This window comes from Streptomyces sp. NPDC031049, from assembly GCF_055571015.1.
The window spans coordinates 168,514-222,956 of sequence record NZ_JBVIGC010000007.1 but is presented as its reverse complement, the minus strand read 5'-3'; the positions used below and the strand labels follow the sequence as shown (position 1 = coordinate 222,956).

Annotated in this window: 51 protein-coding genes and 1 pseudogene (2 of these 52 only partly in view); 26 read left to right on the top strand and 26 right to left on the bottom strand. The window is 74.6% G+C overall.

What is annotated here, in order from left to right; genetic code table 11:
• On the top strand, positions 1–164 hold the 3' portion of the coding sequence (locus ACZ45Q_RS14645; protein WP_468260019.1) for a nuclear transport factor 2 family protein. The gene continues 151 nt to the left of window position 1, outside the view; the window shows 164 of its 315 coding nt (coding positions 152–315); its start codon lies beyond the left edge, outside the window; it ends in the stop codon at positions 162–164.
• A gap of 369 nt (positions 165–533) precedes the next feature.
• Complete coding sequence (locus ACZ45Q_RS14640) at positions 534–1,409, top strand: LysR family transcriptional regulator (RefSeq protein ID WP_468260015.1); 876 nt, start codon at positions 534–536, stop codon at positions 1,407–1,409.
• A gap of 92 nt (positions 1,410–1,501) precedes the next feature.
• On the opposite strand, the pseudogene ACZ45Q_RS14635 reads toward ACZ45Q_RS14640, so the two are convergent.
• Positions 1,502–1,915 (bottom strand): annotated as a pseudogene (locus tag ACZ45Q_RS14635) (transposase); the annotation flags it as partial.
• A gap of 23 nt (positions 1,916–1,938) precedes the next feature.
• Positions 1,939–3,354 carry a PepSY-associated TM helix domain-containing protein gene (locus ACZ45Q_RS14630; protein WP_468260012.1) on the bottom strand — a complete coding sequence of 472 codons (1,416 nt, stop codon included), beginning with the start codon at positions 3,352–3,354 and terminating at the stop codon, positions 1,939–1,941.
• A 399-nt stretch (positions 3,355–3,753) separates the two neighbouring features.
• Between ACZ45Q_RS14630 and ACZ45Q_RS14625 the strand changes: the two genes are divergently transcribed.
• Positions 3,754–5,340 (top strand): ABC-F family ATP-binding cassette domain-containing protein, encoded by a 1,587-nt coding sequence (locus ACZ45Q_RS14625; RefSeq protein ID WP_468260010.1) that lies wholly within the window; start codon positions 3,754–3,756, stop codon positions 5,338–5,340.
• A 72-nt stretch (positions 5,341–5,412) separates the two neighbouring features.
• Here ACZ45Q_RS14625 and ACZ45Q_RS14620 read toward each other — a convergent pair whose 3' ends face one another.
• The gene (locus tag ACZ45Q_RS14620) at positions 5,413–6,843 is read right to left on the bottom strand and encodes a dihydrolipoyl dehydrogenase family protein (protein ID WP_468260007.1); all 1,431 of its coding nucleotides are present in this window, start codon (positions 6,841–6,843) and stop codon (positions 5,413–5,415) included.
• 144 nt (positions 6,844–6,987) lie between these two features.
• On the opposite strand from ACZ45Q_RS14620, the gene trxA reads away from it, so the two are divergent.
• Positions 6,988–7,374 (top strand): thioredoxin, encoded by a 387-nt coding sequence (trxA, locus tag ACZ45Q_RS14615; protein WP_468260004.1) that lies wholly within the window; start codon positions 6,988–6,990, stop codon positions 7,372–7,374.
• Positions 7,375–7,474: 100 nt separating this feature from the next.
• Here trxA and ACZ45Q_RS14610 read toward each other — a convergent pair whose 3' ends face one another.
• Both ACZ45Q_RS14610 and ACZ45Q_RS14605 read right to left on the bottom strand, forming a co-directional pair.
• Positions 7,475–8,512: a LacI family DNA-binding transcriptional regulator gene (locus tag ACZ45Q_RS14610; protein WP_468260001.1), complete on the bottom strand. Its 1,038-nt coding sequence runs from the start codon at positions 8,510–8,512 to the stop codon at positions 7,475–7,477.
• 238 nt (positions 8,513–8,750) lie between these two features.
• Positions 8,751–9,419, bottom strand: a complete 669-nt coding sequence (locus tag ACZ45Q_RS14605) for a TetR/AcrR family transcriptional regulator (RefSeq protein ID WP_468259998.1) — start codon at positions 9,417–9,419, stop codon at positions 8,751–8,753.
• Positions 9,420–9,535: 116 nt separating this feature from the next.
• Here ACZ45Q_RS14605 and ACZ45Q_RS14600 point away from each other — a divergent pair, with 116 nt between their 5' ends.
• A complete protein-coding gene (locus ACZ45Q_RS14600; RefSeq protein WP_468259995.1) occupies positions 9,536–10,099 on the top strand; it encodes an NAD(P)H-dependent oxidoreductase in 564 nt (187 codons plus the stop codon).
• A gap of 201 nt (positions 10,100–10,300) precedes the next feature.
• Here the strand turns inward: ACZ45Q_RS14600 and ACZ45Q_RS14595 are convergent, their stop codons facing one another.
• The gene (locus ACZ45Q_RS14595; protein WP_468259992.1) at positions 10,301–11,206 is read right to left on the bottom strand and encodes a LysR family transcriptional regulator; all 906 of its coding nucleotides are present in this window, start codon (positions 11,204–11,206) and stop codon (positions 10,301–10,303) included.
• A 114-nt stretch (positions 11,207–11,320) separates the two neighbouring features.
• Here ACZ45Q_RS14595 and ACZ45Q_RS14590 point away from each other — a divergent pair, with 114 nt between their 5' ends.
• From ACZ45Q_RS14590 to ACZ45Q_RS14580, 3 genes are all read left to right on the top strand, one after another.
• On the top strand, positions 11,321–11,530 hold the full coding sequence (locus tag ACZ45Q_RS14590) for a hypothetical protein (RefSeq protein ID WP_468259989.1): 210 nt from the start codon (positions 11,321–11,323) through the stop codon (positions 11,528–11,530).
• Between the two features lie 89 nt (positions 11,531–11,619).
• Positions 11,620–12,831: an alpha/beta hydrolase gene (locus tag ACZ45Q_RS14585; RefSeq protein ID WP_468259986.1), complete on the top strand. Its 1,212-nt coding sequence runs from the start codon at positions 11,620–11,622 to the stop codon at positions 12,829–12,831.
• 86 nt (positions 12,832–12,917) lie between these two features.
• On the top strand, positions 12,918–14,111 hold the full coding sequence (locus ACZ45Q_RS14580; RefSeq protein ID WP_468260372.1) for a CaiB/BaiF CoA transferase family protein: 1,194 nt from the start codon (positions 12,918–12,920) through the stop codon (positions 14,109–14,111).
• 165 nt (positions 14,112–14,276) lie between these two features.
• Here ACZ45Q_RS14580 and ACZ45Q_RS14575 read toward each other — a convergent pair whose 3' ends face one another.
• Entirely contained in the window at positions 14,277–14,927 is a 651-nt protein-coding gene (locus tag ACZ45Q_RS14575; protein ID WP_468259983.1) for a phosphoribosyltransferase, read from the bottom strand.
• A gap of 216 nt (positions 14,928–15,143) precedes the next feature.
• Here ACZ45Q_RS14575 and ACZ45Q_RS14570 point away from each other — a divergent pair, with 216 nt between their 5' ends.
• Both ACZ45Q_RS14570 and ACZ45Q_RS14565 read left to right on the top strand, forming a co-directional pair.
• Positions 15,144–16,361: a polysaccharide pyruvyl transferase family protein gene (locus tag ACZ45Q_RS14570; protein WP_468259980.1), complete on the top strand. Its 1,218-nt coding sequence runs from the start codon at positions 15,144–15,146 to the stop codon at positions 16,359–16,361.
• 46 nt (positions 16,362–16,407) lie between these two features.
• Positions 16,408–17,853 (top strand): FAD-dependent oxidoreductase, encoded by a 1,446-nt coding sequence (locus tag ACZ45Q_RS14565; protein ID WP_468259978.1) that lies wholly within the window; start codon positions 16,408–16,410, stop codon positions 17,851–17,853.
• A 56-nt stretch (positions 17,854–17,909) separates the two neighbouring features.
• Here the strand turns inward: ACZ45Q_RS14565 and ACZ45Q_RS14560 are convergent, their stop codons facing one another.
• From ACZ45Q_RS14560 to ACZ45Q_RS14545, 4 genes are all read right to left on the bottom strand, one after another.
• Positions 17,910–18,923, bottom strand: a complete 1,014-nt coding sequence (locus ACZ45Q_RS14560) for a sigma-70 family RNA polymerase sigma factor (protein ID WP_468259976.1) — start codon at positions 18,921–18,923, stop codon at positions 17,910–17,912.
• Positions 18,924–19,088: 165 nt separating this feature from the next.
• Positions 19,089–19,364 carry a DUF6343 family protein gene (locus ACZ45Q_RS14555; RefSeq protein ID WP_468259973.1) on the bottom strand — a complete coding sequence of 92 codons (276 nt, stop codon included), beginning with the start codon at positions 19,362–19,364 and terminating at the stop codon, positions 19,089–19,091.
• Between the two features lie 34 nt (positions 19,365–19,398).
• The gene (locus ACZ45Q_RS14550) at positions 19,399–19,833 is read right to left on the bottom strand and encodes a PPC domain-containing DNA-binding protein (protein ID WP_468259970.1); all 435 of its coding nucleotides are present in this window, start codon (positions 19,831–19,833) and stop codon (positions 19,399–19,401) included.
• Between the two features lie 24 nt (positions 19,834–19,857).
• Positions 19,858–21,858, bottom strand: coding sequence for an AfsR/SARP family transcriptional regulator (locus ACZ45Q_RS14545; protein WP_468259967.1), 2,001 nt, complete (start codon positions 21,856–21,858; stop codon positions 19,858–19,860).
• Positions 21,859–22,114: 256 nt separating this feature from the next.
• Here ACZ45Q_RS14545 and ACZ45Q_RS14540 point away from each other — a divergent pair, with 256 nt between their 5' ends.
• The gene (locus tag ACZ45Q_RS14540) at positions 22,115–22,993 is read left to right on the top strand and encodes an alpha/beta fold hydrolase (protein ID WP_468259965.1); all 879 of its coding nucleotides are present in this window, start codon (positions 22,115–22,117) and stop codon (positions 22,991–22,993) included.
• A gap of 62 nt (positions 22,994–23,055) precedes the next feature.
• On the opposite strand, the gene ACZ45Q_RS14535 is transcribed toward ACZ45Q_RS14540, so the two are convergent.
• A complete protein-coding gene (locus tag ACZ45Q_RS14535; RefSeq protein ID WP_468259962.1) occupies positions 23,056–23,484 on the bottom strand; it encodes a VOC family protein in 429 nt (142 codons plus the stop codon).
• Positions 23,485–23,684: 200 nt separating this feature from the next.
• Here ACZ45Q_RS14535 and ACZ45Q_RS14530 point away from each other — a divergent pair, with 200 nt between their 5' ends.
• Positions 23,685–24,329, top strand: a complete 645-nt coding sequence (locus ACZ45Q_RS14530) for a LysE family translocator (protein WP_468259960.1) — start codon at positions 23,685–23,687, stop codon at positions 24,327–24,329.
• Positions 24,330–24,378: 49 nt separating this feature from the next.
• Here ACZ45Q_RS14530 and ACZ45Q_RS14525 read toward each other — a convergent pair whose 3' ends face one another.
• Positions 24,379–24,798 (bottom strand): PPOX class F420-dependent oxidoreductase, encoded by a 420-nt coding sequence (locus ACZ45Q_RS14525; RefSeq protein WP_468259957.1) that lies wholly within the window; start codon positions 24,796–24,798, stop codon positions 24,379–24,381.
• 95 nt (positions 24,799–24,893) lie between these two features.
• Positions 24,894–25,784, bottom strand: coding sequence for an NAD(P)-dependent oxidoreductase (locus tag ACZ45Q_RS14520; RefSeq protein WP_468259954.1), 891 nt, complete (start codon positions 25,782–25,784; stop codon positions 24,894–24,896).
• A gap of 213 nt (positions 25,785–25,997) precedes the next feature.
• On the opposite strand from ACZ45Q_RS14520, the gene ACZ45Q_RS14515 reads away from it, so the two are divergent.
• The 5 genes from ACZ45Q_RS14515 to egtD all read left to right on the top strand — a co-directional run bounded on the left by ACZ45Q_RS14515 (position 25,998) and on the right by egtD (position 32,616).
• Complete coding sequence (locus tag ACZ45Q_RS14515) at positions 25,998–27,521, top strand: amidase (protein WP_468259951.1); 1,524 nt, start codon at positions 25,998–26,000, stop codon at positions 27,519–27,521.
• Positions 27,522–28,194: 673 nt separating this feature from the next.
• Positions 28,195–29,544, top strand: a complete 1,350-nt coding sequence (gene egtA / locus ACZ45Q_RS14510) for an ergothioneine biosynthesis glutamate--cysteine ligase EgtA (RefSeq protein WP_468259949.1) — start codon at positions 28,195–28,197, stop codon at positions 29,542–29,544.
• Positions 29,541–30,860: an ergothioneine biosynthesis protein EgtB gene (egtB, locus tag ACZ45Q_RS14505; protein ID WP_468259946.1), complete on the top strand. Its 1,320-nt coding sequence runs from the start codon at positions 29,541–29,543 to the stop codon at positions 30,858–30,860. The genes egtA and egtB overlap by 4 nt, the downstream gene beginning before the upstream one ends.
• A complete protein-coding gene (gene egtC, locus ACZ45Q_RS14500; RefSeq protein WP_468259944.1) occupies positions 30,860–31,657 on the top strand; it encodes an ergothioneine biosynthesis protein EgtC in 798 nt (265 codons plus the stop codon). Before egtB ends, egtC begins: the two co-directional genes overlap by 1 nt.
• Positions 31,654–32,616, top strand: coding sequence for an L-histidine N(alpha)-methyltransferase (gene egtD, locus ACZ45Q_RS14495; protein WP_468259941.1), 963 nt, complete (start codon positions 31,654–31,656; stop codon positions 32,614–32,616). The genes egtC and egtD overlap by 4 nt, the downstream gene beginning before the upstream one ends.
• Before the next feature lie 200 nt (positions 32,617–32,816).
• Here the strand turns inward: egtD and ACZ45Q_RS14490 are convergent, their stop codons facing one another.
• Positions 32,817–34,079: an extracellular solute-binding protein gene (locus ACZ45Q_RS14490; RefSeq protein WP_468259938.1), complete on the bottom strand. Its 1,263-nt coding sequence runs from the start codon at positions 34,077–34,079 to the stop codon at positions 32,817–32,819.
• 261 nt (positions 34,080–34,340) lie between these two features.
• On the opposite strand from ACZ45Q_RS14490, the gene ACZ45Q_RS14485 reads away from it, so the two are divergent.
• Positions 34,341–34,556 carry a dodecin gene (locus tag ACZ45Q_RS14485; RefSeq protein ID WP_468259936.1) on the top strand — a complete coding sequence of 72 codons (216 nt, stop codon included), beginning with the start codon at positions 34,341–34,343 and terminating at the stop codon, positions 34,554–34,556.
• Between the two features lie 27 nt (positions 34,557–34,583).
• Here ACZ45Q_RS14485 and ACZ45Q_RS14480 read toward each other — a convergent pair whose 3' ends face one another.
• Positions 34,584–35,075: a phosphatase domain-containing protein gene (locus tag ACZ45Q_RS14480; RefSeq protein ID WP_468259933.1), complete on the bottom strand. Its 492-nt coding sequence runs from the start codon at positions 35,073–35,075 to the stop codon at positions 34,584–34,586.
• A gap of 123 nt (positions 35,076–35,198) precedes the next feature.
• Between ACZ45Q_RS14480 and rpmF the strand changes: the two genes are divergently transcribed.
• Genes rpmF through ACZ45Q_RS14465 form a run of 3 tightly spaced genes read left to right on the top strand, consistent with a single transcriptional unit; the run spans position 35,199 to position 38,808 of the window.
• Entirely contained in the window at positions 35,199–35,369 is a 171-nt protein-coding gene (rpmF, locus tag ACZ45Q_RS14475) for a 50S ribosomal protein L32 (RefSeq protein ID WP_468259930.1), read from the top strand.
• 49 nt (positions 35,370–35,418) lie between these two features.
• A complete protein-coding gene (locus ACZ45Q_RS14470) occupies positions 35,419–36,426 on the top strand; it encodes an LLM class flavin-dependent oxidoreductase (RefSeq protein WP_468259927.1) in 1,008 nt (335 codons plus the stop codon).
• A 36-nt stretch (positions 36,427–36,462) separates the two neighbouring features.
• Complete coding sequence (locus ACZ45Q_RS14465; RefSeq protein WP_468259924.1) at positions 36,463–38,808, top strand: excinuclease ABC subunit UvrA; 2,346 nt, start codon at positions 36,463–36,465, stop codon at positions 38,806–38,808.
• Positions 38,809–38,958: 150 nt separating this feature from the next.
• Here ACZ45Q_RS14465 and ACZ45Q_RS14460 read toward each other — a convergent pair whose 3' ends face one another.
• The 6 genes from ACZ45Q_RS14460 to ACZ45Q_RS14435 all read right to left on the bottom strand — a co-directional run bounded on the left by ACZ45Q_RS14460 (position 38,959) and on the right by ACZ45Q_RS14435 (position 45,150).
• Entirely contained in the window at positions 38,959–39,894 is a 936-nt protein-coding gene (locus ACZ45Q_RS14460) for a DUF2382 domain-containing protein (RefSeq protein ID WP_468259922.1), read from the bottom strand.
• Between the two features lie 46 nt (positions 39,895–39,940).
• Positions 39,941–40,819, bottom strand: coding sequence for a lysophospholipid acyltransferase family protein (locus ACZ45Q_RS14455; RefSeq protein WP_468259919.1), 879 nt, complete (start codon positions 40,817–40,819; stop codon positions 39,941–39,943).
• Complete coding sequence (locus tag ACZ45Q_RS14450; protein WP_468259916.1) at positions 40,819–41,592, bottom strand: GNAT family N-acetyltransferase; 774 nt, start codon at positions 41,590–41,592, stop codon at positions 40,819–40,821. The genes ACZ45Q_RS14455 and ACZ45Q_RS14450 overlap by 1 nt, the downstream gene beginning before the upstream one ends.
• Before the next feature lie 191 nt (positions 41,593–41,783).
• On the bottom strand, positions 41,784–42,530 hold the full coding sequence (locus tag ACZ45Q_RS14445) for a succinate dehydrogenase/fumarate reductase iron-sulfur subunit (protein WP_468259914.1): 747 nt from the start codon (positions 42,528–42,530) through the stop codon (positions 41,784–41,786).
• Positions 42,527–44,476, bottom strand: coding sequence for a fumarate reductase/succinate dehydrogenase flavoprotein subunit (locus ACZ45Q_RS14440; protein WP_468259911.1), 1,950 nt, complete (start codon positions 44,474–44,476; stop codon positions 42,527–42,529). Before ACZ45Q_RS14440 ends, ACZ45Q_RS14445 begins: the two co-directional genes overlap by 4 nt.
• A gap of 2 nt (positions 44,477–44,478) precedes the next feature.
• On the bottom strand, positions 44,479–45,150 hold the full coding sequence (locus ACZ45Q_RS14435; RefSeq protein WP_468260369.1) for a succinate dehydrogenase: 672 nt from the start codon (positions 45,148–45,150) through the stop codon (positions 44,479–44,481).
• A 130-nt stretch (positions 45,151–45,280) separates the two neighbouring features.
• Here ACZ45Q_RS14435 and ACZ45Q_RS14430 point away from each other — a divergent pair, with 130 nt between their 5' ends.
• A complete protein-coding gene (locus ACZ45Q_RS14430) occupies positions 45,281–46,165 on the top strand; it encodes a LysR family transcriptional regulator (protein WP_468259908.1) in 885 nt (294 codons plus the stop codon).
• A 360-nt stretch (positions 46,166–46,525) separates the two neighbouring features.
• On the opposite strand, the gene ACZ45Q_RS14425 is transcribed toward ACZ45Q_RS14430, so the two are convergent.
• The 3 genes from ACZ45Q_RS14425 to ACZ45Q_RS14415 all read right to left on the bottom strand — a co-directional run bounded on the left by ACZ45Q_RS14425 (position 46,526) and on the right by ACZ45Q_RS14415 (position 50,761).
• The gene (locus ACZ45Q_RS14425) at positions 46,526–48,670 is read right to left on the bottom strand and encodes a putative bifunctional diguanylate cyclase/phosphodiesterase (RefSeq protein WP_468259906.1); all 2,145 of its coding nucleotides are present in this window, start codon (positions 48,668–48,670) and stop codon (positions 46,526–46,528) included.
• Positions 48,667–49,479, bottom strand: coding sequence for an SAM-dependent methyltransferase (locus ACZ45Q_RS14420; RefSeq protein ID WP_468259904.1), 813 nt, complete (start codon positions 49,477–49,479; stop codon positions 48,667–48,669). Before ACZ45Q_RS14420 ends, ACZ45Q_RS14425 begins: the two co-directional genes overlap by 4 nt.
• A 313-nt stretch (positions 49,480–49,792) precedes the next feature.
• Complete coding sequence (locus ACZ45Q_RS14415; RefSeq protein ID WP_468259902.1) at positions 49,793–50,761, bottom strand: SCO0930 family lipoprotein; 969 nt, start codon at positions 50,759–50,761, stop codon at positions 49,793–49,795.
• A gap of 398 nt (positions 50,762–51,159) precedes the next feature.
• Here ACZ45Q_RS14415 and ACZ45Q_RS14410 point away from each other — a divergent pair, with 398 nt between their 5' ends.
• The 3 genes from ACZ45Q_RS14410 to ACZ45Q_RS14400 all read left to right on the top strand — a co-directional run bounded on the left by ACZ45Q_RS14410 (position 51,160) and on the right by ACZ45Q_RS14400 (position 53,334).
• A complete protein-coding gene (locus ACZ45Q_RS14410; protein WP_468259899.1) occupies positions 51,160–51,762 on the top strand; it encodes a hypothetical protein in 603 nt (200 codons plus the stop codon).
• Between the two features lie 46 nt (positions 51,763–51,808).
• Positions 51,809–52,546: a bestrophin-like domain gene (locus ACZ45Q_RS14405; RefSeq protein WP_468260366.1), complete on the top strand. Its 738-nt coding sequence runs from the start codon at positions 51,809–51,811 to the stop codon at positions 52,544–52,546.
• 218 nt (positions 52,547–52,764) lie between these two features.
• Positions 52,765–53,334 carry an RNA-binding protein gene (locus ACZ45Q_RS14400; protein WP_468259896.1) on the top strand — a complete coding sequence of 190 codons (570 nt, stop codon included), beginning with the start codon at positions 52,765–52,767 and terminating at the stop codon, positions 53,332–53,334.
• A gap of 214 nt (positions 53,335–53,548) precedes the next feature.
• On the opposite strand, the gene ACZ45Q_RS14395 is transcribed toward ACZ45Q_RS14400, so the two are convergent.
• Positions 53,549–54,043, bottom strand: coding sequence for a hypothetical protein (locus ACZ45Q_RS14395; protein ID WP_468259893.1), 495 nt, complete (start codon positions 54,041–54,043; stop codon positions 53,549–53,551).
• A gap of 335 nt (positions 54,044–54,378) precedes the next feature.
• On the opposite strand from ACZ45Q_RS14395, the gene ACZ45Q_RS14390 reads away from it, so the two are divergent.
• On the top strand, positions 54,379–54,443 hold the start of the coding sequence (locus ACZ45Q_RS14390; RefSeq protein WP_468259890.1) for a class F sortase. The gene runs 604 nt beyond the window's last position; the window shows 65 of its 669 coding nt (coding positions 1–65); it begins with the start codon at positions 54,379–54,381; its stop codon lies beyond the right edge, outside the window.

Sequence of the window (54,443 nt, the reverse complement as noted above, 5' to 3'; positions counted from 1 at the left end):
AGATCTTCTCCTCGAACGGCCGCATGGACGTCGAGGACGTCTCCGCCGACGGCCGGACCCTGACGGCCACGTATACCAACGCCACCTGGGGCAGTATGCGCACGCGGTGGGCCTTCACCGTCACGGACGGGCGCATCAGCCGCTTCGAGACCGGCCAAGCCTGACGCGGTCTTCTTCCGCCATCCGGGGTACGGGGCTGTCATGGGAGCACCCCCCGGCCGCATGGCTCGCTCACCGGCCCAGCTCGTGGCCGGGGGCGAGCCATGCCGGCCCAGCTCGCGGCCGGCGGGTGGGCCATCCGGCGGTCCTGGGGGATGCGTGCAGCACAACATCAATGCCATCCAGGACGTCGATCGCGAACTAGGCGGACCGGCCCGCTCGACGCCTGTGCCTGTGGCGTCCCGGCCGGGCAGGAAGGATCAGCACACCCGCCCTGGGAATCGGCGGCGCCGTCCTGGGCATGGGCCTGACGGTGGCCGCCACGCTGGCAGCCGACCTCTTCTCCGTCCGCCATCGAGCCGAGAGGCGTTGAGGTGCGCCTGGACCTGAACAAACTCGACCACCTGATCGCCGTCGCCGAGGAAGGCAGCCTCACCCGCGCCGCCGCCCGGCTCCACCTGTCCCAACAGGCCCTGTCCACCTCCATCCGGGTCCTCGAACGGGAAGTCGGGGTTCCGCTGCTGGAGCGCGGCAGCGCGGGCGTCACCGTCCTGCCCGCCGGAGCGGCCCTGATCGACGATGCCCGCGTCCTCAACGGCATGGCCCGCGCAGCCCTGCGCCGCGCCCGGCACATCGGACGCGGCGAGACCCAGGCGCTCCGCATCGGCTACACCCCCGCCGTCACCGGCGACGAACTCGTCACCCTGCTCGCACCAGTGGTCGAAGCCCACCCCGACATCACCCCCGAGATCCACCAGCGCTACCCCTCCGAGCTGACCGCCGCTCTCCTCGCCGGCGACCTCGACATCGGCCTGTGCCGCGCAATGACGCCCGCTCACGGTCTGACCCGCACCACCCTTGGCCACCAGCGCCTGCACATCGCCGTCGCCTGTGACCACCCCCTGGCCGCCCGCACATCCGTGACCCTGCCCGAACTCGCCCATGAGACCTTCCTGGTCTGGGGCACCCCCGGCCGCTCCGGCTACACCGACCTCCTCATCGAGCACTGCCGCAACGCCGGTTTCGAACCGAACACCGAACGCACCGCACGCCAAGGCACACCCCCCGTCACAGCCGTCATCGGCACCCGCCACATCGCCTTCGTCACCACACCACCGAGCCCCGCAGCGGGCGGCAAAGCGCACGTCCTCGCCCTCGAACCCCCCATCTACGCGCCACTCCACGCGCTCTACCTCCCCCGCACCACCTGCCCCAGCCGCACTACCCTCCTCACCCACGTGAGGCTCTGAGCAGGAAACAGGCGTGTGCCGAACGACTCCTGGCGATCCTCTTCCGGGCCTGGTAGGGAGCAGCGGCCCCCCCAGGGGCGAGCGGGCCGACCAGGTGGCCTGCCGCCTCGGCTGCCCCGACGGAGCCGGTGTCCGCGCTGGTCTGCGGGGACGGGGATCACTGCCCGGATGCCGCGCTTGCGCAGGTGCTCGCGGATCGCACGGAAGGAGTACGCCTTGCCGGCCAGGACCAGGTCCGGTCTGGTGCGAGGTCGGCCTCGCGGGCGGGGAACGCGTAGGCGTGCCACGACCTCGGTGGACGAGGGTGCATCGCCGGCCCGGCCTGCGGCGAGAACGAACGCGAGGGGGCAGCGGGCGTCGGCTGCGAGGGGGACCTTCGTGGTCGGTCCGCCGCGGGAGCCGCCGATGGCGTGGTCACCGGGTTCGCCGGGCCGGGGCCCCTTCTTGCGGGCTCCGGCCGCGTGCTGGTCGGCCCGCACGATCGTGGAGTCGACCGAGACGGCCCAGAGATTGATCCGAACGAAACTGCCTAGCCGCCGGTGCCCGCACCCCCGTACGTCCGCCGGCCCCGGCGGTACGCGATCTCGCCCAGGAGCACGTCGACCGCGAGGAAGGCGGCCAGCGGGATGCCGAGCAGCGGGACGAAGTAGCCGACGACGGCGACGGCGGCCAGCAACGGCACCAGGAGCTGCGGCGGCACCTGCTGCCACGCGCCGCGCGGCACGGGACGGCCGAAGGCGGAGCCGCGTCCTCGCTGCCACCACATGCGGTAGCCCCAGACGATCAGCAGGACCAGCGCGAGCGCGAGCAGCATCAGGGCGATCTGGTTGGCCAGCCCGAAGAGGATGCCGGTGTGCAGGTCGATCCCCCAGCGGGTCAGCTTGGCGAGCACCGGGTAGTCGGCGAACCGCAGCGTATCGGTGACCTCGCCGGTCGCCGGGTCGATGGCGACCGAGTCCTGTTTCGTGGGCCAGCTGCGCTGCACCTGCTTGACGACGTACGCCGTCCCCGCGTCCGCGGGCGGGACGATCTCCACCGGATCGGTCAGCCCTTCGGCGCGCGCGGCGGCCAGCACCGTGTCCAGGCCGACGCCGTGGTCGGCGGTGCCCCCGGCGCCGGCCGCGGCGCCGTGGCCGGCGTGCTCGCCGCCCGGCGCGCCCGCCGAGACGGACGGGGTGGTCTGGCCGAGGGACGCGCGCAGGTCGCCGATGTGCGCCCCCGCGTACGCCGACCAGGTCAGGCCGGTCGCGGACAGCACGAGGAACCCGGCGGCGGCCCAGGCGCCGACCGTGCCGTGCAGGCCGAGGGTGCGGCGCCGGCCCTTGGTGCCGCGCAGCCTGCGCCGGGCGCGGCGGCGGGAGAACCACAGCACCAGGCCGCCGCCGGCGATCACCCACAGCCAGCTGGCGGCGAACTCGCTGTAGAGCCGGCCCGGTTCGCCGAGGTGCAGGTCGCGGTGGAACTCGTCGATCCAGGTGCGCAGCGGCAGCGCGCCGGTGGAGCCGTACTGTTCGAGGGCGCCCTCGACCTTTCCGGTGTACGGGTCGACGAACACCGCGAGCGTGTGGTCCGGGTCGACGCCCTCGACGCCGGACAGCAGCACCCTGGTGGTGGCGTCGGCCTCGGGGGACGGGCGTATCGCCGACACCGTGCCCTCGGGGTGGGCCGCGCGGGCGGCGGCGACCTGCTCCGACACCGGCAGCCGGTGCTCGCCCACGGGCACGGTCAGCTCGTCCGCGTACACGATCTTCTCGGCCTGGAAGGACGCGGCGTACAGCAGGCCCGTGACGGCGGCCACGAGCAGGAAGGGGGCGACGAACAGCCCGGCGTAGAAGTGCAGGCGGAGCACGAGCGGGCGCAGCGGGGACCTGCGGCCGGCGGGTGGAGCGGCCGGGTCGGAGGCCGGCGGGGCCTCGTCCGTGGGGGTCGAGGGAGCGGTGGTCATCGATGGTCTCTCCGGGGACGTGGGGGTGTGGCGGTGCAGTGGTCGGGGCGTGGGTGCCCCTGGTTCCCGACACCCCGTGTGGTACGGGTCACACAGAGGGCCGTTCCCCGGGCGCCGGAGAGGGCGGCCGGCGCGGCGGGAACTCCTGGCGTGCGCCGGCCTGTCGCCGGGCCGGGTGAGGAACTGCCCACCCATGCCGGCTCGTTGCCCGTCCGACGGGGTCCGGACGGCCGCCGTGAGCCGCTCCTCGGCTCCCGTTTCCCGCCCCCGCGGAAAATCGCGAGCGGCCGTGAGCGCGCCCGCGTTACCGTGACCCCATGTCGACGCCCCGCATCTCCTAGCCGAGGACCCGGTTCCACGCCACCCGTGTGTCCTTCTGCTTGTTCGGAGCGTCTCCTCATGATCACCGTTCGTGATGTCGACGTGCGCGCCGGCGCGCGTCTGCTGCTGTCCGGCATCTCCTTCCAGGTCTCCCCCGGCGACCGCATCGGCCTGGTGGGCCGCAACGGCGCCGGCAAGACCACCCTGCTCGACACCCTCGCGGGGACCCTGCGTCCGGCCGCGGGCACGATCACCCGCACCGGCGGCGTGGGTCATCTGCCGCAGGACTCCCGCGCCGCCGACCAGTCGGTGACCGTCGCCGACCGCATCCTGTCCGCGCGCGGACTGGACCGGGCCGTGCGCGCGCTGCGGCGGGCCGAGTCGGCGATGGCCGACGGCTCGGAGCGGTCGATGAACGCCTATGTCCGTGCGGAGGCCGAGTTCCAGGCCCGCGGCGGTTACGCGGCCGAGGCGGAGGCCGCCCGGGTCGCCGCCGGCCTCGGACTCGGGGCGGAACAGTTGGAACGCCCCCTCGCCGTCCTGTCGGGCGGACAGCGCCGCCGGGTCGAGCTGGCCCGGATCCTGTTCGCCGACCACGGCACCCTGCTGCTGGACGAGCCCACCAACCACCTGGACGCCGACTCGGTCGCCTGGCTGCGGGCCTTCCTGGCGAACCGGCCGGGCGCGGTCGTGCTGATCAGCCACGACACCTCGCTGCTCGCCGAGACGGTGAACCGCGTCTTCCGCCTCGACCCACGGCGGGCCGCGCTCGACATCCACAACACCGGCTGGGAAACCCATCTGGCCCGGCTGGCCACCGACGAACGGCGCCGGGCGCGCGAGCGGGCCAACGCCGAGCGCAAGGCGGCGTCCCTGCACGCGCAGGCGGACAGGATGCGGGCGCGGGCGTCGACGGCGGTCGCCGCCCGCGGCATGGCCCGCCGCGCCGACCGCATGCTGGAGGGGCTCGAACCGGTGCGGCGGGCCGAGCGGACCGCCCGCATCCGGCTGCCGGAACCGGCGCCCTGCGGACGGATCCCGCTCGGCGCGGTCTCCCTGACCCGGTCCTACGGCGGCCGGCGCGTCCTGGACGGCGTCGACCTCGCCGTGGACCGGGGCAGCCGGCTGGTGGTGCTCGGGCCCAACGGCGCCGGCAAGACGACGCTGTTGCGGCTGCTCGCCGGGCGGGACACTCCCGACGGCGGCCGGGTGGTCCGCGGGCACGGGCTGCGGCTCGGCTACTTCGCCCAGGAACACGACACCCTGGACCCCGGGCTGACGGTGCGCCGGCAGCTGGCGGGGGTCGCGCCGCACCTCACCGACGGCGAAGTCCGCCGGGTGCTGGGCTCGTTCCTGTTCTCCGGCGACGACGCGGACAAGCCCGTCGGTGTGCTCTCCGGCGGCGAGAAGACCCGGCTGGCCCTGGCGGGGCTGGTGCACTCCGGCGCCAACGTCCTGCTCCTGGACGAGCCCACGAACAACCTCGACCCGGCCTCGCGCGCCGAGGTGCTGGCCGCGGTGGGCAGGTATCCGGGCGCGATCGTGATGGTCACCCACGACCCGGACGCCATCCGGGCGCTGCGCCCGGACCGGGTGCTGCTGCTGCCGGAGGCGGAGGAGGACCTGTGGAGCGAGGACTTCCTCGGGCTGGTCCCGTCCGCGTGAGCCGCGGGCGCCCCGGTCGCGGGACGGGCCGGCCGTCCCGCGCGGCGCGGAGCGGCCGGCCGGGACGGGCCGTCAGCTGTCCCGGTACGCCTCCAGCAGCCGCAGCCACACCTCGCTGATCGTCGGGTACGACGGCACCGCGTGCCACAGCCGGCCGACCGGTACCCGGCCGGCGACGGCGATCGTCGCCGAGTGGATCAGCTCGCCGACGCCCGGTCCGACCAGGGTGAGGCCGCGCAGGATCTCGTCCTCCAGGTCGACGACCATCCGGGCGCGGCCCTTGTAGCCGTCGGCGTACAGGCCGGCGCCGGCCACCGTCGACAGGTCCACGTCGACGGCGCGGACCCGGTGGCCGGCCTGCTCGGCCTCGGCCAGCGACAGGCCGACGGACGCGGCCTCGGGGTCGGTGAAGACGACCTGGGGCACGGCCGCGTGGTCGGCGGTCGCGGTGTGCGCGCCCCAGGCCTCGCCGAGCAGGGGCTCGCCCGCGGCACGGGTGGCGATGGCGGCGCCGGCGATACGGGCCTGGTACTTGCCCTGGTGGGTGAGGAGTGCGCGGTGGTTGACGTCGCCCACCGCGTACAGCCAGTCGTGGCCCTCCACCCGGAGGCTGTCGTCGACCTGGAGCCAGGAGCCCGGTTCCAGCCCGACGGTCTCCAGGCCCAGGTCGTCGGTGCGGGGGGCGCGGCCGGTGGCGAAGAGGATCTCGTCGGCCTCGATGCGGTCGCCGCGGTCGGTGACGGCCACCACGGTGCCGTCCTCGCGGGTGACCGACTCGACGGACGTGCCGGTGCGGACGTCGGCGCCGGCCTCGGTCAGCGCCTCGGCGACCAGTTCGCCGGCGAACGGCTCCATGCGGTTCAGCAGCCCCTTGCCGCGGACCAGGAGGGTGACCCGGGCGCCGAGGGCCTGCCAGGCGGTGGCCATCTCCACGGCGACCACTCCCCCGCCGACCACGATCAGCCGGCCCGGCACCTCCTTGGCGGCGGTGGCCTCACGGCTGGTCCACGGTCGTACGCCGGCCAGTCCCGGCAGGTCCGGCAGGGCGGCGCGGCTGCCGGTGCAGACGGCGACGGCGTGCCGCGCGGTCAGGACGCGCCGCCCGCCGTCGGGCCCGGTCACCTCCACGGTGCGCGGCCCGGCGAGCCGGCCCCGCCCGCGGTGCAGGTCGGCGCCGATGCCCTCCAGCCACTGGACCTGGCCGTCGTCCTTCCAGTGGGAGGTGTACTCGTCCCGGTGGGCGAGGACGGCGGCCGCGTCGAGCGGGCCCTGCACGGCCTGCCGCACACCGGGCACCCGGCGGGCGTCCGCACGGGTGATGACGGGGCGCAGCAGGGCCTTGCTCGGCATGCAGGCCCAGTAGGAGCACTCGCCGCCGACCAGTTCGCTCTCCACGATGGCGGTGGACAGGCCGGCGGCGCGGGTGCGGTCGGCGACGTTCTCGCCGACCGGGCCGGCGCCGATGACCACGACGTCGTACGCGAGGGTTTCGGTTTCCGTCATGGGGTCAGTCTGGTGGGTGGTGTGCGACGCCCGCCACATGGGTACGCGCGCCGCACGGCTCGGGTACGTCCCTGGAATACCCGCCCGGTCGGCCGTGTTGTGCCGAGGCCCTTCGCCCCCGATGTCAGGAAGAGAGAACACCCGATGAGCAGCACCGTGGAGCTCACCAAGGAGAACTTCGACCAGACGGTCACGGACAACGAGTTCGTGCTGATCGACTTCTGGGCGGAGTGGTGCGGACCGTGCAAGCAGTTCGCCCCGGTCTACGAGAAGGCCGCCGAGGAGAACCCTGATCTGGTGTTCGGCAAGGTGGACACGGAGGCCCAGCCGGAGCTGGCGGCGGCCTTCGGTATCCAGTCGATCCCGACGCTGATGATCGTCCGTGACCAGGTGGCCGTGTTCGCGCAGCCGGGCGCGCTGCCCGAGGCCGCGCTGACCGACGTCATCGGGCAGGCGCGGCAGCTGGACATGGACGAGGTCCGCAAGGCGGTCGCCGAGCAGCAGGCGAAGCAGGCCGAGGAAGGCCAGTAGCGGCGGTGCGCCGGCGGCGGGCGGTGCGCCGGCCGCCGGCCCGCCGACGGAGACCGGCCGGGGGGTGGGCCGGCCGGGGGGTGCGCCGGCGGGCGCTCGGTCAGCTGGACTCCCGGTGCACCACCGTCGCGCCCAGCACCTTGTGCCGCTGCGGCGGGGTGCCGGGTTCGCGCACCGCGCCGTCGACGAGTTCCGCCAGGGCGCGGCCGGAGGGCAGCTCGATGTGGACGGTGCTCAGGCGCGGGCGGAGCAGCCGGCCGAGCACGAGGTCGTCGGCGCCGATGACGGCCGTCTCCCGGGGGATGGCCACGCCGGCGTCCTTCAGGGCGCGGCACAGCAGCATGGCGTACTCGTCGTTGTACGCGAACACCGCGTCGAGGCCGAGCGCCCTCCAGCGGCCGGCCAGGCGGGCGGCGGGCTCCTCCTCGTAGGCGAGGGGCAGTTCGGTCACGGTGGCGCCGGTGTCGCGCAGGGCGCGGCGCAGGCCGCGCAGGCGGGGCGCGGAGAAGAGTTCCAGGCCGGGTTCCTCGGGGACGACCACGCCGATCCGGCGGCGGCCCCGGTCGTGGAGGTGGCGCCCGGCGCACTCGCCGACGGCCTCGTGGTCCATGAGCAGGGCGTGGGCGCCCTCGACGGGTTCGGTGCCGATGGTGACCACGGCGCGCGCGCCGGAGCGCTTGAGCACCTGCACGCCCTGCGGGGTCAGGCCCGGTCCGGGCACCAGTACGGCGACCGGTCGCAGTTCCGCCCAGGCGCGGGCGGCCTCGTCGCCGTGCAGGCCGACGGTGCCGTACTGCACGACCGTGTAGTCGAGGCGGCCGAGCGCACTCTGGAGTTCGTCGAGGAACCGGCTGTAGAGCGGTCCGACGGGGAACGTCGGGGCGGGCATCAGGACCGTCCGGCTCTGCCCGGCGCGCAGGCTGCGGGCGGCGGCGTGCGGCACGTAGCCGAGTTCCTCGGCGGCGGCGTGGACGCGGCGGCGGGTGGGCTCGCTGATCCGGACCGCGCTGGTGTTGTTCAGGACGTAGGAGACGGTCGCGCGCGAGACGCCGGCCAGGCGGGCCACATCGGCGCTCGTGGGGACGGAGCGCGGTGCGGAGGAGGACGCGGACGCGGGCGTTTTCGGTATCTGCACCATGACGTACGGCATCTTGGCAGAAGCCGGAGGCCCGGTGTCCGCCGGGGCGAGGTCGTCCGGAACGGACGACCTCGGCCGCTTCCGGGCCGGGCGCGCGGTCGGCCGAGGGGCGGCCGACGGGCTGGTGAGTCCGGCGGTTGGGCGCGCGGTCGGGTTGACGGGGCTGGTGAGCGGTCGTCCGGCCGGCGGGTGAGCGGTCGGCCGGGAGAGCCGGTGGGGCCCGGTGGGGCGCGGTCGGCTACTCCGGGGGGCCCGTGCGGGTCACGCGGGCGACCAGGTCGAGCCAGCCCGCCTCCAGCCGGGCCGGCGGCATGCCGCACTGGCGGGTCAGGTGGTGGATCTGGGCGGGGTCGAGGTAGGCCATCAGCGGGTAGGACAGCAGTTCGGCGTCCTCGCCCGGGAGCGCCTGGCGCAGGAGCAGGACGACGTGGCCGCGCTGGAACTGGCGCGGCGGGGAGCTGAAGCGGCGCTCGGGGCCGGGGTCGGCGGCCAGTTGCAGTTCGAGTTCGTCGTTGGCGCGGCGCAGCAGCGCGCAGCCGAAGGCCCGCAGCCGCTCCACGGGAGGTGCGCCGGGGCCCAGCGGCGGGGGCCCGCTCATCAGCGCGGCCTGGAACTTCTTCTCGGAGTGGTCCAGCAGCGCCGTCAGCAGCCCGGTCCGGTCGCCGAAGCGCCGGAAGACGGTGCCCTTGCCCACCGAGGCCGCGGCGGCCACCGCCTCCATCGTGACGCAGGAGGCACCGTGCTCGGCGACCAGGCGGGCGGCGGCCTCCAGCAGCCGGGCCCGGTTGCGCGCGGCGTCGGCGCGCAGGCACGGCTCGTCCTGGCCGGCGGCGGTGCCGAGTTGCAGCAACTGCGGCGGGCCGGTGTTCTCCTCGGGCTCGGAAACGGGCGGTGGAGCGGCGGACATGACTCCAGAGTAAGGCATCGGGAATGAAACTGGACCGTGGTCCGGTTAAGGTGCTACAACATAAACGGACCTCGGTCCGGATCGTCACGGCAGTGTTTCAGTCCCCAGGAGTTCCCATGTCTGTTCGCATCCTCGCGCTCGTCGGCAGCCTTCGCGCCGGTTCGCACAACCGTCAGCTCGCCGAGGCGGCCGTCCAGCTCGCCCCCGAGGGGGCGGAGGTGCAGCTGTACGAAGGCCTGGCCGAGATCCCCTTCTACAACGAGGACATCGACGTCGAGGGCACGGTCCCGGCCGCGGCCGAGCGGCTGCGGGAGGCGGCCGGCTCCGCCGACGCCCTGCTGCTCTTCACGCCCGAGTACAACGGCACCATCCCGGCCGTGCTGAAGAACGCCATCGACTGGCTGTCCCGTCCGTACGGCGCCGGCGCCATCAGCGGCAAGCCGGTCGCCGTCGCGGGCACCGCCCTCGGCCAGTACGGCGGCGTCTGGGCGCACGACGAGACCCGCAAGGCCGTGGGCATCGCCGGCGGCAAGGTGATCGAGGACATCAAGCTGTCCATCCCGGGCTCGGCGAGCCGCTTCGGCGAGGTCCACCCGACCGAGGACGCCGAGGTCGCCGGCCAGCTGACCGAGGTCATCGCGCGGCTGCGCGGCCACGCGGACACGGCCGCCGCCGCCTGACAGGCCGCCCGCCCGGCCGCCCGGCCCTCCGGGGGCCGACGCCCGCGGAGCCGCCCGGCCCGCCGGTGCCGGAGGCCGCGGAGCGCACGTCACTCAGGGCCGGAGCCCGTTCGGGTTCCGGCCCTGAGGCATGCCCGGGCGGGCTCCGGTCCGGCGGCATGCCCGCGCGGGTTCCGGCGACCGGCGGGCCGTCGACGCCGCTCAGGCCGCCGCCGTCGCCGCCAGGGCGCGCAGTTCCTCCAGGGCCGCCGCGACCGCGGGGCGGCGGTGGCCGCCGCGGCGGGTGCAGGTGAGCAGCTTTCGGTGCGGCCGGCCGGCGCACCGTACCCGGGTGACCGGCAGCTGTGTGGCCAGCTGGGCGAGGCGCGGGACCAGGGCGACGCCCAGCCCGTGGGCGACGAGGTGCGCGGTGACGTTCCAGTCCAGCGCGTGATGGACCACCTCGGGGCGGAAGCCGGCGGCGCCGCACGCCGACATGACATGCGTCCGGCAGGGGTTCCCGGGCACGGGGGCGATCCACGGCTCGTGCGCCACCTCGGCCAGGTCGACGCTCTCCCGCCCCGCGAGCGGATGGTCGTCGGGGACGACCAGGTCGTACGGGTCGTCCAGCAGCGGCCGCTGGTCGAAGCGGGCGTCGCTCAGCGGCGGGTTGTGCGGTGTCGTCTCCACCACCGCCAGCTCGGTCTCCCCCTCGAAGAGCAGGTCGAAGCTCTGCGGTACGCCCGCCTCCCGGATGCGCACCGACAGCCGGGGATGGCGTGCGTGGAGCCGGGCGGCCATCGGGGCGAGCAGCACCGCGATGGCCACCGGGAACCCGGTGACGTCCAGCGGCCCGCCCGGCGCGCCGTGGTCGGCCCGCAGATCCAGTTCCGCCTCCTCCCAGCGGGCCTGGATGGCGTCGGCGTGGGCCAGCAGGCTCTCGGCGGCCGGAGTCAGGCGGACCCCGCGGCCCTGCGGCTCCAGCAGGTCGACGCCCAGGTCGCGGGCGAGCTGCCGGATCTGCTGAGAGGCGGCGGACGGGGTGAAGTGCAGCGCGCGGGCGGCGGCGGTCACCGTGCCGTAGTGGGCGACCGCCCGCAGCACGTGGAGCCGGCGGAGGTCAATCATGAAGGCAACGCTTCACGGTCCGCTCCATAAAGTCAACCTGGACGTGAACGGACACGGCGGCGCACCCTGGGCATGTCGCGACGATCAACCAGCCCCGACGTAGGAGGAGTCCCCATGACCAGCACGACCGGTGCCGCCTGCCCCCACTGCGGATGGCCCGACGGCGCCGAGCCGTACCAGGTGGTGTCCCGGCACGGCACGGCGACGGGGCACACGGTGTGGGCCCGCTGCGCCTGCGGCTCGCTCCAGATGAGGGTCGCCGACGGCGGCGGCACCCGCGTGGTCTCCCGCAGCCGCCCCGCCCCGGCCCACCCGGTGCGGTGAACCGCCCGGTCCCGGCGCCGAGGGCGGGCCCGCCGGGGCGATCATGGACGGGCCGCGGACCCCGCCGCGGCCCGCGTGGAGGAGAAGCGATGCCCCAGGTACCGCCGCCGTCCGGTCCGGTCCCGCCCCCGTCCGACCCGGCCCCGTCCTCATCCGGTCCGGTCCCCTCTCCGTCCGACCCGCCCCCGTCCGGTCCCGTCCCCTCTCCGTCCGACCCGCCCCCGTCCGGTCCCGTCCCCTCTCCGTCCGACCCGCCCCCGTCCGGTCCCGTCCCCTCTCCGTCCGACCCCGCCCCGCCCCCGTTCGATCCGGAACTCGCCGCCGTCCTGGAAGCGCTCGGGGACGACGCCGCCCCCGGGCTCACCTTCGAGGACATCGCCGAGGCACGCCGCAACCCCGGCCTGGAACTCCTCGCCGAACCCGACCTGACCCGGGGAGGGAGGTTCGCGGTGGAGGACCGGCGGGTGCCCGGCCCGCCGGACGGGCCGGAGGTGTCCCTGCTGGTCTGCCGGCCCACCGCGCCGTCGGCGCCGGGCCCGCTCCCCGTCGTCTACTACGCGCACGGCGGCGGCATGGTCCTCGGCTCCAGCCGGACGGGGATCGAGACCCCGCTGGAGTGGGCGGCGGAGCTGGACGCGGTCGTGGTGTCGGTCGACTACCGGCTGGCGCCGGAGCATCCGTACCCGGCGGCGGTGGAGGACGCCTACGCGGGGCTGCTGTGGACCGCCGGGCACGCGGCGGAGGCCGGCGGGGACCCCGGCCGGATCGTCCTCGCCGGCACGAGCGCGGGCGGCGGGCTGTGCGCCGCCCTGGCCCTGCTGGCGCGGGACCGGCGCGGGCCCCGGCCCCTCGCGCAGCTGCTCTGCTCCCCGATGCTCGACGACCGCAACGACACGCCCTCCGCGCACCAGATGGCGGGCCGCGGCCTGTGGGACCGCTCGGCCAACGAGACCGCGTGGACGGCGCTGCTCGGCGAGAGGCGCGGCGGCCCCGGCGTACCGGCCTACGCCGCGCCGGCCCGGGCCGAGGACCTGTCCGGCCTGCCGCCGGCCTTCCTCGACGTCGGCTCGGCGGAGACCTTCCGGGACGAGGTCGTCGGCTACGCCCGGCGGATCTGGCAGTCCGGCGGAGACGCGGAACTGCACGTGTGGCCCGGCGGCTTCCACGGCTTCGACGGCCTGGCCCCCGGGGCCGCCCTGGCCCGGTCGGCCCGCGCCGCCCGGCTGGACTGGCTGCGCAGGGTCCTCGCCCGCTCCGCCCCGGCCGCCGAACGCGCAGGTGAGGGCGGGGGCGGCCGTTGACAGGGGCCGGAAGGGGGCCGTAGAAAGCTGATCACAGGCCCGTCGGACGACCGTACCGGCGGGTGACCGGCCCGGCGGCAGGAGAACTGAACGTGCAGCGGCTTCCCCTGTCCGGGGTCACGGTGGTCAGCCTGGAGCAGGCGGTGGCGGCCCCGTACGCCACCCGGCAGCTCGCCGACCTCGGCGCCCGCGTGATCAAGGTGGAGCGGCCGGGCGACGGCGACTTCGCGCGCCGCTACGACACCACCGTGCACGGGCAGTCCAGCTATTTCGTGTGGCTGAACCGCTCCAAGGAGTCCCTCACCCTCGATCTGAAGGATCCCCGGGGCCGGGAGATCCTGCACGGGCTGCTGGAGCGCGCCGACGTGTTCGTGCAGAACCTCGCGCCCGGCGCCGCGGACCGCCTCGGACTCGGTGCCGCCGGACTCACCGGGCGGCTGCCCCGGCTGATCCCGTGCACGATCTCCGGGTACGGCACCAGCGGGCCGTGGGCCGACCGCAAGTCCTACGACCTGCTGGTGCAGTGCCAGACGGGGCTGGTGTCGCTGACCGGGACGCCCGAGGAGACGGCGCGCGTCGGGATCTCCGTCGCGGACATCGCCGCCGGGATGTACGCCTACAGCGGCATCCTCACCGCCCTGTACACCCGTGCCACGACCGGCGAGGCCCACCCGGTGGAGGTCTCCCTGTTCGAGGCGCTGGCGGAGTGGATGGGCCAGCCCGCCTACTACACCCGCTACGGCGGCAGCCAGCCTCCGCGTCTGGGCACCCGGCACGCCACCATCGCGCCGTACGGCGCCTTCCGGGCCGCCGACGGCAAGGAGGTGCTGTTCTCGATCCAGAACGAGCGCGAATGGGCCGCCCTCTGCGCCGAGTTCCTCGGCCGGCCGGAGCTGACCGGCGATCCGCGGTTCGCGACCGGTTCCGACCGGGTCGCCCACCGGGAGGAGCTGGACGCCCTCGTCGCCGAGCGCTGCGCCCGGTCCGGCAGCGCCGAGATCCTCGAGGAGTTGCGGCGCATCGGGGTCGCCTGCGCAGGGGTCAACGACGTCGCCGCGTTCCTGGACCATCCGGTGCTGGCCGCCCGGGAGCGGTGGCGGGAGGTGGCCGTGCCCGGTGGCGCCCGGGTGGAGGCGCTGCTGCCGCCGGCCGACCTGGTGGGCGTGCCCGCCCGCATGGACCCCGTGCCGGGGGTCGGGGAGCACACCGAGGCCATCCTCGCGGAGCTGGGCCGTTCGCCGGCCGACATCGCGGCGTTGCGTGCGGACGCGGTCGTCTGAGGGGCGCGCCGCGGTTCCGTGGCGGGCGGTTGTCTTTCTTCGGTTGTCTTTCTTCGGTTGTCTTTCTTCTGCGGGTCGTCGTGGGCCGGGCGCGCAGTTCCCCGCGCCCCTTGGGCGGCGTTGTGCCGCCCGGGGCTTTCCGGGGGGCCGTGGTCTTGCCCGGGTTCAGCGGGCGTCGGTGTGGAGGGCTCGTAGGACGTCCTCGTCGGTCAGCTGGTCGAACTCCTCGTACCAGAGGCCGACGGCCGTGAACGCCGCGGGAGCGTGCAGGCAGACCACCTCGTCCGCCTCCGTCCGCATCGACTCCACCGTGTCCGGCGCGCCGACCGGCACGGCCAGCACCAGGCGTCCCGGTTCCCGGCGGCGCAGGGAGCGCAGCGCGGCCCGTGCGGTGGACCCGGTGGCCAGGCCGTCGTCGACGACGAGCACGGTCCGGCCGCGCACCTCGGGGGCGGGGCGGCCCTGGCGGTAGGCGCGTTCGCGGCGTTTGAGCTCTCCGCGCTCCCGGTCCACCACGGGCGCGAGGTCCGCCTCGTCCAGGCCCAGCCCGGCGACGGCGCGCCGGTCGTAGAGCGGCTCGTCGTCCCCGGCGATCGCGCCGACGCCGTACTCCTCGTGGAACGGCGCGCCGATCTTCCGTACGACGAGCACGTCGAGCGGGGCGTCCAGCTCCCGGGCGACCTCCCGGGCCACGGCGACGCCGCCGCGGGGCAGGGCCAGGACCAGGACGGGCCCCGGCAGACCGCCGCCGTCCCGCAGCGCCCGCAGCTCCCCGGCCAGCGCCCGTCCGGCCTGCTGACGGTCGTGGTACCGCATGATGGCCGCGCCTCCTTCGTGCCGCGCGTCTCCCCGGCCCCCGCGTACCCTCCCGCCGCACCTCGATACCGCGGACCGCCCCGCCGTGCGTCCGTGGTCCGAACGGAGCAAGGGGGGTTTCCGAAGGCCCGCCGCAGGCAACCCGGCTTCCAGCGCGGGCCGCCCCGCGCCGTCCCCCGGCGCCCAGCCGGCCGTGAACGTGACGGGAGTCCCCGGATGACCACTGCCCCTGCCTCTTCGCGGCCCGCCCGTCCGGGTCCGCGTATCGGCGTGCTCGGCTCGTACGGCGGTTTCAACATCGGCGACGAGGCGATCCTCACCTGTGTCCTGGGCTGTCTGCGCGCCCACCGCCCCGACGCGCACCTGGTCGTGTTCAGCCGGAACGCCGAGCACACCCGCGCCCACCACCGGGAGGCCGACGAGGTCGCGGACTGGGAGGGCGTGAGCCGCAACCGCGTCCTGGACGTGCTGCCCGGCCTGGACCTGCTGGTGCTGGGCGGCGGCGGCATCCTCTACGACGGGGAGGCGCGCCGCTATCTGCGGCTGGTGCGCGCCGCGCAGGACCGTGGCATCCCCACGTTCGCCTACGCGGTCGGCGCGGGCCCGCTGCGGGAGGCGGAGGACCGGGAGGCGGTGCGCACCGTGCTGGCCGACATGGACGACGTGGTGGTGCGCGACGAGGAGTCCAAACTGGTCCTGGAGGAGGTCGGTCTGGAGCGTGAGGTGACGGTCACCGCCGACCCGGCGCTGCTGCTGCGGCCGGAGCCGTTCACCGAGGCGATGATGCGGGCCGAGGGCGTGCCCACCGAGGCCCGCCTGGTGGGGATGTCCGTGCGGGAGCCGGGGCGGGCGGCCGAGAAGCTCGACGAGGGCGACTACCACGCGCTCCTCGCCGACGTGGCCGACTTCCTGGTGCGGCGCCTGGACGCGCACGTGGTGTTCCTGCCGATGGAGCGGCACGACGTCCGGCACGCGCACGCCGTGCTCTCCCACATGACCGCGCCGGACAAGGGGCGCATCCTGCACGGCGCCTACAGCCCCGGCCAGGTCCTGGGCCTGATGCGCCACCTGGAGCTGGCCGTGGGAATGCGGCTGCACTTCGTGATCTTCGCGGCGCTGACCGGGGTGCCGGTGCTGCCGCTGCCGTACTCCGGCAAGGTCTTCGACTTCGCGCGCCGGCTCGGCGCCCCGGCGCTGGTGGGCGTGGCGCGGGAGCAGGCCGGGCTGCTGCTGGCGGAGGTGGACCGGCTCTGGGACGAGTACCCGCAGCGCCGCGACGACCTGCGGGAGCGGATGCGGGAGCTGACGGAGGCCGCCCGCGAGACCTGTGCGCGCTGCGGCTCGCTGCTGGACGAGATCGGCGGCGGCGCCCGGACGGGCTCGGCGGAGCAGGAGCTGCCGTACGCCGCCGAGCCGCGTCCGCTGCACGCCTGACGCAAGGCCCGACAGCGGGGAAGCCGATGCCGACCGAGGGAGACCGATGCCGATTCTGAAGGAGCCCCGGGAGTCGCGCACGGTCACCCTTCCGCCGCGCTCCGCCCAGCACGGCGGAAGCTGCGACGTGCTCGTGGTCGGCGGCGGGCCGGCCGGTTTCTCCGCCGCGATCGGCGCGGCCGAGGCGGGCGCGGACGTGGTGCTGGTGGAGCGCTACGGGTTTCTCGGCGGCAACGCGACCGTGGCGCTGGTGATGCCGCTGATGTCGTTCCACAACGAGCACAAGCAGGCCACCTTCACCGAGTCCGGCGAGGACTCCCGGCTGCTGCCCACCGACCACGGCGAGGGCGAACCGGTGGTCGCGGGGGTGCTGTGGCAGCTGCTGGACCGGCTCACCGGGCGGGGCGGCTGCCTGCCGCCGTCCCCGAAGACCGGATACACGGTCCCCTTCGACCCGGAGCTGTTCAAGCTGGTCCTGCTGGAGATGCTGGACGAGTCGGGGGTGCGGATGCTGTTCCACTCCTTCGCCTCCGGCGCGCTGCCCCTGGACGACGGCTCCGGCTGGCGGGTGGTGTTCGAGACCAAGTCCGGGCCGGTGGTGATCGACGCCGGGGTGGTCGTGGACGGCACGGGCGACGGCGACGTGGCGGCGGCCTGCGGGGCGTCGTACGAGATCGGGCGCAAGGAGGACGGGCTGGTGCAGCCGATGACGCTGATGTTCCGCGTCGCCGACTTCGCCCGGCCGGACTTCGCCGACTACGTGCGCGCCAACCCCGACCAGTGGCGCGGCGTGCACGGCCTGTGGGACCTGATCGAGGAGGCCCGCGCGGACGGCGAACTGCGGCTGCCGCGCGAGGACATCCTGTTCTTCGCCACCCCGCACCCGCGCGAGGTCGCCGTCAACAGCACCCGGGTGAACCGGGTGCTCGGCACCAACGTGTGGGACCTGACCCGGGCCGAGTACACCGCGCGCCGCCAGCTCGCGCAGATCGACCGGTTCCTGCGCACCCGGGTGCCCGGCTTCGAGGAGTCGTACGTGGTGCAGAGCGGCACCCACATCGGGGTGCGCGAGACGCGGCGGGTGCTCGGCGACTACCAGCTCACCGGCCACGACATCCTCGCCGCCCGCACCTTCCCGGACGTGGTGGCGCACGGCGCCTACCCGATCGACATCCACAACCCGCGCGGCAGCGGCACCGTCCTGAAGCGGGTGCCGACGGGCAGCTTCTACGACATTCCGATGCGCTGCCTGATCCCCCGGGGCACCGACCGGCTGCTGGTCGCGGGGCGGTGCATCTCCGGGACGCACGTGGCGCACTCGTCGTACCGGGTGATGCCGATCGCGATGGCGACCGGGCAGGCGGCGGGCGTGTCCGCGGCGATGACGGTGCGGCACGGGCACGGCCCGCGCGGCGTCCCCTACCGGCTGGTCCAGCGGGAGCTGCTGCGGCAGGGCGCCCGGCTGCGCATCGGCACCTCGGCCCGCTCCTGACGCACCGCACGACCTGGTCCGGCCGGGCCGGGGGTCCGGGCCGGCGGGTGCCGGGGTCAGCTCGCCCAGTCCAGCAGGCGGTCGCGGTTCTCGGGGGCCCGCAGGTGGGCGAGCGAGGCCTTCTCCAGCTGCCGTACGCGTTCCCGGGTGAGACCGACGTGGGCCGCCACCTGCTGGAGGGTGCGGGGGTGCCCGTCGTGCAGGCCGTAGCGCAGGCTGAGGATCAGGGACTCACGGGGCGGCAGCGTGCCGACGGCCTCCCGCAGCTCCTGCGCCAGTGCCTGGTACTCGGCGACCTCCGGGGCCTGGAGCACCTCCGTGTCGGCGATGAGGTCGCCGACGACGGTCTCCCCGGTCTCGTCCACCGGCGTGTCGAGGCTGACCGCGTCCCGTCCGACACGGCGCAGCCAGCCGACCCTGTCCGCGTCGACGCCGCTCTCCGCGGCCACCTCCTCGACGGTCGGCTCGCGGTCGAGGCTCAGCCGCAGCTTGCGCTCGACCTTGGCGAGCTTCTGGAGCTGCTCCACGACGTGCATCGGCAGCCGCACCGTGCGGGCGTGCGTGGCCAGGCCCCGCTCGATGGCCTGCCTGATCCACCAGGTGGCGTACGTGGAGAACTTGAAGCCCTTGGTGTGGTCGAACTTCTCCACCGCGCGGATCAGTCCGAGGTTGCCCTCCTGGATGACGTCCAGCAGGGGCAGTCCGCGGTGCGCGTGCCGCTTGGCCATGGACACCACGAGGCGGAGGTTGGCGCGGACCATGTGGTCCTTGGCGGCCTGCCCGTCGCGGACGGTCTCGGCCAGTTCCCGGCGCCGCTCGGGCGTCGGCGCGGGCTCGCCGGTGTCGGCCTGTTCCAGTTCCTCCCGCGCGGCGAGGCCGGCCTCCATGCGCCGGGCGAGCCGTACCTCGTCCTCGGCGGTCAGCAGCGGGGTGGCGCCGATCTGCGCCAGGTACTGGCCGAGCAGGTCGGGTTCCTCGTCGGGCTCGGGGATACGGGTGCGCAGCCGCGCGGTACGGGTGGAGGCGCGGCGGTCCTCGTGTGCGCCGGGCGTTCGTGCCAGGGAAGACATCCCGTGTTCCTCCGTTCCCTCCTCGTGTCCTCGCTTCCTCGTGCCCTCTCGTCCCTGTGACTTCGCGTCCTCGTGCCGAAGGGTCCTCGTGCCGGAGGGTCCTCGGGTACCCGGGGTTCCGGGCTGGAACTCGGCCGGGCCGGGCCGGGGCGTGGCGGGGCCGGGTCACCGGTGGAGCGCGGTGCGCTCCCGTTCGCGGCGCAGCCGGCTGGTCACGGTCAGCAGGTCCGCCACCGCCAGCAGGGCGAGGGCGGCGCACCCGGCGCCGAGGGCGACCAGTTCGCCGCGGGCGGGGCTGTCGCCGGGGCCGGTGTCGGCGGCCCACACCCCGAAGAACGCGGCGCCCGCCACGAACAGCGGCAGGAAGACGGCCGACAGCAGCAGGCGCAGCCGCAAGGGGCTCTTGGCGGTGCGCGGTTCGGTTCCGGTGCGCGTGCGCATGGCGTCTCCTCCCAGGGGCAGGGGGCCGCCGGGCTCAGCCCGGGTCGATCAGGGCGAGGCCGAACTCGGGCCGGTAGGTCTTGGCCAGTTCGGCGGGGCTGTCCCGTACCACGACCTCCAGCGTCGGCCAGACCCGGCCGGACAGCAGGTGGCCGCCGCGGGTCGAGCCGTCGGACAGGCCCAGGACGGCGTGCAGGTGCGGGACCGGGCCGTCGTCGCCGACGGCGATGTCCCCGAGCAGGGAGAGCACCTCGCACTGTTCGTCCACCGGGATGTGCCGGTAGTCCTTGGCGTCCCGGTCGAACCAGCCGACGACCGCCTCGGAGAAGGCGCCCACGGCGGTCACCTGCGAGGCGCCGAGCGACCGGTCGCGGGCGAAGGACGTGAGTTCGGCGACCGGGTCCTCTCCCGGGTCGAGGACGAGCACGTACACCGCCGAGGGGCCTTCCTGTACCTGTTGCCACTTCATGCCGGGCCGGGTACCCGGCCCGGATCACGGCAACCGCCGGTGCTCCGGCCGCGTCCACGGCGCGTCGGGCACGGCCCGGGCGAGGGCGGTGAGCCAGTCGTCGACGGGGCCGAAGCTGAGCAACCCGCTGCCGGCGCCCGCGAGTTCACCGGCGGCGGGCAGCAGCCGGCGGTACGTGCGCTGCAGGGCCGTCCGGTCGCCGAGTTCCAGGGCGAGGGCCGCCTCGGCGCAGCACAGGGCCTCGTACAGCAGGTCGGGCGGCGGTTCCGGCAGGGACCGCAGGGCCTGCCGGGCCTCGGCGTCGCGGCCCCGGCCGAGCAGGGCGAACGGGCGGGCCCAGGGCAGGTAGGGCCCCCAGTCGTCGTCCGGGTCCACCCGCGGGCGGCGGCCGTGGGCGAGGGCGAGGCCGAGCAGGGAGAGGGGCAGCAGGCCGCGCCGCACCCCGGGCATGCCCGCGCCGTCCAGGAGTGCGGCGGTGGCCCGGTAGGCCGCCTCGGCCCGGTCGGCGGGGCCCGCGACGGCCCGGCGCAGGGCGCGGTGGCCCTCGGTGAACACGGACACCAGCGGCAGTTCGTGCCGTGCGGCCAGCCGGTCCGCGGCGGCGGCGTGCTCCTCGGCGGCGGGGAAGTCGGCGAGGGCCGAGCGGGCCTGGACGCGGATGAGACGGCCGAGCACCTCGTAGGTGACCAGACCGTGGCGGTCGGCGAGGGCGACGAGTTCGGCGCCGATCGCGTCGCGGCGCGGGGCCAGGCCGGCGGTGACGCAGGACTGCATGAAGGTGCCGTCGAGGGCGAAGGCCAGCAGCGCCGGGTCGTCCAGACGGCGGGCGGTCCGCTCGGCCTCGGCCGCCGCCTCGGGCCCGCGCGGGGAGCGCACGCCCCGGGACTCCACGGCGATGGTGGCCAGCAGCCGGCAGCGTGCCGCGTCGGTCCGCGAGCCGGCCGGGAGCGCGGCGAGGGTGCGTTCGGCGGCGGCGACGACGCGCCGTGCGAGGCCGGGGTCGTCGCTGCGGGTCCACACGGCGGGCACGTCGTAGGCGCCGATCACCCGGGCGGTCAGTTCGGGGTCGCCGGTCTCCTCCGCCGCCGTCACGGCCGCCATACGCTGCTCCCGGGCCGCCTCCAGCCCGCCGCCGCCGGTGACCGCCAGGTCGCGCAGCAGGCCGACGGTGGACTCCAGGCGGGCCCGGGCCCCGGCGGCGACGGTGCGGTCGTAGGCCTCGGTGGCCCGGGCCCACAGCCGGGCCGCGGCCTGGGCGGGCTCGGCCGGCGGGTCCAGGGCCGGGTCCTGGGCGAGGACGGCCGCCTCCAGCCGGCGCAGTCCGGGCCCCGGATCGACGCCGAGCCGCTCGGTCAGCAGGGTGCGGGCCCGGCGCAGGACCGCCAGCGCGTCCGCCTGGCGGCCCGTCCGGTACAGGGCGAGGGCGAGCAGCCGCCAGCCCTCCTCGCGCCAGGGGTGGTCGGCGAGGTGCGCCTCGAGGTCGGGCACCGCCTCGGCGGCGCGGCCGGCCGCCACGAGGCACTCGGCCCGGCGTTCGACGGCGCGCAACCGCAGCTCGGCCAGCCGGGCCCGTTCGCCGCGCGCCCAGGGGGCGTCGCTGAAATCGGCGTAGGCGGGGCCCCGCCACTCCCCCAGCGCGGCGCGCAGCCGGTCCGGTGCCCGGTCGGCGGGCAGCCGGTCGGCTTCTGCGACGGCGTCCTCGAACCGCCAGGCGTCCACCGCGTCCGGCGCCGCCCGCAGCGCGTACCCGGGGCCGTCGGTGACCAGCAGCCGGGCGGGCGCGCGGGGCGGCCGGCCGGGTTCCAGGACGCGGCGCAGGTCCGCGACGAACGTGCGCACGGCGCCGACGGCCCGCGGCGGCGGCACGTCCCACAGGTCGTCGACGAGGCGGGCGACCGGGACGACCCGCCGCCGGGCCACGAGCAGCCGGGCCAGCACGGCACGGTGCCGGGGCCCTTTCAGCGCGAGCGTGCCTCCGCCCCGCTCGGCCGTGACCGGCCCGAGCACACCGAAGCTGACCGTCACGTCTCCGTCCCTGTTTCCGTTCCTTTTGCGTTCCCGGGTCCCGGCCGCTTTCCGGCCGCTTTCCGGCTGTTTTCCGTCCGCGTGGGCCCGCGTGCCCGGCGTGCGCCCACGTGCCCGGCGTGCTCCACGTCGTCCTCGTCGTCCTCGTCGTCCGCTGCCCACCGTACGCGCGCTGATCGGTTGCTGATCCGCGCCCGGCAGGCTCGGTGGTGTTCCCGCCCCCCCCCGTGCGGGAGCGGAAAGGCACCGACCAGTCATGGCACCGATCATCCCCGGCTTCTCCCTGGACCGCGTCACCGTCGCCGACGGCGTCGCGCTGAACGTGGCGGTGGGCGGCTCCGGCCGTCCCGTCGTCCTCCTGCACGGCTTCCCGCAGACCCACCTGATGTGGCGGCACGTCGCGGCGGACCTGGCGGCCGACCACACCGTCGTCTGTCCCGACCTGCGCGGCTACGGCGACAGCGACAAGCCCGCCGACCCGGACGGCACCGCGTACACCAAGCGGACCATGGCCGGCGACGTCGTCGCCCTGGCGCGGGCGCTGGGGCACGAGCGGTTCGCGCTCGCCGGGCACGACCGCGGCGCGCTGGTGGCGTTCCGGGCCGGGCTCGACCACCCGGAAGCGGTGACCCACCTGGCCGCGCTGGACGTCCTGCCGACGCTGGACATGTGGGACGTGCTGCACGGCACGGCGGCGGCCGTGGGCTTCCACCTGTATCTGATGGCACAGCCACCCGGGCTGCCGGAGCAGCTGATCGGTGCGGCGCCGGACGCGTTCTTCGGCCACTTCCTCGACCAGTGGACCGGGGACCCGGCGGCGCTGCCCGCCGAGGTGCGCGCCGCGTATCTGGAGGCGTCCCGGCGGGCGGTGCCGTCCATCGTCGCCGACTACCGTGCCTCGGCCGGTGCGGACGTCGCCCACGACCGGGCCGACCGGGAGCGCGGCAACCGCCTGCGGATGCCGGTGACCGTCCTCCAGCAGGACTGGGGCGCCGCGCTCGGTTACGACGCCGCGGCCCTGTGGCGGGCCTGGGCCCCGGACCTGCGGCACCTGACGGTGGGGTGCGGGCACTTCATGGCGGAGGAGGCGCCCGGTGAGGTGACGGCCGCGCTGCGCGAGCTGCTGACCCGCTGAGGGCGCCGCGCGCGTGGGGCGGGGTGACGGCGGGGCCGGCGGCCGGCCCCGCCGCCGTGGGCTCAGCAGGCCCCGGGGACGTCCTCGACGACGCCGTTCAGCGGGGAGGACGGGTCGCTGCCGTAGGGACGGGTGATGATCTCCAGGCCGTGGCCGGCCGGGTCGGCGAAGTACACGCCGCGCCCGCCGTCGTTGCGGTTGATCCGGCGCGGGTGCCTGCCGTGCGGATCGGCCTGGATGGGGACGCGGTCCTGGACGAGCCGGGTCAGGGCCGCGTCGAACTCGTCCTCGGAGACGAGGAACGCGTAGTGCTGCACGGGGATGTCGATGTCGACGGTGGCGAAGTCCAGTGTGACGCCGTTGGCGGTCGTCACGGGCAGGAACATCCCGGTCGGCTCCCCGACCTCCAGCCCCAGCAGGTGGGCGAGGAAACGGGCGGACTTCTCACGGTCGCGGGAGAGGACGATGGTGTGGTTGAACTCGACTGACACGGGTGAATGCCTCCACGGGCATCTCCGCGGCGCCTCCATGCCTCACCCGGCCGGTGACCGGCACGCGACGCCGCGCGGTGGAGCATAGGCCTCGCCGCGGGCCGCTGTCGACGGCTTTGGAACCCGGTGCCCCGGCGCACCCCGGGGCACCGGGAAATACCGTTGGCGGGCCGGGCCCGGGGGCTGCTTGCATGGCCGGCATGGTGTCCACCGACCGACTGCTCGCCTTCGCGGCGCTGTCCCTGCTGATCATCGTGGTGCCCGGCCCGAGCGTGCTGTTCGTGATCGGCCGGGCACTCGCCCAGGGCCGCCGCGCCGCGCTCACCACCGTCGTGGGCAACACCGCCGGCGCGTACCTGCTCGTCGTCGCGGTCGCGCTCGGGATCGGGTCGCTGGTGGAGCGTTCGGCCCTCGTCTTCACGCTGCTGAAGCTCGTCGGCGCCGGCTACCTGGTGCATCTCGGGGTGCGGGCCTGGCGGCAACGGCGGTCCCTGCGGGCCGCGTTCGCCGGGGACGAGGCCCGGCACGGCGGTCTGCGCACGTTCTGGGAGGGGTTCGCGGTGGGTGTCACCAACCCCAAGACGCTGGTCTTCTTCGCCGCCGTCCTCCCCCAGTTCGTCGACCGCGGGCGGGGCGCGGTGGTGGCGCAGATGCTGCTGCTCGGCCTTGTCTTCAATCTGATCGCGGTGGCCTGCGACAGCGTCTGGGGCCTCCTCGCGGCCACCGCCCGCGACTGGTTCGCCACGTCGCCTCGCCGCCTGTCCCTGATCGGCGGGACCGGCGGCCTGACGATGATCGGTCTCGGCGTGACCGTGGCGGCGACGGGCCGCACGGACCAGGGGTGACCCCGTCCGGCGCGGCCGGGCGGAGGGCGGGACGGGTGGCCCCGGCGGGTCATCCCGGCTGGTCGCTGTCCTTCATCTCGCCCCAGCCGTGCCAGCGCTCGACCTCGATCCAGGCGCTGACCCGGGCCCGCTCGCGGTCCGGGTAGGGGTGGCCGGTGTAGTGCCGGGCGATCCGGTCGATGTCGGCCAGGCCCTCGTCGTCGCGCGTCTCGGTGACGCGGCCGATGAGGGTGAGGTGCGTGTACCAGTTGTCCCCGTCCAGGACGGTGAGGGTGACGCGCGGGTCGCGGCGCAGGTGCTTCAGGCGCACCCGGGCCGCGTCGAGGTTGACCAGCGCACGGCCGTCGTCCCACAGATACCAGGTGGGTGTGGACACGGGTGCGCCGTCGGACCGCAGCGTGGCCATGACGCACGGGTTGGGGCGGGTCAGCAGGGCGACGGCCTTCTCGGGCAGGGGCGGCTTGGACATGCGGACTCCTTCGTGCCTTCGTGGTGGTCGGACGTGTGCCTTGGTGGTGGTCGGACGTGTGCCTCCGTGGATGGCCGGACGGCCGCCGGAACCGGTCAGTCGTTCGGCTTCCCGTCGAAGCTGGCGTAATACGCCGCGGCCATGTCCTCGTCCCCGTGGCCCTGCTCTGCGGCGCGGGCGAACCGTTCGGCGCTCGCGGCGGCCACGTCGAGGCGGACGCCGTGCTTCTCGGCGGCCTCGACGATCAGCCGGGCGTCCTTGGCCGCGGTGGCGACCGCGAACTGGGGCGGGGTGAGCCGGCCTTCCCGGATCAGGCCCGTCTTGGCGTGCAGATAGCCCATGTCGAGCGGGCCGCCGGCGATCGCGTCGAAGAACCCCGCCGGGTCCACCCCGAGCGCCTCGGCCAGTGCCAGCGACTCTCCGGCGGCGTTCGTGACGGCGAGGACCCAGCTGTTGGCGACCAGCTTCAGCCGGGTGGCGCTGCCGGCCGCGCCGTCCTCACCGGTCCACACCGTGCGGGCGCCGACGGCGTCGAAGACGGGCGTCACCGCGTCCCGCCCGTCGACGGGTCCAGCGGCCAGCACCAGCAGCTGACCGGCCTCGGCGGGCTGCCGGGTGCCCAGCACGGGGGCGTCGTAGAAGACGAGGTCCTGTTCGCGGGCGAAGGCGGCCAGGTCGCCGAGCGCGTCCAGGCCGGCGGTGGCCGACTGCACCCAGGCGGCACCGGGGCGCAGGCCGGGCGCCGCCTGCCGCATGGCGTCCAGCGCCGCGGGGCCGTCGTACAGGACGGTGAGGACCACGTCGGCGTCGCGTACCGCCTCCGCGGGGGTCGCGGCGATGTGCACGCCGTCGGCGGCGAGCGGCTCGGCCTTGCCGGGGCTGCGGTTCCAGGCCCGGACGGTGTGTCCGGCGCGGGCGATGTTGCGGGCCATCGCGGCGCCCATGATGCCGGTGCCCAGGACGCTCACGGTGAGCTGGTCGGTCATACGTCGGCTTCCTGTCCTCGCGCGGTGGGTGAGCGGTCATCAGCCTGCCACGCCGGCCGGCCCGGAAGCCGGAGCCACCCGGCGGGGCGTGTGCGCGGGCCGGCCCGGTGCCGACGGCGCCGATGCGCTCGGCGGCTGTCGCGCGGAGGGCGTTCCGCGGGCGTCCACCGGGGGTTACCGTTCGGTAGACAGTTGCTCGACGGAGGTGTCCGCATGACGCTCGACCGTGCCGCCGGCCTGGCGGAGTCCGCCCGTGCGCTCGCCGCCGGGGAGGTGACCTCCCGGGCGCTCGTGGAGCAGGCCCTGGCGCGGATCGCGGCGACGCAGGGCGCCGGCTCGCTCAACGCCTTCCGGGTCGTCCGCGCCGAGGCCGCGCTCGCCGAGGCCGAGGCCGCCGACCGGGAGCTGGCCGCCGGGGTGCGCAGGCCGCTGCTGGGCGTGCCGGTGGCCGTGAAGGACGACATGGACGTGGCGGGCGAGCCGACGGCGTTCGGCTGCGCCGGGGAGCATCCGCCGGTGGCCGAGGACGCGGAGGCGGTGCGGCGGCTGCGCGCGGCCGGGGCGGTGATCGTCGGCAAGACCAACACCTGCGAGTTCGGGCAGTGGCCGTTCACGGAGGGGCCCGCGTTCGGAGCGACCCGCAATCCCTGGAGCCTCGCGCACACGCCGGGCGGCTCCTCGGGCGGGTCGGCCGCCGCGGTCGCGGCCGGGCTGGTGCCGGCGGCGCTGGGCTCGGACGGCGCCGGGTCGGTGCGCATACCGGCCGCGTGGACGAACCTGGTCGGCATCAAACCGCAGCGCGGCCGGATCTCCACCTGGCCGCACGCCGAGGCCTTCAACGGCATCACGGTCAACGGCACCCTGGGACGCACGGTCGCCGACGCGGCGCTGCTGCTGGACGCGGCGAGCGGCAACCACGAGCGTGACCCGCACCGACCGCCGGCCGTCGACGCCTCGGCCGCGGTGGGCCGGGCCCCGGGCCGGCTGCGCATCGCGCTCTCGCTGAAGCCGCCGTTCACCGCGCTGCCCGCCCGGCTCCGGCCGGAGGTGCGCGCCCGGGTCCTGGAACTCGCCGACCGGGTCGCCGCCCTGGGGCACGTCGTCGAGGAGGCCGATCCGCCCTACGGGCAGATCGGGCTGGCGTTCGTGCCGCGCGCCACGGCCGGGATCGCCGAGTGGGCCGGTGCGTCGCCGTTCCCCGAGCTGCTGGACCGGCGCACCCGGGACGCGGCCCGGCTGGGCCGGCTGCTGGCCGGGGCGCCGCTGCGGGCGGCCCGGCGGGCGGAGGCGGTGCTGCACCGCCGTATCGGCGGGTTCTTCGCGTCGTACGACGTGGTCCTCGCGCCGACGACCGCCGCGCCGCCGCCCCGGATCGGCGCGATGGCCGAGCTGGGCGGCCTCGCCACCGACCGGGCCATGATCGCCGCCTGTCCCTACGCCTGGCCGTGGAACGTGCTGGGCTGGCCCGGCATCAGCGTGCCCGCCGGCTTCGTCGCCGGCGGCCTGCCCGTCGGCGCCCAGCTGCTGGGCCCCGCGAACAGCGAACCCCTGCTGATCGGGCTGGCCGCCCAGCTGGAGTCCGAGCTGCACTGGCACCTGACGTGGCCGCCACGGCCCCACACCACCCCCGACACCGACACCCCGGCGGCGTGGCCGGGCACCCGGCGGCACGACCGCCCCCCCACGACCAGACCAGGTCTCCCCGGCGACCCGAGCGGGCTCCCCGGCGGCACCTGAGCGGGTCTCCCCGGCGGCACGACCGGGTTCCCCCGGCGGCCTGACCACCCAACCCGGGGCCCGACCGGGAGTCCCCGGCAGCCCGACCGTCCCCCACAAGGGGCCCGACCGAGTTTCCCCGTGGCTCTGACCGCCAACTCCGGCTGTCCGGCCGGGCCCCCCTGAGTGGTCTCCTCGGCAGCCGGTACGGAGGCGTACCGACGCCCCGCCACCACAAGGAGCGGCTCCGGGGCGCCGCACCGCGCCGTCCAGGCCCGGCCGCCCCCCTGGCCCCGGCCCCGGCCCCGGCCCCCGCCGACGCCACCGGCCGGACCGCCGAATCGCCACCGGCCGGGACGTGCGTGCCGGCCGCCACCGGCCGGGCCGGCGGCGCCGTCGGCCGGGGACCGGACGGTCCCCGTGCGTGCCGGGTTCGCGCGCCGCGCGAACCTCGTCGTGCCCGCGCGCACGACCTGGGTGATGCTGGTGATGCGGTGCCCCGGGTCTTCCGGGGTGCCGCGAACGCCCGGGAAAGCCTCCGGAAACGGCCGGGACGCGCAGGATGACCGACCCGGTACGTCCCGGTATGCGCCCTTGTGCCGCGCGGCACGAAGGTCTTGGGTGGGACGAGTGTGCCGTCCGGGCCGACCGCGCCCCGGTCGGCGGCATGGTGGAATCTCAGGAGGATCCCGACATGTCCGATACACCGACTGTCCCGGCGGGCGGCCGTCCTCGGCCGCGCACCGCCCTGACCGAAGCGGAGGTCGAGGCCATGGTCCGCGGCATCTGCTTCAAGACCGGCCCACCGCGCCGCATCGGCGTGGAGGTGGAATGGCTCGTCCACGAGCTGCGCGAACCGCGGCTCCCCGTGACACCCGAACGACTCGACGCGGCCTACGCCGCACTGCGCAGCGTTCCCCTGCGGTCCGCGCTCACCGTGGAACCCGGCGGCCAGCTGGAGCTGAGCTCGCCGCCCGCCGACTCCCTGATGGACTGCGTCGGCAGCGTCTCCGCCGACCTCGACGCCGTCCGCGCGGTGCTGCGGGAGGACGGACTGACCCTGGTCGGCCTCGGCCACGACCCCTGGCAGTCGCCCCGGCGCTTCCTGCGCCAGCCGCGCTACGACGCCATGGAGGCCTGCCTCGACCGCACCGGCCCGGCCGGCCGCGCCATGATGTGCACCTCGGCCTCCGTCCAGGTCTGCCTGGACGCCGGCCACGAGGAGCCCGGCCCGCTCGGTCATGTGCGGCGCTGGTGGCTGGCCCACCAGCTGGGCGCCGTACTGGTGGCGGCGTTCGCCAACTCACCGCTGGCCGTGCGCCGGCCCACGGGCTGGGCGTCCACCCGGCAGCTGCGCTGGACGCAGATCGGTCCGGCCCGGGCGGGCGGCCCCCCGCTGGACGCCGACCCGCGCGGCGCCTGGGCCCGGCACGTGCTGGACACACCGGTGATGTGCGTCCGGCGCGACGGCGGGCCCTGGGACGTCCCCGAGGGCCTGACCTTCCGCGACTGGATCCGGTCGGGGGTGCCTCGGCCACCGGGGCGCGAGGATCTCGACTACCACCTGACCACGCTGTTCCCGCCGGTCCGGCCACGGGGCCATCTGGAGCTTCGGATGATCGACGCGCAGCCCGGGGACGACGGGTGGATCGTGCCGCTCGCCGTGACCGCGGCCCTGTTCGACGATCCGGAGGCCGCCGAGACCGCCTACCGCGCGGTGAAGCCGCTGGCCGAGCGCACGCTCGGGCTGCCCGCGCCGCACAACCCGCTGTGGCGGGACGCGGCCCGGCTCGGACCGGCCGACCCCGAGCTGCGCGACACGGCCGTGACGTGCTTCGAGACCGCCCTCGCGGCGCTGCCCCGGATCGGCTCCACCGCCGAGGTGACCGCGGCCGTCGCGGCGTACCTGGAGCGCTACGTGGCCCGGGGCCGCTGCCCCGCCGACGATCTGCTGGACCGGCCGGACGGCACGAGCCCGCCCAGCTCCCGGCCTCGCTCGAGCCCGGGGACCCCCGGCCCGCACGGGAAGGACTTCCGTTCATGACCGAGCCCGCTTACGACGCCGACGCCCTGCGCGAGCGGGCACTGACCACGCTCGTCACCGCCCGCGACCGCACGACCCTGCTGACCAGCTGCGTGGAGGACCCCGACCTGACCGCGCAGCACTCGCCGCTGATGTCGCCGCTGGTGTGGGACCTGGCGCACATCGGCAACCAGGAGGAGCAGTGGCTGCTGCGGGCGGTCGCCGGGCAGGAGGCGATACGCCCCGAGATCGACAGCCTCTACGACGCCTTCGAGCATCCGCGCGCCGACCGCCCCAAGCTGCCGCTGCTGCCGCCCGAGGAGGCCCGCCGCTATGCGGCCGACGTGCGCGGCCGGGCGCTGGACGTCCTGGAGGGCGCCGCGTTCCACGGCAGCCGGCTGACCGAGGCGGGCTTCGCCTTCGGAATGATCGCCCAGCACGAGCAGCAGCACGACGAGACCATGCTGATCACCCACCAGCTCCGCAGGGGCCCGCAGGCCCTGACCGCGCCGGACCCGGAGCCGGTGGGGCTGTTCACCAGCCCCGCCGAGGTCCTGGTCCCCGGCGGCCCGTTCACCATGGGCACCTCCACCGAGCCGTGGGCGCTGGACAACGAACGCCCCGCGCACCGGCGGGAGGTGGCGCCGTTCTTCATCGACACCACCCCGGTGACCAACGGCGCCTACCAGGCGTTCATCGAGGACGGCGGCTACCGCGACCCGCGCTGGTGGGCGCCGGAGGGCTTCGACCACGTCCGGCGGCACTCCCTGACCGCCCCGCTGTTCTGGCGGCGGGAGGGCGGGCAGTGGCTGCGGCGCCGGTTCGGCGTCACCGAGGTCGTGCCATCGGACGAGCCGGTGGTGCACGTGTCCTGGTACGAGGCCGACGCCTACGCCCGCTGGGCCGGGCGGCGGCTGCCCACCGAGGCGGAGTGGGAGAAGGCCGCCCGCCACGACCCGGCGGGCGACCGCTCGATGCGCTACCCGTGGGGCGACGCCGATCCGCGGCCCGAGCACGCCAACCTCGGCCAGCGCCACCTGCGCCCGGCCCCGGTCGGCAGCTATCCGGCCGGCCGGTCACCGCTCGGGGTGCGGCAGCTGATCGGTGACGTGTGGGAGTGGACGGCGAGCGACTTCCTGCCCTACCCCGGCTTCCGCGCCTTCCCCTACCGGGAGTACTCGGAGGTGTTCTTCGGGCCCGAGTACAAGGTGCTGCGCGGCGGTTCGTTCGCGGTGGACGCGGTGGCCTGCCGGGGGACGTTCCGCAACTGGGACTACCCGATCCGGCGGCAGATCTTCTCCGGCTTCCGGACCGCCCGGTCCGCGGAGGGCGCCTGATGTGCCGTCACCTCGCCTACGTGGGGCCCGAGGAGCCGCTCGGCCGGCTGCTGGTGGTGCCCCCGCACGGCCTGTACCGCCAGTCCTGGGCGCCCCGGCGGCAGCGGTACGGCACCGTCAACGCCGACGGCTTCGGCATCGGCTGGTACGCCGCCGGTGACGCCGTGCCCGCCCGCTACCGCAGGGCCGGCCCCGTCTGGGCCGACCAGTCCTTCACGGACCTGGCCCGCGTCGTGCGCACCGGTGCGCTCCTGGCCGCCGTACGCGACGCCACCCTGGCCGGCGCGGACGCGGAGGCCGCCGCCGCCCCGTTCACCGCGGGCACCTGGCTGTTCAGTCACAACGGTGCGGTGGCGGAGTGGCCCGGCTCCCTGTCGGGGCTGGTCCGGACCCTGCCGCCGGAGGACCTGCTGACGCTGGAGGCGCGCAGCGACTCGGCGTTCGTGTGGGCGCTGGTGCTGAACCGGCTGCGGGCCGGCGACACCGAGGGCGAGGCGCTGGCGGCCACGGTGGCGGAGGTCGCCGCGGCGGCCCCCGCCTCCCGGCTCAACCTGCTGCTCACCAACGGCGGCACGATCGCCGCCACCGCCTGGGGCGACACGCTCTGGCACCTGACCCGGCCGGAGGGCGGCACCGTCGTCGCCTCCGAGCCGTACGACGACGATCCGCGCTGGCGGGAGGTTCCCGACCGCACGCTGCTGGTGGCGAGCCGCACGGACGTGCTGCTCACACCGCTGAAGGACCCCGCCTCCGACGAGCCGACCGACCCCACAGCCGCCGAGGAGCCCCACCCGTGAGCCCGTTCCGTCTCACCCGCACGCTGCCCGAGGACGCCACGGACGCCGCCCTGCGCGCGGACGTCCTGGCGGGCCTGACGGGCACGCCCAAGACGCTGCCGCCGAAGTGGTTCTACGACGCCCGGGGCAGCGAGCTGTTCGAGGAGATCACCGCGCTGCCCGAGTACTACCCGACCCGGGCCGAGCGGGAGATTCTGCTCGCCCGCGCCGGTGACATCGCCGCGGCGACCGGCGCCCGCACCCTGGTCGAGCTGGGCTCCGGTTCCTCGGACAAGACCCGGCACCTGCTCGACGCGCTGACGGAGCTGCGCGGCTATGTGCCGGTCGACGTCAGCGAGAGCGCCCTCACCCAGGCCGGGCGGGCCCTGGTCGCCGAGCGGCCCGGCCTGGACGTGCACGCGCTCATCGCGGACTTCACCACCGGGCTCACCCTGCCGGACACCCCCGGCCCCCGGCTGGTGGCGTTCCTCGGCGGCACGATCGGCAATCTGCTCCCGGCCGAACGCACCGCCTTCCTGGCCTCCGTCCGCGGTGTGCTCGATCCCGGCGACGCGCTGCTGCTCGGTACCGACCTGGTGAAGGACGAAGGGGTGCTGGTGCGGGCGTACGACGACGCGGCCGGGGTGACCGCGGCGTTCAACAAGAACGTCCTGTCCGTGATCAACCGGGAACTGGACGCCGACTTCGATCCCTCGGCGTTCGACCACGTGGCGCTGTGGGACGCCGAACGGGAGTGGATCGAGATGCGGCTGCGCTCGCGGACCGACCAGACGGTGAAGGTGCAGGCGCTCGACCTGGCCGTGGACTTCGCGGCCGGCGAGGAGCTGCGCACCGAGGTGTCGGCGAAGTTCCGGCAGGACCGGGTGCGCGCCGAACTGGCCGCGGCGGGGCTGGAGGCGACCCACTGGTGGACCGACGCCCAGGGCCGCTTCGCGCTGTCCCTGAGCACCGCGCGCTGAAATTCCGCTGCAACTCCCCGTCCGCGGCCCGGCGTTCCGGGCCGCTGCCGGGCGGTCCGGGCCGGCCCGCTGCCGCGCGACCCCCGGCCGCGGTCAGGCGTTCCCGGCCGCTGCCGGGCGGTCCGGGCCGGGTCGCTGCCGGGCGGTCCCGGCCGCGATGAGGCGTTCCGGGCCCGGCAGGGGGGCGTGGTTCCGCGACGTCATTCCGCGTCGGGGTCGAGGCGTGCGGTGATGCGCTCGGAGGCCTGCCGGGCCGCGGCCTCCGGATCGGCCCCGGTGAGCACCCTGGTCATGTACTCCTTGATCGGGTTGTCCGTCTCGACCCTGCCCCACAGGGGCGTGCCGGGCGTGGCCCGGCCCTGGGCGGCTCCGGCCGCCATCGCCGCGACGCCCTCCTCGCCGGCCACCGCACCGGCGAGCGACGTCTTGTTGGGCACGTAGTTCATGGTGCGGGCCAGGTCGGTGTTCCACTTCTCGCCGGTGAGCGCCTCGACCACGGCGATCGCGCCCTCCCGCTCGTCGGTGTTCCTCGGGACGACCAGGTCGGAGCCGCCGGTGAAGACGGCGCCGGGGCGGTCCGCGTCCTTGCCGGGCACGGGGAAAAAGCCGATCTTGCCCTTCAGTTCGGGGTTCTGCCGGACGATGGCCTGGGCGAGGCCGGGCACGGCCACGATCTGCGCGACCTTGCCCCGGGCGAAGACCCCGGCCTGCGGCGGGTGCTCCTCGTCGGCGTCGGCCGGCCCGTCGCCGAGCGCCTGGAGCTCGCGGTAGAACTCCATGCCGCGCAGGGCGGCCGGGGTGTGCAGCGCTCCCTCCCAGACGGCACCGCGCTGCACCGCGAGGTCGCCGCCCTCGTCCCAGACGAAGCCGGCGAGGGTGTACCAGTCCTGCCCGGCCAGGTAGATGCCCTGGTTGTCGCCGGTGTCGAGCCGTTCGGTGATCTCCAGCCACTCCTGACGGGTGCGCGGCGGCTCGGTGATCCCGGCCTGTTCGAACAGGTCCGTGCGGTGGATGACGACCCGGTTGGCGGCGTACCAGGGGATGCCGTACTGCTGGGACAGGTACTCCCCCGGCTGGGCGAGGCCGGGCAGCCAGTCCTCCATGCCCCAGTCCCGCATGGACTCCAGGGTCAGGTCGAGCAGTCTGCCGCCCTCGGCGTAGTGCGCGACCTGGGTGTTGCCGACCTCGATGACGTCCGGCCCGTCGGTGCCGTCGGCCTTCAGCGCGGCCTGCACCTTCTCGCCGATGCCGGTCCACTGCTGGATGCGGATGTCGAGGTCGAGGCCGGGGTGTTCGCGTTCGAACTCCTCGGTGAACCGGCGCTGGAAGTCCTCGGAGGCGCTGTCCTTCATCAGCCAGAGGGTGACGGTGCGCCGCTCGGACCCGTCCTGCGACACCAGGCCGCAGCCGCTGAGCACGGTGGCGGACACACAGACGAGGGCGAGCAGGCGGCGACGTCTCACGAGGGGTCCTGTTCTGTCTGACGCACAGGGGGTGCGGCCGGAAGGGCCCGGCGCGCGGGCAGGGAGACCCGACGTGGGGGGACGAGCGCGTGGCTCGTACGGGTGTGCTGGATTTTGGTATGGACCAATGCGGAGGTCAAGGGGCACCGCGGACGGAGTCCGCCCCGGCGGTGACGTCTCGCGCTCCGGGGCGGCTTGGGGCACGGTGGAGTGACACGCGCCACACGCGATGCCGTCGTCACCGCGGAGAGGAGAACCCGCATGTCGAACCACACCTACCGGGTCACGGAGATCGTCGGCACCTCGCCCGACGGCGTGGACCAGGCCATCCGCAACGGCGTCTCCCGCGCCTCGCAGACACTGCGCAACCTGGACTGGTTCGAGGTGACCCAGGTGCGCGGGCAGATCGAGGAGGGCCGGATCGCCCACTGGCAGGTCGGCCTGAAGGTCGGGTTCCGCCTGGAGGAGGCGGAGTGAGACCCGCCCGCCCTGAGCCGCGGGCGGTCAGGTGCGCCCTTCGCGCTCCTGCGCGACCTTCAGCGCGGCGGACTGCGCCACCCAGCGCGCCCGTACGACGGTGAACCCCGCCCGCTCGGCGTCCTCGCAGACCAGCTCGTCGTCGTCCACCAGGACGCGGACGTCCCGGGTGCGGGCCAGCCGGTTGAGGATCTCCAGCTTGGTGCGCCGGGCGGGCCTGCGGTCGGCGTCGCGCCGCATGTACACGCGCCCCTCCGGCAGCCCCTGCGCGGCCAGCCACTGAAGGGTGTCGCGCCGGCAGCGCTCGGGCCGCCCGGTCAGGTAGACGACCTCGCAGTCCCGGGCGCTCTCCCGGACCAGCGCGATGCCCTCGGGCAGCGGCGGGTCCTGCGGCGCGGCGGCGAAGAAGCCGTCCCAGTCGCGGGGGCGGCGCTCCAGGAACCGCTGCCGGTGCGCGGTGTCGGCGAGGGTGTTGTCCAGGTCGAACACGGCCAGCGGTCGCTTGCTGCTCTCGGTCACGCCCCCACCATAGAGGGCCCGCCGCAGCCCGGTCCTGCCGTCACCGGGCCCCTGTTGTTAATGGGATTCATTTTCAGATACTGTCTCGGCGGTCAGCGAGCCGAGAACACGAGAAGGAATCCCATGGCCGTCCCCAAGCGCAAGATGTCCCGCAGCAACACCCGGCACCGCCGGGCCCAGTGGAAGGCGGCGGTGCCCGCGCTCGTGCCGGTCACCGTCGACGGCGTCCGGCACCTCGTGCCCCAGCACCTGGTGAAGGCGTACGAACGCGGGCTGCTGCGCCCCGGCGACTGACCGCGGGCCGCGGCGGGAATGACGCGGGCGGCGAGGCGTTGAACCCCGTGTGACCTCCTTGACCGCCCGGACCCGCTTCTCCGTCCTCGACCGCTCCCGCACCCGCGAGGGGCACCCGCCCGCCGAGGCGCTGCGTGACACGGTGGCGCTGGCCCGGGAGGCGGAACGGCTGGGCTACCACCGGTTCTGGGTGTCGGAGCACCACGGTGTGCCGGGCGTGGCCGGTTCGGCGCCGACCGTGCTGGCCGCCGCCGTGGCCGGCGCGACACGGACCATCCGGGTCGGCACCGGCGGGGTGATGCTGCCCAACCACCGGCCGCTCGTCGTCGCCGAGCAGTTCGGGGTGCTGGAGTCGCTGTTCCCGGGTCGGATCGACATGGGGCTGGGCCGCTCGGTGGGCTTCACCGACGGCGTACGCAGGGCCCTGGGCCGGGACAAGGACGCCGCCGACCGCTTCGAGGAGCAACTGGCGGAGCTGCTCGGCTGGTTCGCCGGCACCTCCCCCACGGGCGTCCGCGCCCGCCCGGCCGAAGGGCTGGCCGTGCCGCCGTTCGTGCTGGCCATGGGCGAGGGCGCGGCCGTCGCCGCCCGGGCGGGGCTGCCGATGGTCATCGGCGACCTGCGCGACCGGGACCGGATGCGCCGCGGCATCGACCGCTACCGCGAGGGCTTTCGCCCCTCGCCGTGGGCGAGCGAACCGTACGTGGTCGTCTCCGGCACCGTCGCCGTGGCCGCCACCCCCGAGGCGGCCCGGCGGCTGCTGGTCCCGGAGGCCTGGTCGATGGCGCACTCGCGCACCCACGGCTCCTTCCCGCCGCTGCCGCCCGCGGAGGCGGTCCCCGGCCGCGCCATGACGGACAAGGAACGCGGCTTCTACGAGGCCGGTCTCGCCGGCCACATCGCCGGCACGCCGGAGCAGGTCGCCGACGCACTGGAGACGCTGCTGAAGGAGACGGAGGCGCAGGAGGTCCTGGTGACCACGAGCACCTACGACCGCGGGGCCCTGCTGGACTCCTACCGGCGGCTCGCGCGGATCTTCGGCACCCCGCAGGCGTAGAATCGCGGGGTTTGCCCCCACTCCCCGGAGCCCGCGATGCACCACCCCCACGACCCCTTCGTCCGTGTCCGCGGCGCCCGTGAGCACAACCTGCGCGACGTCGACGTCGACATCCCGCGGGACGTGGTGGCCGTCTTCACCGGCGTGTCGGGCTCGGGCAAGTCGTCGCTGGCGTTCGGCACCGTCTACGCCGAGGCACAGCGGCGGTACTTCGAGTCGGTGGCACCGTACGCGCGCCGCCTGATCCACCAGGTGGGCGCGCCGAAGGTCGGTGAGATCACCGGGCTGCCGCCGGCCGTGTCGCTCCAGCAGCGCCGTGCCGCGCCGACCTCCCGCTCGTCCGTCGGCACGGTCACCAACCTGTCGAACTCGCTGCGCATGCTGTTCTCCCGGGCCGGCACGTACCCACCGGGCGCCGAGCGGCTCGACTCCGACGCCTTCTCGCCGAACACGGCGGCGGGGGCGTGCCCCGAGTGCCACGGGCTCGGCCGGGTGCACCGCACCACGGAGGAACTGCTGGTCCCGGACCCGGCGCTGTCGATCCGCGAGGGCGCGATCGCGGCGTGGCCGGGGGCCTGGCAGGGCAAGAACCTGCGCGACGTGCTCGACGCCCTCGGCCACGACGTGGACCGGCCCTGGCGGGAGCTGCCCGCCGAGCAGCGCGAATGGATCCTGTTCACCGACGAGCAGCCGGTGGTCACCGTCCACCCGGTGCGGGAGGCGGGGCGGATCCAGCGGCCGTACCAGGGCACGTACATGAGCGCCCGGCGGTATGTGATGAAGACGTTCTCCGACTCCCGGAGCGCGACGCTGCGCGCCAAGGCGGAACGCTTCCTCACCAGCGCGCCCTGCCCGGCCTGCGGAGGCAGCCGGCTGCGGCCGGAGGCGCTCGCGGTGACGGTCGCCGGGCGGACGATCGCCGAGCTGACCGCCCTGCCGCTCGCCGACCTGCCCGCGCTGCTGCCGGCGGACGACGAGACGGCCCGGGTGCTCACCGCCGACCTCACCTCCCGTGTCGCGCCCGTCGTCGAGCTGGGCCTCGGCTACCTGAGCCTGGACCGTGCGACGCCGACGCTGTCGGCGGGCGAGCTTCAGCGGCTGCGGCTGGCGACGCAGCTGCGCTCGGGGCTGTTCGGGGTGGTGTACGTCCTGGACGAGCCGTCGGCCGGGCTGCATCCGGCGGACACGGAGGCGCTGCTGACGGTGCTGGAGCGGCTGAAGTCGGCGGGCAACTCGGTGTTCGTGGTCGAGCACCACCTGGACGTGGTGCGGGGCGCCGACTGGATCGTGGACGTCGGCCCGCGGGCGGGCGAGCACGGCGGACGGGTGCTGCACAGCGGGCCGCCGGCGGAGCTGGCCGCGGTGGAGGACTTGCTGACCGCGCGCCACCTGTTCGACCGCTCCCCCGCCCCCGCGCGCGAGCCGCGGACGCCGCACGGCACGCTGACGGTCGGCCCGGTCACCCGGCACAATCTGCGCGCGGTGACCGCCGAGTTCCCGCTCGGCGTGCTCACCGCCGTCACCGGTGTCTCGGGCTCCGGCAAGTCCACGCTGATCGGTGAGATCGGCGAGGAACTGCCGGGCGTGGGGCGGCTGGTCTTCGTCGACCAGAAGCCCATCGGGCGGACGCCGCGCTCCAACCTGGCGACGTACACCGGGCTGTTCGACGTCGTGCGCAAGGTGTTCGCCGCCACCGGCGGGGCCCGCGACCTCGGATACGGCGTGGGCCGCTTCTCCTTCAACGTCGCCGGCGGGCGGTGCGAGACCTGCCAGGGCGAGGGCTTCGTCAGCGTGGAGCTGCTGTTCCTGCCCAGCACCTACGCGCCGTGCCCCGACTGCGGCGGGGCACGGTACAACGCGGAGACCCTGCGGGTGACGTACCGGGGCCGGAACATCGCGGAGGTGCTGGACCTGACGGTGGAGGGCGCCGCGGAGTTCTTCGCGGACACCCCGGCGGCGGCGCGCAGCCTGGGCGCCCTGCTCGACGTCGGCCTCGGCTATCTGCGGCTCGGGCAGCCGGCGACGGAGCTGTCCGGCGGGGAGGCACAACGCATCAAGCTGGCGAGCGAGTTGCAGCGGGGCCGCCGCGGCCGCACCCTGTACCTGCTCGACGAGCCGACGACCGGTCTGCACCCGGCCGACGTGGCGGTCCTGATGCGGCAGCTGCACGGCCTGGTGGACGCGGGGCACACGGTGGTCGTGGTCGAGCACGACATGTCCGTGGTCGCCGGCGCGGACTGGGTGATCGACCTCGGGCCGGGCGGCGGCGACGCGGGCGGCCGGGTCGTCGCGGCGGGAACCCCGGCCGCGGTCGCCCGCGCGTCCGACAGCGCGACGGCGCCCTGTCTGGCGCGGGCCCTGCGGAGTGCGGCCGGGGCCTGACCGGTCGCCGGGGCGGTTCGGGGGGGCACCGGGGCCTCGCACGTGCCCCGTGCACGCCCGTGTGCCCGGGCGTGCGTCGACGGCCCGGGCACGGTCAGGGGTGGCGCGCCCGCCCGGTGGCGGGCGCCGTCGGCCGCGGGGCCGGCCGGGTCACTCCGGGCCCGGACGCCCCTGGCCAGGACGCCTCGGCATGTCCTCCTCGGTGCCTTCCGCCTCGATGCGCTCCTTGCGCACCTGGCCGCGGACCGTCTCGTCCTCGGTGTGCTCCTCGGTGGTCATCCGCACGCGCTCCACCGGCACCGCCTCGGTCTCCACGACCGGGCGCTCCTCGTGCAGCGTGACCTCGTGCTCCGCCTCGCTGATCTCCGGCCCGGACATCGCGTCGCCGCGGTTGGCCTCGGTGATCGGCTCGTGCTCGACGCGCACCTCCTCGTGGCGCACCGGCACGGTCTGCTCGACCTCCTCGGTGACCACGTACTTGCGCAGCCGGGCCCGGCCCGACTCACGCCGCTCGACGCCGACGTGCATCTGTTCCTCGGAACGGGTCATGGCGTCGTCGCCGCGCATGCCCGTCCGGTCCTCGGCACGCCGCTGCCCGGCTCCGCCCGTCGCCCGGCCGGCCATACCGGCCGTTCCGGCGGCTCCCGCGGCTCCGGCCGCTCCGGCCGCCGTGGGGCCGGTGCCCGTCGCCTGACCGGTACCCGCCGCCTGGCCGGTGCCGGCCGGGCCGCTGTCGCCGGGCCGCTCGGCCTCGGACAGGACGCTGTCCCAGTTGATGCCGTAGTAGTCGTACAGACGGTGCTCCTCGCTCACCGAGAGGTGCCCGCCCGAGTCGACGTCGACGTGCGGCGCGCCCTTGACCTGGTCCTTGCCGTAGGGGACCTCGAGGTGGTCCTGCACCAGGTGCGCGTCGTGGATGGGTACGAAGGACTCGCTGGAGCCGAACCAGCCGGTCTTGACACTGACCCATTCCGGCTGCCCCGTCACGTCGTCGAAGAAGACGTGCTTGGCCTCGCCGATCTTGTTGCCGTCACCGTCGTAGACGGGGTGGTCCAGGACCGTCCTGATCTCTTCGCGGGTGATCATCTGGCATCACCCTCCTTCCGGAGTGCCTCCTTTCCGGTTCTCCGCATCAAACGCCCGAAAACGGAACATCAGTCACAAACGGCACATACTTTCCGAAGGGTGCTTCCCTGGAGTTACCGTCTTCCGGGCTCCCGTCCGCCCGCTGGGCGGCCCGCGCAAGGGACCGGCGGTCGGGATGGGCACCGGGCGGGATCACGGAGCACACCCGCACCTCCGCCACCAGGCCGCGGGCGGAGGCCACCCGCCAGAGCGACGCTAGCAGCGTGTCGTCCCCGACGAACGCCGGCGTGGTGCTCGGCGACCGCCCCTTAGCCAGGTAGCGGATGCGCACCGGCTGCACGGGCGCTCCGGCGTCCAGGGCGGCCTGGAAGACGGCCCGCCGGAAGGTGCCGCCCCCGCGCCCGCACCAGGTGCTGCCCTCCGGGAAGACCGCGACCGCGGACCCCTCCCGCAGCGCCCGCGCGATCCGGGCCACCGTGCCGGGCAGGGCGCGCAACCGGTCCCGCTCGATGAACAGGGCGCCGCCTCGTGCCGCGAGCGGCCCGGCGACCGGCCACCGCCGGATCTCGGTCTTGGCCAGCATCCTGGCCGGACGCACCGCGGCGAGCAGCGGGACGTCCAGCCAGGAGACGTGGTTGGCGACGAGGAGCAGCCCGCCGGCCGGCGGGGCGGCGCCGGTGATCCGGACCCGGACCCCGGCGGCCCGCACCACCGACCGGCACCACCACCGCACCAGCGGGGCCGGGACCCCGCCCCGTGCGCGGGCGGACCCTCGGCCGAGCGGTGACAGGGCGACGCCGGCGAGGAGCAGCGCGGTCACCGCCGCCAGCCGCAGCACGGCCCGGGGCACGGCCCGCAGCCCGCCCGGCCGGGTCTGCACGCAACGGCCGGGCGTGCAGGGTGCCGTGGGCAGCCAGCCGCTCATCAGGCCGGGGCGAGGGAGAGGAAGTGCCGCAGGTAGCGCGGGTCGACCCGGCGCATCGACAGCAGCACGTACAGGTCGGCCACCCCGAAGTCGGGGTCGTGCGCGGGCTCCCCGCAGACCCAGGCGCCGAGGCGGAGGTACCCGCGCAGCAGGGCGGGCAGCTCGGCGCCGGCGGCGGGCCGCTCGCTGCGGCCCGGGACCCACGGCAGCAGCGGGCGGACCCGGTACTGGGGCGGGGCGAGGTGCTTGTCCCGCACCCGGTCCCAGGTGGCGGCGGCCAGGGCGCCGCCGTCGGCGAGCGGCACGGAGCAGCAGCCCGCCAGCCACTCGTGGCCGCGGTCGGTCATGTAGCGGGCGATGCCGGCCCAGACGAGCCCGATGACGGCGCCGTTGCGGTGGGCGGGGTGCACGCAGGAGCGGCCGACCTCGACCAGCGCGGGCCGCAGGGCGTCCAGTCCGGTGAGGTCGAACTCGCCCTCCGCGTAGAGGCGTCCGGCGACCGCCGCCCGTTCCGGCGGGAGCAGCCGGTAGGTGCCGACCACCTCCCCGGTGGTCTCCTCGCGCACCAGCAGGTGGTCGCAGTACGCGTCGAAGGGATCGACGTCGAGTCCGGGCTGCGGGCCGGACAGCAGGGCGCCCATCTCGCCGGCGAACACGTCGTGCCGCAGGCGCTGCGCGGCGCGGACCTCGTCCTCGTCACGGGCGAGGGAGACGGTGTAGCGCGCGGATGTGGCGGGCCGTGGGGGACGGTCGACGGTCAGTACGCCGCTCATGGCTGCTCTCCTGGTCGGTGGCCGGGTCCGCACCAGTTCTTCCGACGCGCGCTGTCCGGAACATGACCAGGGACGGGAGAGCGGATGTGAGGTTGTTGAATGCCGGGGGCACCGACGCGTGACGGGGCCGGGGTGAGCACCTCTCCCGGCCCCGCCCGTCCGCACCTTGTCGGCGAACGTTCACTGGGGCGCTACCGCTCGACCTTCCGCGCGGCCCGAAGCCACTCCTTGTTCATGCGGGTGATGGACATCAGCGGGATGCCCTTCGGGCAGGCCGTGGCGCACTCGCCGGCCAGCGTGCAGCCGCCGAAGCCCTCCTCGTCCATCTGCGCCACCATGTCCAGCACCCGGGTCTCCCGCTCGGGCGCCCCCTGCGGCAGCACGTTCAGGTGGTTGACCTTCGCGGAGGTGAACAGCATCGCCGCGCCGTTGGGGCAGGCGGCGACGCACGCGCCGCACCCGATGCACTCCGCGTGCTCGAAGGCGAGGTCGGCGTCCGGCTTGGGCACCGGGGTGGCGTGCGCCTCCGGCGCGGAACCGGTGGGCGCGGTGATGTAGCCGCCGGCCTGGATGATCCGGTCGAAGGCGGACCGGTCGACCACCAGGTCCTTCACGACCGGGAAGGCCGCCGCCCGCCACGGCTCGATGTCGATCGTGTCGCCGTCCCTGAAGGACCGCATGTGCAGCTGGCAGGTGGTGGTGCGCTCGGGGCCGTGCGCGTCGCCGTTGATGACGAGGGAGCAGGCGCCGCAGATGCCCTCGCGGCAGTCGTGGTCGAAGGCGACCGGGTCCTCGCCCGCGAGGATCAGCTCCTCGTTGAGGGTGTCGAGCATCTCCAGGAAGGACATGTCGGGTGAGATGCCGTCCACCTCGTACGTGGACATGGCGCCTTCGGCGTCGGCGTTCTTCTGCCGCCAGACGCGCAGGGTGAGCCTCATGCGTAGCTCCGCTGGGTGGGGTGGACGTACTCGAAGACCAGGTCTTCCCGGTGCAGGACGGGCGCCTCGCCGGTGCCGGTGAACTCCCAGGCGGCGGCGTAGGAGAACTCCTCGTCCTTGCGGGCCGCCTCGCCGTCCGGGGTCTGGGACTCCTCGCGGAAGTGGCCGCCGCAGGACTCGGTGCGGTGCAGCGCGTCGAGGCACATCAGCTCGGCCAGCTCCAGGTAGTCGACGATGCGGTTCGCCTTCTCCAGGGACTGGTTGAACTCCTCGCCGGTGCCCGGGACCTTGATGCGGCGCCAGAACTCCTCGCGGATCTGCGGGATGCGCTCCAGTGCCTTGCGCAGTCCGGAGTCGGTGCGGGCCATGCCGCAGAACTCCCACATCAGCTCGCCGAGTTCGCGGTGGAATGAGTCCGGGGTGCGGTCGCCGTCGACGGCCAGCAGCAGGTTCAGCCGGTCCTCGGTCTCGGCGAGCACCTCCTGCACGGCCGGGTGGTCGCCGGTGACCTCGTCCCCGTGCGGGTTGCGGGCGAGGTAGTCGTTGACGGTGGCCGGCAGCACGAAGTAGCCGTCGGCCAGCCCCTGCATCAGCGCGCTCGCGCCGAGCCGGTTGGCACCGTGGTCGGAGAAGTTGGCCTCGCCGATCGCGAACAGGCCCGGGATCGTGGTCTGGAGGTCGTAGTCGACCCACAGGCCGCCCATCGTGTAGTGCACGGCCGGGTAGATCCGCATCGGCACCTCGTACGGATCCTCGTCGGTGATCCGCTGGTACATGTCGAAGAGGTTGCCGTACTTGGCCTCGACGGCCTTGCGGCCCATCCGCGCGATGGCGTCGGCGAAGTCCAGGTACACGCCCTGGCCGCCGGGCCCGACACCCCGGCCCTCGTCGCAGACGTTCTTCGCGGCGCGGGAGGCGATGTCGCGCGGGACGAGGTTGCCGAAGGACGGGTAGAGGCGCTCCAGGTAGTAGTCGCGCTCGTCCTCGGGGATCTTGTGCGGCGGCCGGTCGTCGCCCTTGGCCTTCGGCACCCAGATCCGGCCGTCGTTGCGCAGCGACTCGCTCATCAGCGTCAGCTTCGACTGGTGGTCGCCGGTGCGCGGGATGCAGGTCGGGTGGATCTGGGTGAAGCAGGGGTTGGCGAAGTACGCGCCGCGCCGGTGCGCCCGCCAGACGGCGGTCGCGTTGGAGTTCATCGCGTTGGTCGACAGGTAGAAGACGTTGCCGTAGCCGCCGCTGGCCAGCACCACGGCGTCCGCGAAGTAGGTGTCGATCCTGCCGGTGATCAGGTCGCGGGCGACGATGCCGCGGGCCCGGCCGTCGACGACGATCAGGTCCAGCATCTCGGTGCGCGGGTGCATCTCGACGTTGCCGGCGGCGATCTGCCGGGACAGCGCCTGGTAGGCGCCGAGCAGGAGCTGCTGGCCCGTCTGGCCGCGGGCGTAGAAGGTGCGGGAGACCTGGACGCCGCCGAAGGAGCGGGTGTCGAGCAGGCCGCCGTACTCGCGGGCGAAGGGCACGCCCTGCGCCACGCACTGGTCGATGATCTCCACGGAGATCTGTGCGAGCCGGTGGACGTTGGACTCGCGGGCGCGGAAGTCGCCGCCCTTGACGGTGTCGTAGAAGAGGCGGTGGATCGAGTCCCCGTCGTTGCGGTAGTTCTTCGCCGCGTTGATGCCTCCCTGCGCGGCGATGGAGTGCGCGCGGCGCGGGGAGTCCTGGTAGCAGAACTGGACGACCTTGTAGCCCTGTTCGGCGAGGGTGGCACCGGCGGAGCCGCCGGCCAGGCCGGTGCCCACCACGATGACCGTGTGCTTGCGCCGGTTGGCCGGGTTGACCAGCTTGGCCTCGAAGCGGCGCTTGTCCCAGCGCTCGTGGACCGGCCCGGCGGGGGCCTTGGTGTCGGCGACCGGTTCGCCGGTCGTGTAGTCGGCGTACGAAGTCATGGTCAGCTCACCACTCCGGTCATGACGCCCACGGGGACGGCGATGAAACCGGCCGTGAGCAGCAGCGCGAGGACGTTGGCGACGGTCTTCAGGGCGCGGTCGCGGGTGCGGCTGCCGGCGCCGAGGGTCTGGGCGGCGGACCAGAAGCCGTGCCGGATGTGCAGGCCCAGGGCGAGCATCGCGACGATGTAGACGACGTTGCCGTACCAGGTGGAGAAGGTGTCCACGACGTTCTGGTACGGCTTGCCCGTCTCGAAGCCGCCGGGGTGCACCGTGCCGGTGGTCAGGTCCAGGACGTGCCAGACGATGAACAGGCCGAGGATGACCCCGCCCCAGCGCATCGTGCGGGTGGCATAGCTCGCCCGGGGCTTGGTGTGCACGTACTTGCTGGGCCGGGCCTTGATGTCGCGCCGGCTGAGCTGGTACGCGGACACGGCGTGGGCGACGACCGCGACGACGAGGACGACGCGGATCAGCCAGAGCGTCCACTCGTAGTGCATGAACGGCTCGCCGACGGTGCGCAGCCAGTGCCCGTAGGCGTTGAACTCGCTCGCCCCGAAGAAGATCTTCAGGTTTCCGATCATGTGGGCGACCAGGTACAGCAGCATGATCAGCCCGCTGACCGCCATCACGGTCTTCTTGCCGACGGTCGAGTCCCACACGGTGCGCGCCAAGGACGGCCGTCGGTCCGTCCGCGTTGCCAGAGCCATGGCATCAGACGCTAGGGCCGACAGGGCCCATCGGTCCAAGACATGGTCCAGCTCGTTTCGATAGGTAGTGGCTATGGCGGGCTATGCTGGGGCGGTGCAGTTCCAGCAGCTCCAGTACTTCGTCGCGGTCGCCGAGACCCGGCACTTCACCCGTGCCGCGGAGGCGGTGCACGTCGCGCAGCCGTCGCTGTCGCAGCAGATCAAGGCGCTGGAACGGGAGCTGGGCGCGGACCTGTTCCTGCGGGCGCGCGGCAACATCACGCTGACCGACGCCGGGGAGGCGCTGCTGCCGCTGGCCCGGCGCATCCTCGCCGACGCGGACACCGCGCGGCACGAGGTGCAGGAACTGGTGCAGCTGCGGCGGGGGCGGGTGCGGCTGGGGGCCACCCCGAGTCTGTGCACGGGTCTGCTGCCGGACGTGCTGCGGGCCTTCCACGACCGCTATCCCGGCATCCGGCTGATGATCGAGGAGGGCGGCTCGCACGACCTGGTCCGGGAGCTGGCGCGCGGTGCGCTGGACCTGGCCCTCGTCGTCCTGCCGCTGCCCACGCCGTCGCCGGCGCTGAGCACGGTGGAGCTGCTGCGCGAGGAGCTGGTCGTGGTGTCCTCCCCGGAGGCGCCGCGGCCCGGCGGCGGGCGGCGCGCGGTGCGGATCGCCGACCTGGCGGGCGAGCGGCTGGTGATGTTCCGGCACGGGTACGACCTGCGGGAGCTGACGGTTGCGGCGTGCCGCTCCGCCGGCTTCGAGCCGGACTTCGCGGTGGAGGGCGGGGAGATGGACGCGGTGCTGGAGTTCGCGCGGGCCGGGCTCGGTGTCGCGGTCGTGCCCCGCATGGTCGCGGCGCGGGCCGGGCGGGGGCTGCGGGTGACGCCGCTGGCGCGGCCCGGGCTGCATCGGACGATCGCGCTGGCCCACCGCAGCGATGTGGCTCCGCCTCGGGCGGCTCGGGAGTTGCAGCGGATGCTGCTGGAGAGGTGAGGCGGGTTCGGTGCGGGGGCGCCATGGGGCGGGTTCGGTCCGGAGGCGCCGTGGGGCGGATCGTCGTGGCGGAGTGCGGGTCGTGCGGGGCTGGTCGCGCAGTTCCCCGCGCCCCTGGCGGCGTCGGGGGCGCCCGGCGAGCGCACAGCCGACCGCCTTCGCAAGCGCACAGCCTCTCGCCTTCCCGAGCTCACAGCCGACCGCTTTCCCGAGCGCAGCCGACCGCCTTCAGGAGAGGCGGGCACCCGCGTCTCCTGAAGGTACGGCAGCACGCCCCCCGGACGCACCGCGTGGGCCGGGTGGACGGTTCTTCGCGCACCGGGGCGACGGCGGTGGTCGGGCGGCGTGCTGGCCGACCGGTCAGCCGGTCGCGTCCACCAGAGCCAGGTCGTGCAGGCGCTCCGGCGGGCCCGGGCGGGCGTAGTACCAGCCCTGGGCCGTGTCGCAGCCCAGTATGCGCAGCTGCTCGGCCTGGGCGCCGGTCTCCACGCCCTCCACGGTGACCGCGAGATCCAGGCTGTGGGCGAGCGAGACGATGCCCTCGACGATCTTCAGGTCGACGGGGTCCGCCGGGAACCGCTGCATGCTCTGGGTGAAGGAGCGGTCCAGCTTCAGGACGCTCACCGGCAGCCGGCGCAGGTTGGCCAGGTTGGAGTAGCCGGTGCCGAAGTCGTCCAGGGCGATGGCGACGCCCATCTCGGCCAGCCGGCGCAGCGGCTTGAGCAGGTCGTCGTCCGCGCCGATCAGCGCCGACTCGGTCACCTCCAGGCAGAGCGCGTCCGGATCGACGCCCGCCCGCTCCAGGATGTCCACGGTGTCCTGGACCAGGCCCGGGTGGTGCAGCTGGCAGGGCGAGAGGTTGACGTTGATGCGCAGCGGGCCGCCCGCGGTCTGCGCGCCGTACCGCTCCCGCCACTGGCGGGCCTGCCGCACCGACTGCTCCAGCACCCAGCGGCCCAGCGGAACGATCAGCCCGGTGTGCTCCGCGAGCGGGATGAAACGGTCCGGGCCGAGCACACCGTGCGTCGGGTGGAGCCAGCGCACCAGCGCCTCGGCGCCGCGCACACTGCCGTCGCCGAGATGGACCAGGGGCTGGTACTCGATGAAGAACTCGCCGCGCTCCAGGGCCGTCGGGAGCGCGGTGGTCAGTCCGTGCCGGGTGATGACCCGGGCGTCGGCCTCCGGGTCGGCCAGCTCGTAGCGGTTGCCGCCCGCCGACTTGGCCCGGTACATCGTGATGTCGGCGCTGCGCAGCACCTCCGCCGCGCTGCGCTCCCCCGCCGGGCCCTCGACCACGCCGATGCTGCCGCGCACGGTCAGTTCCCGGCCGTCCACGCTGATCGGGGCGGTCAGCGCGTTCATGATCCGCCCGGCGAGTTCGTCGACCTCCTGCCGGGTGTCGGGGCCGGTGGTGAGCGCCACGAACTCGTCGCCGCCGAGCCGGGCCACCATCTCGCCGGGTGCGGTGGCGCAGGACTGGAGCCGGTCGGCGACCTCGACGAGCAGCCGGTCGCCGGCGGCGTGGCCGAGGCTGTCGTTGACGGCCTTGAAGCCGTCCAGGTCGAGGTAGCACAGGCCGAAGCGCCGGCCCTCGCCCGCGTTCAGGGCCTTCTCCAGGCGCTCGAAGAAGAAGCTGCGGTTGGGCAGGCCGGTCAGCGCGTCGTGGGTGGCCTCGTAGCGCAGCCGCAGGTTGAGCAGGCGCCGCTCGGTGGTGTCCTCCATCAGGGCCAGCTGGTAGCGGGGGGTGCCGTCGGCGTCGCGCAGCAGGGAGACGGTGAGGTTGGTCCACAGGACCGTACCGTCGGGCCGGTAGAAGGCCTTCTCCAGGTGGTAGTGCTCGCGCTCGCCGCGCACCAGCTCCTCGTAGAGCTTCCAGGTCTGCGGCGCGTCGTCGGGGTGGGTCCACTCGCGGACGTTGCGGCCGCGCAGCGGCTGGTCACCGAGGCCGAACATCCGGGTCAGCGCCTCGTTGACCTGGAGGACGTTGCCGTCCAGGTCGGCGATGCCGATGCCTATGGCGGCGCCCTCGAAGACCGCGCGGAAGCGGGCCTCGCTGGCGTGCAGCGCCTGGGCCACCACGCCCTGCGCCTGGAGCGCGGCCTGGGCGATGGCCTCCTGCTCGGCCAGGGTCCGCTCGCGCAGCGCCGCGGCGAACCCGGCCGCCATGGCGTGCTGGAGCCGCGCCGACCGGGCCCGCAGGTCCTCGCGGTCGCCGTCCCCGCCGCAGTACAGCACCAGGTAGGCGTCGACGCAGTCCAGGGTGCGGCTGAGCGCCTCGGGGTCGGTGCAGTGGGCGTCGACGAGCGCGGCGCCGACCGCCCTGCCCTCGTCCGCGTCGAAGGTGCGCGCCCGCAGCGCCTCGCTGAGCCTGCGGGCGAGCGGCAGCAGCTCCGCCTCGAACTCCGGCCGGGTCGACGACGTCGACGTCACCGGGAACACCGCCCGGCTCCAGATCGTCGCGAACCGGCGCAGTCTGTCCTCCGGCCCGTCCGGCTCCGCGATCACGCCGTACGTCCCACACCGGCGAAACCGGAGAACGCGTACGGGTCCTCGTCCTCCGGTGCGACCTCGGGCCGCCAGCGCGGCATCGGCACCAGCCCGGGTTCCACCATGTCGTACCCCTCGAAGAACCGCGCGATCTCCTCGCGCGAACGCATGATCAGCGGACTGCGGATGTCCTTGTACACGTCGACGGTGCCCCGCGCCCGCTCCGGCGGCAGCGGGATCCCCTCGTACGAGGCGTGCGTGAGGACCAGCATGCTGCCGGGGGCGAGGGCGCCGCCGAGCTCGGCCACCGCCGCGTACGGGTCGTCCGCGTCTTCCACGAAGTGCAGTATGGCAACGAGGAGCAGGGCGACCGGACGATTCAGGTCGATCAGCCGCTCCACCGCGGAACTGCCCAGGATCTCCTGGGGCTTGAGCAGGTCGGCGGCCACGACGTCCGCGTCGTCGTTGCCGGCGAGGACCGCGCGGCTGTGCGCGACCGCCACCGGATCATGGTCGACGTAGACCACGCGCGCCCCGGGGCGGGCCTGTTGGGCGACCTCGTGCACATTGCCGAAGGTCGGGATGCCGGAGCCGATGTCCAGGAACTGGGTGATGCCCTCGTCGGCGGCGTAGCGCACCGCCCGGCGCATGAACGCCCGGTTCGCCTGCATGATCTTGGGCAGCCCCGGCATGAACTCCATGGCCTTGCGGGCCGCTTCCCGGTCGACCTCGAAGTTGTGCGAACCGCCCAGGTAGTAATCGTAGATGCGGGCCACGCTCGGCACCGTCATGTCGATGCTGCGCGGGGCCCAGGCGGGACGCTCCATCGATCTCTCCAAGGCGTAGGCGATCCGGTGTTCGACCGGAGGCTACCGATCGCTCGCCGAACGGGCGAGCAGAAACGGAAATTGACCATCCGTTCCCGGTCACTGCCTGCGGCACGTGCCCGGCCGCGGGCCCCGGGCAGCGGGCACCGCCCGCCCACGGCAGAGGGCCGTCCCCTCCGCCTGGGGTGCGGAGAGGACGGCCCGGTGGTCGGTGCGCTCGCGGGGCTGTCCTGGGGAGGTCGCCCTGTTTTTCTCCTCGCTTCTCCTGGCTCTTCTTGTCTCTCCTTGTCTCTCTTGCCTCTCTTTGCTTCCCTTACTTCTCCTTGGGCGCGCCGACCGGCTTTCCGTCGGGCGAGACGGCGTACCAGGTGCCGCCGACGCCCTGACCGTTGGTGTCACCGGGCTTCTTGTCCCCGGCGAAGGTGTAGATGGGCCAGCAGTCGACCGTCTGCTGCTCGGCGCCGTCCGGGCGGGTGAAGGTCATCAGGTCCTTCTTGACGACGCCCTCGGTGTCCTCGGGTTCCACCGGCTCCACGATCGGCCACTTCTCCAGGCAGGCGCCGGTGCACGCCGACACCGGCTTCGGCCAGGCCTCGTCCTTCAGGAACCGGTAGACCGTCATGCCGTCGCCGTCGACGACGATCTCGCCGAGTTCCGGGTCGTTGCGGGTGGACAGGCCCGGCCGGTCGGTCGCACCGGCGCCGGCCTTCGCCTTCTTGCCGTCGGGTGCGAGCGCGTACCACTTGCCGCCCACGCCCTGGCCCTTGACCTCGCCGGCGGCGGTGTCCTTGGCGTAGCGGTAGGCCGGCCAGCCGCCGACGGTGAGCTGCTTGGTGCCGTCGGCGCGGGTGACCTCGCCGAGCAGTTCGGGGTCGATGCCCTCGCCGGCGGAGGCGTCGTTCGCGGGCACCGGCGGCCAGGCGGTGGCGCAGTCGCCGTCGCAGTTGGACTTGGGCGGCTTGGCGACGTCCTCGTCGAACCGGTAGAGGGTGCGTCCCGCGCCGTCGGTGACCAGCTCGCCCAGCTCGGCGTTGTCGGCGACGGCCAGCTTCCCGGCGCCGCCGGCGGGCTGTTCACCGGCCGCGGGCGGGCTCGCCGACTGCTGCCCGCCGCCGGTCCCGGCCCCGGCGCCGATGTCGTTCACGTCACCGGGTGCGGCGGTGGCGCCCACGTTCTGGCTGCTCCCGGCCGTACCACCGTTGTCCTGACCGCACGCCGTCGTCAGCGCCAGCACGGCCGCAGCGCTCGCCACGAGTGAGGCGCTCCGCCAGGAGGTCTTCATCGTCAACTCCCCGATCTTCGCAAAGCCGTCGCGGCCCCCTGCTGGGCCGCCGCACGACACTGGGTACGCGCGGCGGCACCCGTGGTGTTCAACCGGCGCCGGGATTTCTTCCCGGGACGCGCCACCGGCACCGGGCGGCACGCGTCACCGGCACCGGGCGGCACACGCCTCGGGCACCGGGCGGCACGCGCCTCGGGCGCCGCGCGGGACGCGCCACCGCCACCGCCCGGCACCCGCCTCCGGGCCGGAATCCGGCGTTCCGCCGAGCCGGAGCGCGCGTCGTGGCCGTACACGGGCGGGGCACGGCGATCAAACCGCTGACCGGCCGTTTCGCTCGTTCGGGGCAATCCCCGGGCACCTCGGCGCGCCCCTTTCCGGCAGGCCTCATGATCTGCGTCGTGCATCCACCCGAACCGACCCGATCCGCCTGCCTCGGGCGGGCGTTGGCCCTGGTGACGCTGACGCTCGTCATGGCCGGCACGCCGGCCGGGGAGGCGTCGGCCGACGCCTGCGCGTACGTGGTGAACGGTCCGGACGGCATCGACGCGGTGGCGGTCGCCGGCAGCGGCACCTGGCCGACCTTCCCGCCGTGCCCGCCGACCACGCCGCCTCCCCGGCCGACCCCGACGCCGACACCCGAACCGCCGCCGCCGAAGCCGCCACCGCCGCCCACCCCGGCTCCGCCACCGCCGCCCACCGTCGCGCCGGAGCCACCGCCTCCGACGCGTCCACCGGCGCCACGGCCCGTTCCGCCGCGCCCCGAGCCCCCACCGACGCCCACGCCGACGCCCACGTCGACCCCCACAGCCCCGGCCGCGCCCGCGCCCCCGCCGCCGGCCGGCCCCACGTCCCGGCCGTCCCTGACCCCGGTGCACTACCCGAAGTACCGACCCGCTCCGCCGCCCCGGCGGTCCACGCACGGCGCGCCGTCGCCCCTCGTCTTCGTCCTGCTCATCACGGTGCCCGCAGTGGTCGCCGTCGCGGCGCTGCGCCCGCGCTGATACCTGGAGGCCCCCTGTGGCGGAATGGCTTGTTCTCACCCTCGCGATGGTCGCCGCGTGTGCCGTCGTCGTCGTCATCACCCTCGTACGGCACCGGACGGCGTCCGAGGACGAGGACATCTCCGAGACCCCGGACGTCATCGAGTACATGACGATGTGGATCGGTGTGGTGTACGCCATCGTCCTGGGCCTGGCCATCGCCGGGGTCTGGGAGGCGCGCAGCGCCGCCCAGGACCACGTGCAGGCGGAGGCCGTCGCGCTGCACGAGATCTCGGAGCGGGTGCGGGTCTACCCGCCCGAGGTACGCGACCGGATTCGGGAGGATGTCAATGCCTATGTCGGACACGTCGTCAACACCGAGTGGAAGGTCATGGCCTCGCAGGACGACGTGACCGAGCGCGGCACCCAGCTCCTGGACCGGGTCCGCGCGGACGTCACCGACTACGAGCCGGCCTCGGACTTCGAGGCCCAGGCCTACCAGCCGCTGGTCGACCAGGTGGCCGCGGCCGACCAGGCACGCACCGCGCGCGCCGAGTCGACCGGGGCGACGATGCCGGGGGTGGTGTGGTTCGGGCTGATCATCGGGGCCGTCGTCACCATCGGCATGGTGTTCGCCCTCCAGATCCGGCGCACCATGCGCGAGTTGGTCCTGGCCGGGCTGTTCTCGGCGCTGATCGCCTTCCTGCTCTTCCTGATCTGGGACTTCGACAATCCCTACGGGCGCGGGCTGGCCGCCTCGGCGGAGCCGTTCCTGAACCTCTTCCCGGAGGTGAAGCGCGACTGACGCCCGGGCGCGGCGAGCCGGGGGACGGCATGCGACACGCCGGTGCCGTCCCCCGGCCGTACCAGCGGCGTCCCCTGTGCGGCCCACACGCTTGCCCCATTCGCGCGACTGCGATCGCGCCGGTGCACCCGCCTTCCTAGCGTTTCGGACATCGAGGTGCATGTCCGACGCGAGCGGAAGAGGTCCGCAGCTGCTCCTCGGGACCCGGAGGATCCACCATGCGCGCGATACCCGTCGCTTCCGTCGCACTGCTCGGCGCCTGTGCCCTGACCGCCTGTGTACCGGCCAACGCGGCGGGCGGCGGGAACATCACGCCGTTCGGCTTCAGCGTCCTGCCCTCGACCATCGCCCCGGGCGGCGAGGTCACGCTGCGGGTGGACCGCGAGGGCGGCGGCTGCAAGGGTCCCGCGACCGTCACGGCGCCGGTGTTCGACAGGGTGACCATCCCGCCGCGTCACACGTCGGCGAAGGCGGTGGTCGACTGGGACGCCAAGCCGGGCGCGGTGTACCAGGTGTCGTTCACCTGCGACGGGGCCACCGGCACCACGAGCCTGACCATCGCCGGGCACCACCCGAGCCCCTCGCCCACGCCCGAGCCGGTCCACCCCACGCAGCCCCACCACCCGGACCACCACAAGCACCCGCAGAAGGGCGTGCACGCCGGTGAGGGCGGCAGCTTCGCGGGCTTCGACCTCGGCGACATCGGCCTCGGCGCCGCGCTCATCGTCGGCGCGCTCGGCACGGCGTACCACTTCTCCCGCCGCCGGGACGGCGAGGAGGGCGCCTGACCGGCACCGGCGCCCCACGCACAGGGCTTCGCCCCGGGTCCCAGGAGGGGTCCGGGGCGAAGCCCTGTGCACGTGAAGCCCGGTGAACGTGCGGTGCCTCTGAACGTGCGGTGCGTCGCGGTCCGAAGGGCAGGAATCCGAAGGGCAGGAAAGCGGCAGGGCGCCCGGGCCCGCCCCCCGACGGCGGGGCCCGGCGCACGGCGCGCGGCGCGGATCAGACCCGCCGCTCGGCCCGGCGACGCATCCAGAACAGCCCGCCGCCGGCGAGGGCCGCGGCCACGAGCCCGCCGCCGATGGCGATGTCGGTCGGCGTCGCACCGCTGGAGCTGCTGCCGCCCAGACCGCCCTGGACACCGCCGATGACGGTGAACGCGGCCGGCTTGGTCAGCCGCCGGCCGGAGCAGTTGACGGTGATGTCGTGGGAACCCGGACGGGCGTTCCGGTGGATCGTCGCGATGCCCTTGGAGGTCTCGTTCGCCCCCTTGACCGGAGTCAGGTGGGTCCTCGAGAACGCGTCCGAGGTCATCGTGCCGCCGTTGGGGCAGCCGTCGACGGTGACGGTCATCTGACCGCCGCGGGCGATGACGCTGGGCATGGCGACGATGTTGCTCGGCGTGTGGTGATCGCCGCCGGCGTTGGCGGTGGGGGCTGCCAGTCCGAGAACAGCGACCGCGGCGCCTGCGGCCGCCAGGGCACGAGAGTTGCGCATGTGATCCTCCGCGGAAGGCGCCCCCGGGACCCGTACCCGGTCGATCGGCGAGAAAGCGCCTCCGAGAAAGACCCTCAGTTGCCCTGGCAGCGCCCGCATTTCGGGAATGGTCCGTCCTGGTGAGCGCGTGTCCCGCGGCGGAACCACGGCAGCGGATATCGCCGCAGGTCACGGACCGTCAGAAATATCCTGTGCGCCGCACCTCGGATGGCGCACTTCGCGGGGCGCCGGCCACCCGTTCGCCCCCGTCCCCGTCGCCGGTCGGGCCGCGGGCACTTAGCGTTTTCCCATGCGCGAAGTGACACGGCGACGGCCGTGTCGAGAGGGGATGGCGAATGTCTGCGTCGGAGCTGGCCGAAGAGGAGGAGCGGCGGCGGAAGCGCGCTCCCTGGGGCGTGAT

Excerpts from the sequence above, each read along its gene's own strand:
- ACZ45Q_RS14630 (WP_468260012.1), bottom strand. The coding sequence starts at position 3,354 with ATGACCACCGCTCCCTCGACCCCCACGGACGAGGCCCCGCCGGCCTCC.
- ACZ45Q_RS14625 (WP_468260010.1), top strand. The coding sequence starts at position 3,754 with ATGATCACCGTTCGTGATGTCGACGTGCGCGCCGGCGCGCGTCTGCTG.
- ACZ45Q_RS14620 (WP_468260007.1), bottom strand. The coding sequence starts at position 6,843 with ATGACGGAAACCGAAACCCTCGCGTACGACGTCGTGGTCATCGGCGCC.
- trxA (WP_468260004.1), top strand. The coding sequence starts at position 6,988 with ATGAGCAGCACCGTGGAGCTCACCAAGGAGAACTTCGACCAGACGGTC.
- ACZ45Q_RS14610 (WP_468260001.1), bottom strand. The coding sequence starts at position 8,512 with ATGGTGCAGATACCGAAAACGCCCGCGTCCGCGTCCTCCTCCGCACCG.
- ACZ45Q_RS14605 (WP_468259998.1), bottom strand. The coding sequence starts at position 9,419 with ATGTCCGCCGCTCCACCGCCCGTTTCCGAGCCCGAGGAGAACACCGGC.
- ACZ45Q_RS14600 (WP_468259995.1), top strand. The coding sequence starts at position 9,536 with ATGTCTGTTCGCATCCTCGCGCTCGTCGGCAGCCTTCGCGCCGGTTCG.
- ACZ45Q_RS14595 (WP_468259992.1), bottom strand. The coding sequence starts at position 11,206 with ATGATTGACCTCCGCCGGCTCCACGTGCTGCGGGCGGTCGCCCACTAC.
- ACZ45Q_RS14590 (WP_468259989.1), top strand. The coding sequence starts at position 11,321 with ATGACCAGCACGACCGGTGCCGCCTGCCCCCACTGCGGATGGCCCGAC.
- ACZ45Q_RS14585 (WP_468259986.1), top strand. The coding sequence starts at position 11,620 with ATGCCCCAGGTACCGCCGCCGTCCGGTCCGGTCCCGCCCCCGTCCGAC.
- ACZ45Q_RS14575 (WP_468259983.1), bottom strand. The coding sequence starts at position 14,927 with ATGCGGTACCACGACCGTCAGCAGGCCGGACGGGCGCTGGCCGGGGAG.
- ACZ45Q_RS14570 (WP_468259980.1), top strand. The coding sequence starts at position 15,144 with ATGACCACTGCCCCTGCCTCTTCGCGGCCCGCCCGTCCGGGTCCGCGT.
- ACZ45Q_RS14565 (WP_468259978.1), top strand. The coding sequence starts at position 16,408 with ATGCCGATTCTGAAGGAGCCCCGGGAGTCGCGCACGGTCACCCTTCCG.
- ACZ45Q_RS14560 (WP_468259976.1), bottom strand. The coding sequence starts at position 18,923 with ATGTCTTCCCTGGCACGAACGCCCGGCGCACACGAGGACCGCCGCGCC.
- ACZ45Q_RS14555 (WP_468259973.1), bottom strand. The coding sequence starts at position 19,364 with ATGCGCACGCGCACCGGAACCGAACCGCGCACCGCCAAGAGCCCCTTG.
- ACZ45Q_RS14550 (WP_468259970.1), bottom strand. The coding sequence starts at position 19,833 with ATGAAGTGGCAACAGGTACAGGAAGGCCCCTCGGCGGTGTACGTGCTC.
- ACZ45Q_RS14540 (WP_468259965.1), top strand. The coding sequence starts at position 22,115 with ATGGCACCGATCATCCCCGGCTTCTCCCTGGACCGCGTCACCGTCGCC.
- ACZ45Q_RS14530 (WP_468259960.1), top strand. The coding sequence starts at position 23,685 with ATGGTGTCCACCGACCGACTGCTCGCCTTCGCGGCGCTGTCCCTGCTG.
- ACZ45Q_RS14525 (WP_468259957.1), bottom strand. The coding sequence starts at position 24,798 with ATGTCCAAGCCGCCCCTGCCCGAGAAGGCCGTCGCCCTGCTGACCCGC.
- ACZ45Q_RS14520 (WP_468259954.1), bottom strand. The coding sequence starts at position 25,784 with ATGACCGACCAGCTCACCGTGAGCGTCCTGGGCACCGGCATCATGGGC.
- ACZ45Q_RS14515 (WP_468259951.1), top strand. The coding sequence starts at position 25,998 with ATGACGCTCGACCGTGCCGCCGGCCTGGCGGAGTCCGCCCGTGCGCTC.
- egtA (WP_468259949.1), top strand. The coding sequence starts at position 28,195 with ATGTCCGATACACCGACTGTCCCGGCGGGCGGCCGTCCTCGGCCGCGC.
- egtB (WP_468259946.1), top strand. The coding sequence starts at position 29,541 with ATGACCGAGCCCGCTTACGACGCCGACGCCCTGCGCGAGCGGGCACTG.
- egtC (WP_468259944.1), top strand. The coding sequence starts at position 30,860 with ATGTGCCGTCACCTCGCCTACGTGGGGCCCGAGGAGCCGCTCGGCCGG.
- ACZ45Q_RS14485 (WP_468259936.1), top strand. The coding sequence starts at position 34,341 with ATGTCGAACCACACCTACCGGGTCACGGAGATCGTCGGCACCTCGCCC.
- rpmF (WP_468259930.1), top strand. The coding sequence starts at position 35,199 with ATGGCCGTCCCCAAGCGCAAGATGTCCCGCAGCAACACCCGGCACCGC.
- ACZ45Q_RS14465 (WP_468259924.1), top strand. The coding sequence starts at position 36,463 with ATGCACCACCCCCACGACCCCTTCGTCCGTGTCCGCGGCGCCCGTGAG.
- ACZ45Q_RS14460 (WP_468259922.1), bottom strand. The coding sequence starts at position 39,894 with ATGATCACCCGCGAAGAGATCAGGACGGTCCTGGACCACCCCGTCTAC.
- ACZ45Q_RS14455 (WP_468259919.1), bottom strand. The coding sequence starts at position 40,819 with ATGAGCGGCTGGCTGCCCACGGCACCCTGCACGCCCGGCCGTTGCGTG.
- ACZ45Q_RS14450 (WP_468259916.1), bottom strand. The coding sequence starts at position 41,592 with ATGAGCGGCGTACTGACCGTCGACCGTCCCCCACGGCCCGCCACATCC.
- ACZ45Q_RS14445 (WP_468259914.1), bottom strand. The coding sequence starts at position 42,530 with ATGAGGCTCACCCTGCGCGTCTGGCGGCAGAAGAACGCCGACGCCGAA.
- ACZ45Q_RS14440 (WP_468259911.1), bottom strand. The coding sequence starts at position 44,476 with ATGACTTCGTACGCCGACTACACGACCGGCGAACCGGTCGCCGACACC.
- ACZ45Q_RS14420 (WP_468259904.1), bottom strand. The coding sequence starts at position 49,479 with ATGGAGCGTCCCGCCTGGGCCCCGCGCAGCATCGACATGACGGTGCCG.
- ACZ45Q_RS14415 (WP_468259902.1), bottom strand. The coding sequence starts at position 50,761 with ATGAAGACCTCCTGGCGGAGCGCCTCACTCGTGGCGAGCGCTGCGGCC.
- ACZ45Q_RS14405 (WP_468260366.1), top strand. The coding sequence starts at position 51,809 with ATGGTCGCCGCGTGTGCCGTCGTCGTCGTCATCACCCTCGTACGGCAC.
- ACZ45Q_RS14400 (WP_468259896.1), top strand. The coding sequence starts at position 52,765 with ATGCGCGCGATACCCGTCGCTTCCGTCGCACTGCTCGGCGCCTGTGCC.
- ACZ45Q_RS14395 (WP_468259893.1), bottom strand. The coding sequence starts at position 54,043 with ATGCGCAACTCTCGTGCCCTGGCGGCCGCAGGCGCCGCGGTCGCTGTT.